56 protein-coding genes and 2 pseudogenes are annotated in these 55,676 nt (G+C 70.7%); 24 read left to right on the top strand and 34 right to left on the bottom strand.

Translation table 11 applies throughout. The features are described from left to right. Positions 1-915: 915 nt before the first annotated feature. The 7 genes and pseudogenes from istB to AB0M88_RS06465 form a co-directional block, all read right to left on the bottom strand. Positions 916-1,629 (bottom strand): annotated as a pseudogene (gene istB, locus AB0M88_RS06495) (IS21-like element helper ATPase IstB). A 90-nt stretch (positions 1,630-1,719) separates the two neighbouring features. Next, positions 1,720-3,369, bottom strand: a complete 1,650-nt coding sequence (gene istA, locus AB0M88_RS06490; RefSeq protein ID WP_364096324.1) for an IS21 family transposase — start codon at positions 3,367-3,369, stop codon at positions 1,720-1,722. Positions 3,370-3,790: 421 nt separating this feature from the next. Beyond that, a complete protein-coding gene (locus AB0M88_RS06485) occupies positions 3,791-4,624 on the bottom strand; it encodes an alpha/beta fold hydrolase (protein WP_364096321.1) in 834 nt (277 codons plus the stop codon). A 27-nt stretch (positions 4,625-4,651) separates the two neighbouring features. Next, positions 4,652-5,074: a DoxX family protein gene (locus AB0M88_RS06480; RefSeq protein ID WP_364096319.1), complete on the bottom strand. Its 423-nt coding sequence runs from the start codon at positions 5,072-5,074 to the stop codon at positions 4,652-4,654. A 103-nt stretch (positions 5,075-5,177) separates the two neighbouring features. Continuing rightward, a complete protein-coding gene (locus AB0M88_RS06475) occupies positions 5,178-6,023 on the bottom strand; it encodes an ABC transporter permease (RefSeq protein ID WP_364096316.1) in 846 nt (281 codons plus the stop codon). Beyond that, positions 6,020-6,985 (bottom strand): ATP-binding cassette domain-containing protein, encoded by a 966-nt coding sequence (locus AB0M88_RS06470; protein WP_364096313.1) that lies wholly within the window; start codon positions 6,983-6,985, stop codon positions 6,020-6,022. The genes AB0M88_RS06475 and AB0M88_RS06470 overlap by 4 nt, the downstream gene beginning before the upstream one ends. Positions 6,986-7,089: 104 nt before the next feature. After that, on the bottom strand, positions 7,090-7,731 hold the full coding sequence (locus tag AB0M88_RS06465; RefSeq protein WP_364096310.1) for a PadR family transcriptional regulator: 642 nt from the start codon (positions 7,729-7,731) through the stop codon (positions 7,090-7,092). Between the two features lie 518 nt (positions 7,732-8,249). Between AB0M88_RS06465 and AB0M88_RS06460 the strand changes: the two genes are divergently transcribed. The 4 genes from AB0M88_RS06460 (at position 8,250) to AB0M88_RS06445 (ending at position 11,359) form a co-directional block, all read left to right on the top strand. Further along, positions 8,250-8,678: an ankyrin repeat domain-containing protein gene (locus tag AB0M88_RS06460; protein WP_364096308.1), complete on the top strand. Its 429-nt coding sequence runs from the start codon at positions 8,250-8,252 to the stop codon at positions 8,676-8,678. A gap of 125 nt (positions 8,679-8,803) precedes the next feature. After that, positions 8,804-9,421 (top strand): hypothetical protein, encoded by a 618-nt coding sequence (locus AB0M88_RS06455; RefSeq protein ID WP_364096305.1) that lies wholly within the window; start codon positions 8,804-8,806, stop codon positions 9,419-9,421. Positions 9,422-9,463: 42 nt separating this feature from the next. Next, complete coding sequence (locus AB0M88_RS06450) at positions 9,464-10,057, top strand: GNAT family N-acetyltransferase (RefSeq protein WP_364096302.1); 594 nt, start codon at positions 9,464-9,466, stop codon at positions 10,055-10,057. Positions 10,058-10,153: 96 nt separating this feature from the next. After that, a complete protein-coding gene (locus tag AB0M88_RS06445) occupies positions 10,154-11,359 on the top strand; it encodes an alpha/beta hydrolase-fold protein (protein WP_364096299.1) in 1,206 nt (401 codons plus the stop codon). Positions 11,360-11,568: 209 nt separating this feature from the next. Here AB0M88_RS06445 and AB0M88_RS06440 read toward each other — a convergent pair whose 3' ends face one another. The 3 genes from AB0M88_RS06440 to AB0M88_RS06430 all read right to left on the bottom strand — a co-directional run bounded on the left by AB0M88_RS06440 (position 11,569) and on the right by AB0M88_RS06430 (position 14,502). Continuing rightward, positions 11,569-12,480, bottom strand: a complete 912-nt coding sequence (locus tag AB0M88_RS06440) for a hypothetical protein (protein WP_364096296.1) — start codon at positions 12,478-12,480, stop codon at positions 11,569-11,571. A 47-nt stretch (positions 12,481-12,527) separates the two neighbouring features. Beyond that, a complete protein-coding gene (locus AB0M88_RS06435) occupies positions 12,528-13,487 on the bottom strand; it encodes a sulfotransferase (protein ID WP_364096293.1) in 960 nt (319 codons plus the stop codon). Positions 13,488-14,046: 559 nt separating this feature from the next. After that, complete coding sequence (locus AB0M88_RS06430; RefSeq protein WP_364096291.1) at positions 14,047-14,502, bottom strand: hypothetical protein; 456 nt, start codon at positions 14,500-14,502, stop codon at positions 14,047-14,049. A 102-nt stretch (positions 14,503-14,604) separates the two neighbouring features. On the opposite strand from AB0M88_RS06430, the gene AB0M88_RS06425 reads away from it, so the two are divergent. The 6 genes from AB0M88_RS06425 (at position 14,605) to AB0M88_RS06400 (ending at position 21,804) form a co-directional block, all read left to right on the top strand. Continuing rightward, positions 14,605-14,772 (top strand): hypothetical protein, encoded by a 168-nt coding sequence (locus AB0M88_RS06425; protein WP_364096289.1) that lies wholly within the window; start codon positions 14,605-14,607, stop codon positions 14,770-14,772. A gap of 742 nt (positions 14,773-15,514) precedes the next feature. Next, on the top strand, positions 15,515-16,456 hold the full coding sequence (locus tag AB0M88_RS06420; protein ID WP_364096286.1) for a glycosyltransferase family 2 protein: 942 nt from the start codon (positions 15,515-15,517) through the stop codon (positions 16,454-16,456). 27 nt (positions 16,457-16,483) lie between these two features. Then, positions 16,484-17,452 (top strand): glycosyltransferase, encoded by a 969-nt coding sequence (locus AB0M88_RS06415; RefSeq protein WP_364096284.1) that lies wholly within the window; start codon positions 16,484-16,486, stop codon positions 17,450-17,452. Further along, positions 17,449-18,705, top strand: coding sequence for a glycosyltransferase family 2 protein (locus tag AB0M88_RS06410; RefSeq protein ID WP_364096281.1), 1,257 nt, complete (start codon positions 17,449-17,451; stop codon positions 18,703-18,705). Before AB0M88_RS06415 ends, AB0M88_RS06410 begins: the two co-directional genes overlap by 4 nt. Before the next feature lie 76 nt (positions 18,706-18,781). Continuing rightward, on the top strand, positions 18,782-20,944 hold the full coding sequence (locus tag AB0M88_RS06405; RefSeq protein WP_364096279.1) for a hypothetical protein: 2,163 nt from the start codon (positions 18,782-18,784) through the stop codon (positions 20,942-20,944). Next, positions 20,941-21,804 carry a hypothetical protein gene (locus tag AB0M88_RS06400; RefSeq protein ID WP_364096276.1) on the top strand — a complete coding sequence of 288 codons (864 nt, stop codon included), beginning with the start codon at positions 20,941-20,943 and terminating at the stop codon, positions 21,802-21,804. The genes AB0M88_RS06405 and AB0M88_RS06400 overlap by 4 nt, the downstream gene beginning before the upstream one ends. Positions 21,805-21,826: 22 nt before the next feature. Here AB0M88_RS06400 and fxsT read toward each other — a convergent pair whose 3' ends face one another. Beyond that, positions 21,827-24,328 (bottom strand): FxSxx-COOH system tetratricopeptide repeat protein, encoded by a 2,502-nt coding sequence (fxsT, locus tag AB0M88_RS06395; protein ID WP_364096610.1) that lies wholly within the window; start codon positions 24,326-24,328, stop codon positions 21,827-21,829. Positions 24,329-24,701: 373 nt separating this feature from the next. After that, positions 24,702-24,893 carry a hypothetical protein gene (locus AB0M88_RS06390; protein WP_364096273.1) on the bottom strand — a complete coding sequence of 64 codons (192 nt, stop codon included), beginning with the start codon at positions 24,891-24,893 and terminating at the stop codon, positions 24,702-24,704. Between the two features lie 650 nt (positions 24,894-25,543). Here AB0M88_RS06390 and AB0M88_RS06385 point away from each other — a divergent pair. Beyond that, positions 25,544-26,203: a hypothetical protein gene (locus tag AB0M88_RS06385; RefSeq protein ID WP_364096270.1), complete on the top strand. Its 660-nt coding sequence runs from the start codon at positions 25,544-25,546 to the stop codon at positions 26,201-26,203. A 21-nt stretch (positions 26,204-26,224) separates the two neighbouring features. Here the strand turns inward: AB0M88_RS06385 and AB0M88_RS06380 are convergent, their stop codons facing one another. The 4 genes from AB0M88_RS06380 to AB0M88_RS06365 all read right to left on the bottom strand — a co-directional run bounded on the left by AB0M88_RS06380 (position 26,225) and on the right by AB0M88_RS06365 (position 29,252). After that, positions 26,225-27,400 carry a metallophosphoesterase gene (locus AB0M88_RS06380; protein ID WP_364096267.1) on the bottom strand — a complete coding sequence of 392 codons (1,176 nt, stop codon included), beginning with the start codon at positions 27,398-27,400 and terminating at the stop codon, positions 26,225-26,227. 16 nt (positions 27,401-27,416) lie between these two features. Then, positions 27,417-28,085 carry a nucleoside/nucleotide kinase family protein gene (locus AB0M88_RS06375; protein ID WP_364096264.1) on the bottom strand — a complete coding sequence of 223 codons (669 nt, stop codon included), beginning with the start codon at positions 28,083-28,085 and terminating at the stop codon, positions 27,417-27,419. A gap of 193 nt (positions 28,086-28,278) precedes the next feature. Beyond that, entirely contained in the window at positions 28,279-28,947 is a 669-nt protein-coding gene (locus AB0M88_RS06370) for a hypothetical protein (protein ID WP_364096261.1), read from the bottom strand. Between the two features lie 65 nt (positions 28,948-29,012). Further along, positions 29,013-29,252 carry a hypothetical protein gene (locus AB0M88_RS06365; protein WP_364096259.1) on the bottom strand — a complete coding sequence of 80 codons (240 nt, stop codon included), beginning with the start codon at positions 29,250-29,252 and terminating at the stop codon, positions 29,013-29,015. A gap of 139 nt (positions 29,253-29,391) precedes the next feature. On the opposite strand from AB0M88_RS06365, the gene AB0M88_RS06360 reads away from it, so the two are divergent. Further along, entirely contained in the window at positions 29,392-30,201 is an 810-nt protein-coding gene (locus AB0M88_RS06360; RefSeq protein WP_364096256.1) for a polysaccharide deacetylase family protein, read from the top strand. Positions 30,202-30,227: 26 nt separating this feature from the next. Continuing rightward, the gene (locus tag AB0M88_RS06355) at positions 30,228-31,253 is read left to right on the top strand and encodes a glycosyl hydrolase (RefSeq protein ID WP_364096253.1); all 1,026 of its coding nucleotides are present in this window, start codon (positions 30,228-30,230) and stop codon (positions 31,251-31,253) included. A gap of 24 nt (positions 31,254-31,277) precedes the next feature. Here AB0M88_RS06355 and AB0M88_RS06350 read toward each other — a convergent pair whose 3' ends face one another. Together AB0M88_RS06350 and AB0M88_RS06345 are read right to left on the bottom strand one after the other, a co-directional pair. Further along, entirely contained in the window at positions 31,278-31,682 is a 405-nt protein-coding gene (locus AB0M88_RS06350) for a MarR family winged helix-turn-helix transcriptional regulator (protein WP_364096251.1), read from the bottom strand. Further along, on the bottom strand, positions 31,679-32,041 hold the full coding sequence (locus tag AB0M88_RS06345; protein ID WP_364096248.1) for a hypothetical protein: 363 nt from the start codon (positions 32,039-32,041) through the stop codon (positions 31,679-31,681). Before AB0M88_RS06345 ends, AB0M88_RS06350 begins: the two co-directional genes overlap by 4 nt. A gap of 102 nt (positions 32,042-32,143) precedes the next feature. Between AB0M88_RS06345 and AB0M88_RS06340 the strand changes: the two genes are divergently transcribed. Together AB0M88_RS06340 and AB0M88_RS06335 are read left to right on the top strand one after the other, a co-directional pair. Beyond that, positions 32,144-33,460 (top strand): hypothetical protein, encoded by a 1,317-nt coding sequence (locus tag AB0M88_RS06340; RefSeq protein ID WP_364096245.1) that lies wholly within the window; start codon positions 32,144-32,146, stop codon positions 33,458-33,460. After that, on the top strand, positions 33,429-33,965 hold the full coding sequence (locus AB0M88_RS06335) for a DUF6882 domain-containing protein (RefSeq protein ID WP_364096242.1): 537 nt from the start codon (positions 33,429-33,431) through the stop codon (positions 33,963-33,965). Before AB0M88_RS06340 ends, AB0M88_RS06335 begins: the two co-directional genes overlap by 32 nt. 37 nt (positions 33,966-34,002) lie before the next feature. Here the strand turns inward: AB0M88_RS06335 and AB0M88_RS06330 are convergent, their stop codons facing one another. Both AB0M88_RS06330 and AB0M88_RS06325 read right to left on the bottom strand, forming a co-directional pair. After that, the gene (locus AB0M88_RS06330; protein ID WP_364096239.1) at positions 34,003-35,088 is read right to left on the bottom strand and encodes an NAD(P)/FAD-dependent oxidoreductase; all 1,086 of its coding nucleotides are present in this window, start codon (positions 35,086-35,088) and stop codon (positions 34,003-34,005) included. Between the two features lie 9 nt (positions 35,089-35,097). Beyond that, a complete protein-coding gene (locus AB0M88_RS06325) occupies positions 35,098-35,991 on the bottom strand; it encodes an aminoglycoside phosphotransferase family protein (protein ID WP_364096236.1) in 894 nt (297 codons plus the stop codon). A gap of 113 nt (positions 35,992-36,104) precedes the next feature. Here AB0M88_RS06325 and AB0M88_RS06320 point away from each other — a divergent pair, with 113 nt between their 5' ends. Next, the gene (locus tag AB0M88_RS06320; protein ID WP_364096234.1) at positions 36,105-39,590 is read left to right on the top strand and encodes an ABC transporter ATP-binding protein; all 3,486 of its coding nucleotides are present in this window, start codon (positions 36,105-36,107) and stop codon (positions 39,588-39,590) included. A gap of 57 nt (positions 39,591-39,647) precedes the next feature. Here AB0M88_RS06320 and AB0M88_RS06315 read toward each other — a convergent pair whose 3' ends face one another. Both AB0M88_RS06315 and AB0M88_RS06310 read right to left on the bottom strand, forming a co-directional pair. Next, the gene (locus AB0M88_RS06315) at positions 39,648-40,130 is read right to left on the bottom strand and encodes a M15 family metallopeptidase (protein ID WP_364096231.1); all 483 of its coding nucleotides are present in this window, start codon (positions 40,128-40,130) and stop codon (positions 39,648-39,650) included. 26 nt (positions 40,131-40,156) lie between these two features. Then, positions 40,157-41,029 (bottom strand): hypothetical protein, encoded by an 873-nt coding sequence (locus AB0M88_RS06310; protein ID WP_364096228.1) that lies wholly within the window; start codon positions 41,027-41,029, stop codon positions 40,157-40,159. A gap of 190 nt (positions 41,030-41,219) precedes the next feature. Here AB0M88_RS06310 and AB0M88_RS06305 point away from each other — a divergent pair, with 190 nt between their 5' ends. The 5 genes from AB0M88_RS06305 (at position 41,220) to AB0M88_RS06285 (ending at position 45,888) form a co-directional block, all read left to right on the top strand. Continuing rightward, the gene (locus tag AB0M88_RS06305) at positions 41,220-41,807 is read left to right on the top strand and encodes a hypothetical protein (RefSeq protein WP_364096225.1); all 588 of its coding nucleotides are present in this window, start codon (positions 41,220-41,222) and stop codon (positions 41,805-41,807) included. A 1-nt stretch (position 41,808) separates the two neighbouring features. Continuing rightward, complete coding sequence (locus AB0M88_RS06300; RefSeq protein ID WP_364096222.1) at positions 41,809-42,933, top strand: histidine kinase; 1,125 nt, start codon at positions 41,809-41,811, stop codon at positions 42,931-42,933. Next, on the top strand, positions 42,930-43,625 hold the full coding sequence (locus tag AB0M88_RS06295; protein ID WP_364096219.1) for a response regulator transcription factor: 696 nt from the start codon (positions 42,930-42,932) through the stop codon (positions 43,623-43,625). The genes AB0M88_RS06300 and AB0M88_RS06295 overlap by 4 nt, the downstream gene beginning before the upstream one ends. Before the next feature lie 82 nt (positions 43,626-43,707). Then, entirely contained in the window at positions 43,708-44,340 is a 633-nt protein-coding gene (locus AB0M88_RS06290) for a TetR family transcriptional regulator (protein WP_364096216.1), read from the top strand. Between the two features lie 123 nt (positions 44,341-44,463). Continuing rightward, positions 44,464-45,888: an FAD-dependent monooxygenase gene (locus AB0M88_RS06285; RefSeq protein WP_364096213.1), complete on the top strand. Its 1,425-nt coding sequence runs from the start codon at positions 44,464-44,466 to the stop codon at positions 45,886-45,888. Here the strand turns inward: AB0M88_RS06285 and AB0M88_RS06280 are convergent. After that, positions 45,868-46,710 carry a sigma-70 family RNA polymerase sigma factor gene (locus tag AB0M88_RS06280; RefSeq protein ID WP_364096211.1) on the bottom strand — a complete coding sequence of 281 codons (843 nt, stop codon included), beginning with the start codon at positions 46,708-46,710 and terminating at the stop codon, positions 45,868-45,870. The two genes, AB0M88_RS06285 and AB0M88_RS06280, sit on opposite strands and share 21 nt — an antisense overlap. Before the next feature lie 134 nt (positions 46,711-46,844). On the opposite strand from AB0M88_RS06280, the gene AB0M88_RS06275 reads away from it, so the two are divergent. Next, the gene (locus AB0M88_RS06275; RefSeq protein ID WP_364096208.1) at positions 46,845-47,303 is read left to right on the top strand and encodes a carboxymuconolactone decarboxylase family protein; all 459 of its coding nucleotides are present in this window, start codon (positions 46,845-46,847) and stop codon (positions 47,301-47,303) included. Here AB0M88_RS06275 and AB0M88_RS06270 read toward each other — a convergent pair. The 5 genes and pseudogenes from AB0M88_RS06270 to AB0M88_RS06250 all read right to left on the bottom strand — a co-directional run. Then, positions 47,272-48,177 carry a trypsin-like peptidase domain-containing protein gene (locus AB0M88_RS06270; RefSeq protein WP_364096205.1) on the bottom strand — a complete coding sequence of 302 codons (906 nt, stop codon included), beginning with the start codon at positions 48,175-48,177 and terminating at the stop codon, positions 47,272-47,274. The two genes, AB0M88_RS06275 and AB0M88_RS06270, sit on opposite strands and share 32 nt — an antisense overlap. A gap of 99 nt (positions 48,178-48,276) precedes the next feature. After that, on the bottom strand, positions 48,277-48,927 hold the full coding sequence (locus AB0M88_RS06265) for a hypothetical protein (RefSeq protein ID WP_364096202.1): 651 nt from the start codon (positions 48,925-48,927) through the stop codon (positions 48,277-48,279). A 62-nt stretch (positions 48,928-48,989) separates the two neighbouring features. After that, positions 48,990-49,595, bottom strand: coding sequence for a methyltransferase domain-containing protein (locus AB0M88_RS06260; protein WP_364096199.1), 606 nt, complete (start codon positions 49,593-49,595; stop codon positions 48,990-48,992). Between the two features lie 169 nt (positions 49,596-49,764). Then, entirely contained in the window at positions 49,765-50,202 is a 438-nt protein-coding gene (locus AB0M88_RS06255) for a hypothetical protein (protein ID WP_364096196.1), read from the bottom strand. Positions 50,203-50,307: 105 nt separating this feature from the next. Next, positions 50,308-50,496, bottom strand: a pseudogene (locus tag AB0M88_RS06250) (helix-turn-helix domain-containing protein); the annotation flags it as partial. Positions 50,497-51,165: 669 nt separating this feature from the next. Here AB0M88_RS06250 and AB0M88_RS06245 point away from each other — a divergent pair. After that, complete coding sequence (locus tag AB0M88_RS06245; protein WP_364096193.1) at positions 51,166-51,597, top strand: VOC family protein; 432 nt, start codon at positions 51,166-51,168, stop codon at positions 51,595-51,597. Here the strand turns inward: AB0M88_RS06245 and AB0M88_RS06240 are convergent. The 3 genes from AB0M88_RS06240 to AB0M88_RS06230 form a co-directional block, all read right to left on the bottom strand. Beyond that, complete coding sequence (locus tag AB0M88_RS06240) at positions 51,584-52,105, bottom strand: GNAT family N-acetyltransferase (protein ID WP_364096190.1); 522 nt, start codon at positions 52,103-52,105, stop codon at positions 51,584-51,586. The genes AB0M88_RS06245 and AB0M88_RS06240 overlap by 14 nt on opposite strands. Before the next feature lie 14 nt (positions 52,106-52,119). After that, positions 52,120-52,680: a dihydrofolate reductase family protein gene (locus AB0M88_RS06235; protein ID WP_364096188.1), complete on the bottom strand. Its 561-nt coding sequence runs from the start codon at positions 52,678-52,680 to the stop codon at positions 52,120-52,122. A gap of 116 nt (positions 52,681-52,796) precedes the next feature. Next, complete coding sequence (locus tag AB0M88_RS06230) at positions 52,797-53,753, bottom strand: helix-turn-helix domain-containing protein (protein ID WP_364096185.1); 957 nt, start codon at positions 53,751-53,753, stop codon at positions 52,797-52,799. Positions 53,754-53,909: 156 nt separating this feature from the next. Here AB0M88_RS06230 and AB0M88_RS06225 point away from each other — a divergent pair, with 156 nt between their 5' ends. After that, positions 53,910-54,164, top strand: a complete 255-nt coding sequence (locus AB0M88_RS06225; protein ID WP_364096182.1) for a hypothetical protein — start codon at positions 53,910-53,912, stop codon at positions 54,162-54,164. A 71-nt stretch (positions 54,165-54,235) separates the two neighbouring features. Here AB0M88_RS06225 and AB0M88_RS06220 read toward each other — a convergent pair whose 3' ends face one another. The 3 genes from AB0M88_RS06220 to AB0M88_RS06210 all read right to left on the bottom strand — a co-directional run. Beyond that, on the bottom strand, positions 54,236-54,946 hold the full coding sequence (locus AB0M88_RS06220) for a TIGR03089 family protein (RefSeq protein ID WP_364096179.1): 711 nt from the start codon (positions 54,944-54,946) through the stop codon (positions 54,236-54,238). An 18-nt stretch (positions 54,947-54,964) separates the two neighbouring features. Next, complete coding sequence (locus tag AB0M88_RS06215) at positions 54,965-55,249, bottom strand: peptidoglycan-binding protein (RefSeq protein WP_364096176.1); 285 nt, start codon at positions 55,247-55,249, stop codon at positions 54,965-54,967. A 138-nt stretch (positions 55,250-55,387) separates the two neighbouring features. Next, positions 55,388-55,676, bottom strand: a 289-nt coding sequence (locus tag AB0M88_RS06210) for a DUF732 domain-containing protein (RefSeq protein WP_364096173.1), incomplete at its 5' end; no start/stop codon positions are given.

Raw genomic sequence — 55,676 nt, 5'->3', positions numbered from 1 at the left:
GGCGCCACGGCCACAGCCTCGTCCAAGGCTTCCGGGTGGTTCTGCCGGGTAGGTGAGGCACGATCGGGTGTCTGCTGCTGTGCCGGAGTTTGGCGGGTTCGTACGGTCTGGATCGAACTGCGGCTGAGTTCGAGGTCGCGTTCGTCGATCAGGGCGGGTCGGCGTCGCAGGGGTCGCTGGCCTCGTGCTGGAACCAGCCGTTCGAGCACTGCCGGCCGGTCCGGTCGTTCTCGTCGCGCCGGGGCATGCGCAGCTAACTCGGGCCTGGTTGTCGCCGTCGCGTCGCAGCCGTTCTGGTTGAGCTGGTCGGCCGGGCGGCGTCGGGTTCGGCACGCTCCGGACTACTTCGTACGGTTGAGCGACGGCTCGGGTGTGGTCGTTGACGTGCGCCCTGATGACCGGATCGAGCCGGATGATGCGGCCAGGTTCGCGGTGTCGGCGCAGGCATGTGCGTCGGTCGGATGGGGATATCGGCGGGTGGGTGGGCTACCGCCGTGGGCTTGGCGGATGTCACCGGCGTCGTGACTCAGGTCCGGGCGGCCGAACTGGTGGCAGATCCGGTCTTCGTGCTGGCCTCGGAGAATCATGCACCGCTGCCCGCCTCGGGAATGCTGGAGACTTTGCCGGAAGCGGTCCGTGAGAACGCGTTGTGGTGGGAATCCCCCATCGTCGAGCTGTTGTCCGGCCTCCGCTCGGACGGTAGCGCCGAGCCGGCGACGACCACGCTGCCGCAGCGTGAGCTGGCGAAGGTCGCGCGGCTGCGGGCGGAGGGCCGGCTGGTCGGGGCTGGCGTCGCTGCAATGGCTGCGGAGGTTTCGTCCGACACCGCTTATTGGCGAGTTCTGAGACCGCCGGGCACGTGTCGGTGTCGCGGATGTTGGTTTGCGTCGACACCGCTTCCGCGCCCGACGGGTGTCAGGTTGTCCGCTGTTTTGTGGCTTGGGCCAGACGGTAGGAGTCGGTGCTGGTCTCGAGGATGGTGCCGCCGAAGGTGAGTCGGTCGACGATGGCTGCGCATAGCCGGGGGTCGGTGAAGGTCTTGGTCCAGCCGCCGAAGGACTCATTGGACGCGATCGCGACCGAGGCCTTCTCCTAACGCTCGGTGAGGACCTGGAAGAGGAGTTCCGCGCCGCGGCGGTCGAGTTGCATGTAGCCGAGTTCGTCGATGCACATCAGGTCGACGCGGCCGTAGCGGGCGATGGTCTTCGCCAGCGTCATCTCGTCGGCGGCCTCGACGAGCTCGTTGGCAAGCTGGGTCGCCAGGGTGTACTTGACCCGGTAGCCGGCCATGGCGGCCTCGGTGCCGAGTGCGATCAGCAGATGGGACTTGCCGGTGCCGGAGTCCCCGATCAGACACAGCGGCTGTCCCTTCTGGACCCATTCGCACTTGGCGAGGGTGTGGATCACGGCGGGATCGATGTTGGGGTTGGCGTCGAAGTCGAAGGCCCGCAGGGACTTCTCGCGGGAGAACTTGGCGGCCTTGATCCGGCGTTCGGCGCGGCGTCGGGCGCGATCGTCGCACTCGGCAAGCAATAGTTCGGCGAGGAACCCGCGGTAAGACATCTGCTCACGCCCTGCCCGGTCGGCGTAGTTGGTGAAGGAGTTGCGGATGGTGGGCATTCGCAGCATCCGGCACGCTTGGTCGATCGCGGCGTCGGCTGCTTCTTCGGTCATTCCACGGCGCTTGGTGGTCACGGTGCGGCTCCTTCGTTCGGGGTGTCACGTCGGCTGGCCCAACAGCTGGTCGTACTTCTCCGGGCTCGGCAGCGGCCGAGTGTCGGCCGGGATGTGGGCGCGGAGCCGGCGCTCGGTCAGCGATCGCACGGCAGGGATCTCGCCTTCTCCGCGTGCCCTGTCGCCGCTCATCAGGGACTGGTGGTCCGCTGTCGTGTCGTCGGCTCCGCCATCTGCTGTGTCGTTGTACTTGCGCGCTTCCAACGCGACAGCGTCCGCGGTGAGCGCGCCTGCACGCAGCGCCGTCGCGAGTCCGGCGACGACGTGGTCGTGTGGAAGGTGCCGGTGCATCATCAGGACCTCAATGAGGGCACGGGTGCCGTCGGCGTCACCGTGGGCCTTGCAGGCCGCGGCCCACCAGGCGTCGTGAACGGGCGTGAACCGCCCGGATGCCCTGGCCTGCTCCAGCGCTTTCGCACCGGGTAGCGCGCCCGGTTTGCGGAGGAGGGCCTCGAGATAGTGGTCCAGGTCGACCCGGGTCGAGCCCTTGGTCATGAGCCGTTCGTGGCGGGCGATCTCGGTCCTGCCGTCGAACACGACCAGGTCGCTGGCGTTCAGGAGCACCCGGGCTTGACGGCCGACCATGCGCGCGGGCACGGAGTACTTGTTCATCCGGACCGTGACCTGGGCGTACCGGTCCACGCGCGGGGTGAACCAGCGGCCGGTCTCGAACGGCTCGGTCGGAAGGGGCGCGAGGAGTGGCTGCTCGGTGGCGAAGTGTTCCCCGACCGTGCGGGCGCGGGACCCGATCCGCCGGGCGTCGTCGGCTTCGTCCCAGGCGTCGACCATAGCGTTGAGCTCGGCGAGGGAGTCGACTTCTGGGATGGGGACGAGGTGGTTGCGTCGGAACCAGCCGATCTGCCCCTCGACGCAGCCTTTCTCGTGCGCACCTTGGATTCCGGGCTGGCAATAGAAGGCTTCGATGCCGTAGTGGGAACGGACGGCGGTCCACCTGTCGGCCTCGACCCGCTGGCGGGAGAACCCGATCACGCTCGCGACGGCGGCCTTGAGGTTGTCGTAGCGGATCTTCCCGGTCGGCACCCCGCCGAGCACGTTGAAGGCGTGGACGTGACCCTCGAAGAAGGCTTCCTGCCCAGCCGAGGCACTGACCCTGTGCACGGCCTTGCCCGAGTAGGAGAGCCGAAGGCTGAACAGCGCGCAGGTTACGAGCTCGCCGCGCAGGCGGATGGCGACGTCGCCGAAGTCAACCTCGGCTTCGCGGCCCGGGAGGTGCTCTTGCGGGATGAACGCGTTGGCAGGTTCCCGTCCGACCTCGACGCGAATCTCGCGGCGTCGGGTGGCGACGTACTCGCGGACCATCCAGTACGACACCACCCCGGCCCCGTCATGTTCGTCAAGCAGTCGATCGAAGATCCGCTTCGCCGTGTGTCGCTGCTTCCGCGGCGCGTCGAGGTCCGAGCGCAGCCAGTCGTCGATCACCACTCGGTACGCGTCAAGCCGTGAGCCGCGTTTGGGCGGTTGCTTTCTCTCCTTCGGCCATGCAGATTCCAGCGCCGCTGTCACGGTTCGGAAGCCGACGCCGTGCTTGCGCTGCAGCGCGCGGTTGGACATCCCAGATCGGGCATCCCGTCGGATCGCCGCGTACAGGTCGACCCGGGAACGCGGCTGCGTCATCGGTGGCACTCCTGACGTGAGCACGCCGTGGGCACGACTTTCGGCACCGGGCCACCGCCTGGGAACGGTGACCGCATGCGACCACAGCCCGGAATGACTGGCCCTACCGAGGTGCCTGGTCATGTGCTGCGCAGGGCTTCGGTGGGCGGTACTGAGTCGGCCCGGAGTGCGGGGTACGACCGACGACGGAGCCGATGAGCAGCGAGTAGGCCAGGTCGAGTCCCACTGAGGCCCAGGTCAGTACGACGGCCCGGCCTTGCGTGGTGACGAAGACGTTGGTGACGAGCACGCCCAGGATCAGGCCTGTGATGCCGCCGACGACATCAACCTCGACACCGCCTGTTCGCCCCGTGTCCCTGGCGCGACGAAGATCTGCTTGCGCGGTGCCTAGTCGGTATTCCCGCAACACCTCGCGGGCCCCTCAGTGTTCGGTGCTGAAGAACCGTAGCAACAGCGGGCCGACGGTCTGTGGGTCGACGACGTGATCCGGCCCCTCGAGGGTCTCTCGTTGAGCGTGGGGTAATTGGTCTGCAAGCTCGTCGGCTGCGCGGTCGAAGAAGTCCGAGGGCAGGCCTGCCATATAAGGGACCGTGATCGGGCCTCCGGTGGTGACCAGGACCGGTTGGGTGACCGTTGCCAGTCGATCGGCCGGCAATTGGTAGCGGTTGAGGAGGACGCTGTCGTGGACCAGCGTGGGCGCGAGGGCGACCGAATGCGCCCAATGCGCCGTCTGCTTGCCTGCCGCTTTCCTGGCCGCGATGTTGTCGTCGGAGGCGCCGGTCATGCGCATGAACAGTTCGAGAACCTCCTCGTCTCGCCCGGCGTCGAAGGCGCGTCGGGTGTCTGCGATGTACTCCTCGAATCGCGGGCGTATGTCGTCCCCGACCGCGTAGGGCACCTCCCAGACGGCGATCGTGTCGATGGCTGACCCGGCCGCGGCGGCTTCCAGCGCCAGCGCGCCGCCTGAGGACGCCCCGAACAGGTGTGCCGAGCCGCCCGCCTCCGCGATCAACGCATCCAGGTCCTCGATCTCCCTTTCCACGGCGTACGGCTCGGTGAAGCCGCTCGCGCCGCGTCCCCGACGGGCATAGTTGTAGACCGTGAAGTGCTCGGCGAGAGCCGGCGCCAAGGGAGCGTTCTCGGCTCCGTCGTCGAGTGCTCCGCCCACCAGAATGACGGCCGGACCGCTTCCCTCCCTGTCGTAGGCGATGGTGGTGCCATCGTTTGATGTCACGCGAAAGGCCATCTCGTTCATCTCACATCTCCGTTCGAGAGGTTTGTCTCAGCGCCTGAGCAGCGTGCCGACGACGGCCTCGGTGCGCGACCACCGCGTCCTTGCGATCACGGCCGCCACGACGAGTAAGGCGAGCGGCAGCCAAGGGCTCTGCTCGAGCACGAACTGATCGGTGATGACAGCACCGGTCAGCAATGCCGCCAACCCGAGACTGGCCAGGCCCGCCAGAGCCGGGATCAGAAGTCCAACCCCTCCCGCGACCTCCAGCGCTCCGACCAGGTACCGGAGCCACTGGCCAGCCCCGATGTCGGCGAACATGTCCACCATGACCGGGTCGCCGGCGAGCTTCGAGATTCCGCCGCCGGCGATTATCGCCGCCAACACGACTTGCAGAATCCAGACCCCGATGCTGCTCGGCCGCCCGGGCGTGTGCGCAACGGTTTCCGAGTTGTTCTTGGGGATGGTGCTCATTCGGCTCTCCTTGTCGTGTCCGGGTCTGGTACCGGTGATGGCGTTGGCGGAGTGGGCCGGGTTGTCGGAGCTGATTTCGACCAGGTGCTCGCGGTAGCGGCATCTATTTCTTGTTGCGGTAGAGGACCATGGTGATGGGACCGAAGACCGCGACGAGCAGCGCTGACGAGACGAGCACCCAGCCGATTTCTCCGGCGGGCACCGAGCCGTGCATCAGGCCGCGTACCACGGTCGCCAGGTGGGTGATCGGGTTGACCTCGACGACCGCCTGCATCCACCCGGGCATCGTCTTCGGGTCCACGAAGATGTTGCTCACGAACGTCAGCGGGAACATCACCATCATGCTGACCCCCGCCACCGAGTTCGGCGTGCGCAGGATCAGGCTGAGCATCGTCCACAGCCACGACAGGCTGAACGAGAACACCAGCAGCAGCACCACCGAGAGCACCACGCCGACGGCGCCACCCTCCGGCCGGAACCCTAGGACCAGTCCGAGCGTGATCACGATCGCCGACCCGATCGAGTAGCGCATCACATCGCCGAGCAGGGCGCCGACCAGCGGCGACGGTCGCCACACCGGGAGCGCCCTGAACCTGTCGAACACCCCCTTCTGGATGTCGGTGTTCAGCGTTATACCGGTGTTCATGGTGATCATGACGTTCGCCTGCACCAGGATGCCGGGCAGCAGGAATTGCAGGTACGCCTGTGTCGACCCGGCGAGCGCGCCGCCGAACAGGTAGGTGAACATCAGCGTGAACATGATCGGGAACATGGTCACGTCGACGAGCTGCTCCGGGATGTGTTTGATCTTCAGCAGCGCGCGCCAGCCGAATGTCAACGAGGTGCGCACCGGGCCGGGGCTAGACGGCCGCTCGCCGGCCAACAGCACACTGCGCAGCGCGTCCTCAGTGACCGGCGCCGACGCCTGCACCGCGGTCGTGGCATTCATGCGGCATCCTCCTCGGGTGTCTCCTCGGCGGCGTGTCCGGTCAGGGTGAGGAACACCTCGTCCAGGCTCGGCTGACCGAGCGCGAACTCGGTGACGTCGATGCCGCTGCGGGACAGCTCGGCGAGGGAACGGGCGACCCGCTCGGGGTCGGAGATCCGCGCGGACAGCGCGGCCGGGTCGGCGGACGGCTCGGCCGGCACCTCGAGGACGCCGGCGAGGACCCGTTCGGCCTCGGCCCGCTGCTCGGGCGCACGTAGCCGTACGTGCAGCGAGCCGGCGCCGACCGATGCCTTGAGCTGGCCGCTCGGGCCCTCGGCGACGACCTTCCCGTGGTCGATCACCGCGATGCGGTCGGCCAGCTGGTCGGCCTCGTCGAGGTACTGCGTGGTCAGCAACACGGTGGTGCCCTCGGCGACCATGCCCCTGACGATCTCCCAGACCTGGTTCCTGCTGCGCGGGTCGAGCCCGGTCGTGGGCTCGTCGAGGAAGATCAGTTCGGGGGTGACGACGAGGCTCGCCGCGATGTCGATGCGCCGGCGCATCCCGCCGGAGTACTTCTTCACTTGCCGGTCGGCGGCATCGGCGAGGCCGAACGCGTCGAGCAGGTCGGCCGCCCGCTCCCTGCCTCGGCGGCGTGAGTAGCCGAGCAGCCTGGCGAGCAGCAACAGATTCTCCACCCCGGTGAGGTCCTCGTCGACCGACGCGAACTGCCCGGTGAGGCTCACCCGGCTCCGCACCGCCCGGGCGTCACGCACGACGTCGTAGCCGAGCACTTGCGCCTCTCCGGCGTCGGGGCGCAGGAGCGTGGCCAGTATGCGGATCGCGGTGGTTTTGCCCGCCCCGTTCGGACCGAGCACGCCGTACACGCCCCCGGCGCTCACGGCCAGGTCCACGCCGGCGACCGCGTGGGTCTTGCCGAAGCTCTTTTTCAACCCTCTCGTCTCGATCGCGAACCTTCCCATGGGTTCGATTCCTTCCCTCGGTTGTTGCGAACGGATTGGTTGAGCTAGTCAAGTTTGACTACTTGGCCAGAGTGCACGAGGAGGAAACGTCTAGTCAAGATTGATTAGACGCGCATCTTGAGGTGATCGGGGACCATTCGCCACGAACCCGGATCATCGGCCATGGTGTAGGCGCCCTCAGACAGTCGTTTGCTCAGGCTCTTCGCCCACTCCAGTTCGGTGCGTGCGTGTCCCGCCCACAGTTCGGCCTGATCGCGGACGTGCTCGGGGGCGTCCCGATTGGGGTGCTCCCGCCACTTGGCCTGCACTACGAGCTCCGCTTCCAGGCGCGCGACCCGCTCGTTAACCTGCGCGATGGCATCTGTCCTGGTCAGCATGGGCAACATGGCGATGGACGCGTTGAGCATGTCCGCGTCGTGGGTGCGCCGCAGACCGTCGCGGACCAGTTCGACCATCTCGTCACGTCCCCGAGCTGTCGCGCGGTACAGAACGCGCTCCGGCCCAGAGTTGCCCGGCTCGGCGTGTTCGGTGAGGAGGCCATCAGCCGCCGCCTTCTTCAGCGCGTGATAAATCGAGCCGGGCTTGATCTTGGCCCAACTCTCCGCACCCCAGCTCTGCAGTTCGGACCGCACCTGGTAGCCATGCGCGCCGCCGGAGAGGTGCACGATACCGAGCACCAGGAGCTTCGTCGCCGACACGCGCCCACCTCCGCTCAACCCTCTCGTCTCGATCGCGAGCTTTCCCATGGGTTCGATTCCTTCTCTCGGTGTTGCGAACGGATTGGTTGAGGCTAGCCAAGTTTGACTACTTGGCCGAGTATACGAGAAGGAAACATCTAGTCAAGTTTGATTAGAAGCGCATCTTGAGGTGATCGGGACCATTCGCCACGAACCCGGATCATCGGCCATGGTGTAGGCGCCCTCAGACAGTCGTTTGCTCAGGCTCTTCGCCCACTCCAGTTCGGTGCGTGCGTGTCCCGCCCACAGTTCGGCCTGATCGCGGACATGCTCGGGGGCGTCCCGATTGGGATGCTCCCGCCACTTGGCCTGCACTACGAGCTCCGCTTGCGCGCCCGCCAGGTGGTGTCAACTCCCACCAACACTAGGCTGCCCTCCTGGTCCGGGTGGTGTCAGCACTGACCTACAAACGGTGCTGGTGGAGACCTCCAAAATCACTGCAACGGCTGCGGCTGGGTTATCAGCGCCCGGGTGCAGGCCGGCTGAGCATTCAGAGCATCTACGACATACTCATCCGCGAACACGGCATGAGCGGCGTGTCCTACTCGACCCTGCGCGACTACGTCACCCACCAATGCCGGCCACTCACCATCGCGACCAGCACCCGACCGAGTAGGAAGGCCATGACGATCACGCCGGCCCACCAAGCCGTCGAGCTCGAGGACCTGCCACGGCTGCGGGATCTGCTTGACGCCGGCCACGACGTCGAGGACGACAACGGCGACGGCTGGACCCTGCTCCGCCACGCCATAGACGTCGAACACGACGGGCACCTGCAAACCGGCGGCCCACTGCACGTCGACGTGACCGCGTTCCTCGTCGCCCGTGGAGCAGACCCTCAACGAAGCGGCCCCGACGGAACAACGCCCCTGCACGACGCCGAATCCCGCGGACATTGGCTCGCCGCCGAGCTCATCCGCAGCTGGATCGCCCGCGACCCCGCCCAGACCAGCTAGTCCTGGGACTTGCCTCACCTCGGGTCGCCCGGCCGGGCTTGGCTCCGCCGGCGTCCGTCCCCGGGAAGCCGAAATCCGTGCGGGCCGGACGCGGCCGCACCAAGGCGTAGGCCAAGATCTCTCGCATGTCTTATGACCTGGCGGTCTGGGAAGGCGCACGCCCGGACGACGACGATGCCGCGATCGAAGAGTTCGAGGTCCTCTACGAGCGTTACCTCGGGGCGGGCGGGACGGTCACCCCGACTCCGCGCATCGCCGCCTACGTGACCGCGCTGCTCGACCGCTATCCCGACATCGACACCGAGGCCGGCTTCCACGACAGCCCCTGGGCGAGCGCCCCGCTGATGAGCGAGGCCAGCGGCCCTCTGGTCTACTTTCCGATGGTGGCGGGCCGCGGCGACGAGACCGCGGTCTGGGCCGCGCGGGTCGCCGAGGAGCACGGGCTGGTCTGCTTCGACCCGCAGACCGACCAGCTGCGGACGCCGTGGGGCACGCCGTGGCGGTTCGAGTTCACGTCCGTGTTCGGGGATTCGGTGCGGAACCCCGATGACGTGGGCGACATTCTGGTCCAGCTGACCGTGGACGATCCGTTCGCGCTGCTCACCGCGGCCGACGGCTCCTACCTGCGGGTCGAGTGCACGCGTCCCGGCCTCTACACGCTGGAGCGCGGCGACGGGAGCCGGACCGAAGACGTCGGCCTCGATGAGGTCACGCGGGCTTTCGCCCAGTTTCTCGCCGCCTGACGCGGTTGCGGTGGAAGCGTTTCCACCGGTTAGGTTCCGGGCGTGCCCGAGATTCGCCCCTACCGTCCCGTTGACCGGGACGCCCTTTACGACATCTGTGTCCGCACCGCCGACGCCGGTGCGGACGCCCGCGGTCGCTACTCCAGCGACGACCTGATGGGCGACCTGTTCGCCGTCTCCTACGCCCACCTCGAACCTGACATGGCGTTCGTGGCCGACGACGGGCACGGCCGGGCGGTCGGCTACATCGTCGGCACCAAGGACACCCCGGCGTTCGTCAGGCGTTTCGCCACCGAGTGGGTTCCGTTGGTGGCCGGCAAATACGACGCCCAGGGGGAGAAAGACCGCGACATGCTCCAGCTGCTCCACCACCCGGAGCACATGCTGGTCGCCGAGCTGGCCGACTATCCCGCCCATCTCCACATGAACCTGGTCCCCGGCTTCCAGCGCCAGGGTCACGGCCGCCGGCTGATGGAGGCCTTCCTCGCCGCGGCGAACGGGGCCGGCGCGAGAAGGGTGCATCTCGGCATGTTGACGGTCAACGTGAAGGCGCGCGCCTTCTATGACCGCGTCGGCTTCACCGAACTGCAGGTCAAGGATCCGGGACCGCTCACCTACCTCGGGAGAGCGACCTGAGTGAAGGGGCAATCGTCACGCTGAGACATTGACCGATGCCGTAGTAGTCACGATAGGGTCACTCCCGCTGGCCGACTTCGGTGGGGGTGCACTGCCTTGTCCGTCCAACACATCGAGTCCCGCGCGGTCCGGAGTCCCCGGATCGGCCGATTACTCGACGACCCTTCACCGGGCGCGATCGCCGAGTTGTGGCGGGAGGTCGCCGAGCGCGGCAGCCCCCTGGTCGAGCCCTGGGACGCGGGCCACGTCCTGGTCACGTTCCTGTGGCGGGGCGAGGCGACGTCGACCCGGGTCTGGTGGGGTCTCGACATCCCACTGGTCCGGGTGCCGGGCACCGATCTCTGGTACGGCTCGGAGGTGTTGCCGTCCGACCTGCGTACGGTCTATTGCCTTTTCCACGACGGCGCCGAGACCCTCCCGGCGGGCCCGGGCCCGCACGGCCCGAGTCATCTCGACCAGTTCAACCGGCTGCCGTTCCGCTTCCCGGGCGACCCCGACGACCCGGACGACCACGACCAGTGGCTCTCGGTGCTTCAGTGCCCGGAGGCGCCCGCCGAGCGCTGGACCACGCTTCAGCCCGGCGTCACCGCGGGCCGGCTGGTGCACACCAGCCTGTTCAGCGAGGCCCTCGGCGGTGAGCGCCCGCTGACCGTCTACCTTCCGGCCGGCACGCCGCCGGACGGCCTTCCGGTGCTGGTCGCCTTCGACGGCTTCCAGTCGCGGCACGTGCTGCGGTTCCACACGACGCTCGACAACCTGATCGCGGCCGGGCGAATCCCGCCGGTTACGGCCCTGTTCGTCAACAGCCACACCGAGGAGCGCGAGCGGATGCTCAGCGCCACCCCGCCGGTCGCCGACTTCGTCGCCGGCGAGCTGCTGCCGTGGGCCCGGCGCACGTTCCGGGTCGGCGCCGACCACGGCAACCTGGCCGCCGGGGTGAGCCGGGGCGGGCTGGTCGCCGCGTACGTCGCCCTGCGGGCGCCGGATCTCTTCGGCGCCGCGATCTCACATTCCGGGAGCTTCTGGTGGCCGATGCCGGCCGAGGGCGAGCCCTGCGAGCTGATCCGCGAGGTGGCTCGCCGGCCGGCGAGCGACGTGCGCTTCTACCTCGACGTCGGCAGCCGCGAGCACCTGCCCGGGCCGGGCGGGGCACCCTCGCAGGTCGAGGTCAATCGCGCTATGCGCGACACTCTCGCTTCCCGGGGGTACGCGGTGAGCTACGCGGAATTCCCGGGCGCCCACGACTACGTCAACTGGCGGCGCACCTTCGCCGACGGGCTGCTCGCCGTCCTCGGCCGGTGAAACCCTGAGCTTTACGCCGCGTGACGTTCACGTAAACACAAGTGGCGAGACCTGCCCTTGTGAGACCGGCCCCGCCACCCAGATGCCGCCGTTTACCGCGGTCAGACATTTACGGTAGAGCACGAAGTTGACGATCGCCGCCCGGCCCCGGCACCGCGTGATCACGCTCTCAGCCGCCGACACCGTCCGCTAGCGACGCTCACCAGGAGTTACGCCGGCTCGCTGCGCAGGTCGTGGGCCCCGTCCTCGCGGGTCGCCTCGTAGTAGAGCCGCCGCGCGCCGTCCGGCATCGTGACCAGGCTCAGGTAGCGCAGGCCGTTCGGGGCGTGCGGGCTGCCCACCGGTTCGCGCTCCTCGGCCGTCAGGGGGCCGAAGCTGCCGTCGGGCGTGCGGCGGCCGCGGGCCACCCCGGTACGCTCCTCCCAGTTCTCCGCCGCCGTGGCCCGCCCGTCGTAGGCGACCGTGATCTCGTCGCCGTCGACCCGCACCGACGACACCCGGACCCCGCGCGCGTCCCACTTTCCGGGACGCGGGGCGAGCGCCGTTCCCCGCCAGGTCCAGTGCACGCCGTCCGGGCTCGTCGCGTACTCCGTGGTCATCCGGTCGGCGTCGTCCCACCGCTCGAGCGGGTGCACCGACGCCCACAGGTGCCAGCCGTACTCGTCGTGGTGCAGCACCGGATCCTTCACCGCGGCCGTCTCGTCGCCGGCCAGCACCGTGCGCGGCGCCGCGGTGGCCAGCCCTTCCGGGGTGTCGGCCTCGAGCAGCTCGACCCGCCAGTGCTTGGTGCCCGGGGTGGCCGCGCTCACGTACAGCCGCCACCGTCCCTCCGGCGTGCGGACGAGCGCGGGCCGCTCCAGCGACTCGGCCCCGAACTGTTCCTTGGTCACCTCGGCCACCGGGGTGAAGCTGAGCCCGTCGGCCGAGCGGGCGACGACGTTCGAGATCCCCCGGCCTTCGCCGATCGGCAGCCGCAGCCGGTACGCCAGATAGACGTAGCCGTCGGCGACGATCGTGCTCGGCGCGCCCGACCAGGCGCCGGGCTCCCCACTCGGCGGCTCGACGACCACGGTCGCGTCCTCCCAGCGGGGCATCGGCAGGGTCGTGGTCTCGATGGTCAAGGCGTCTCCTCGTCGTCGGCGGACTGGGCGGTAGATTACCCCGTTACCTACCGGATCAGTGGGGATTGGCGCGCCGGGGCGGGCAGATGGCGGTCGACCGACAGCCAGTCGTCGTACCTCTCCCCCGTGACCCGCTGCAGGCGGGCGATGTCGTCAGCGAAGTGCGGCAGGAGCGCCTCGCGTTCCTGCGGCGTGGTGACCGGCCGGGTGCCTTCGTGACGATGCAGGAGCGTCAGGAGCGGCCCGCGGGCCGCCAGCCGCAGCGGTACGGGGAACCGGTGCCCGAACCGCCCGCCGGACCGCAACATGGCCCGCAGCACCCGGTTGAGCCGGTTGTCCTCGACGACGTGCCGGTTGACGTTCTCCTTCGGGATCGCCGTGAGCACCCCGGTCTCGACCCCGAGGAACGCGCACACGCGGTCGAGCGTGGCGGCGGGCGCCTCCTTGAGCTCGCGGTAGCGCAGCAGCAGGACCTGCTCGCGCGGGAAGTGCCGGTAGAGGTGCTCGACCTGCCGGCCGTACTGCCCGAGCCCCACGTAGTGCCAGAACTGCGCCCACCCGGCCTCGACCCGCTCCTCCTCGGCCCGGCAGGCGGCGAGGAAGTCGGCCTCGGGTTCGAGCCCCGCGTTCCAGAGGTGGGTCCAGTTGGAGTGGGCCCGGTCGACCGGGTCCCGCAGCAGCAGAATCAGCCGGGCGTCGGGGATCAGCCGCCTGATCCGCCCATGCGACTCCAGATCGTGCAGGTAGAACGGAGTCGCCTCCCCTTTCGTCGTCCGGGGCGGCGCATCTTCGAAGAGCCGCTCGTAGTCCGCCCGGCGCCACACGTGCTCCTGATAGGTCTGCACGTCTCCCGGGCCGCCCGCGGTCGGCGGCCACCCGTCGGAGAGAAAGAACTTGGGCTCCTTGACCGCCGGCAGAAACAGCCGGGGATGCGCGTTCAGGGCGGCGTGCAGCGCCGTGGTCCCCGCCTTGGGCACACCGGCGATCAGGAAGTCAGGAAGCGTCATCGGGGTCCCTCCAGCCGTGCGACAACGCACTCAAAGTGGAACCCAGCCTACAGATTTAGTAGGTTTTCGCGACTCCGGTCCCCCGCCGAAGGCGGAACGATACGGGCCGTTGGGACGGCAGCGCTCTACGTGATCAGCACGTTCGTATCGACACCGAGCCGGCCGGCTACGTTGATCTGCGTGAGCGGCTGCAGCGTGTCCGGTGGCCGGTCAATTCGATGCCGGCGCCCGCTGACGACGGCTGAGCTTTATGGGCCAAGCTGATGGGCGAGCTCGGTTACGAACGTTTCGGCGCGCACGGCGGCGATATCGGCACCTTCGTCACCAACCGCCGGGCCCTGGATTATCCGGACCGGCTGATCGACGTCCGACAAGAACCCGCGCCAATTCTTCCGTCGCGGCGCAGCCACCCGATGGGCCTCACGGGGTCGCCAGGATGCCGTGGACGTATGTGGAGGCGGCCGGCAGGTATTGCTCGCGCACCTGGTCCATGAGGTGCCCAGGCGAGGGCGGGGTCAGTCCGGGGGCAGGAGCGCGTCCGGTAGGCCGGGGTCGCGGATCAGGTGGACGTAGGGCGCGTGAGCAGGTCCGCCATGTGGGCGAGGGTCGCGGCGGTCGGCCGCGGCGGTGCGGCGGCGTCGAGGGCGGTCTCCAGGATGGCGATGTGTCCGCGGAAGCTGTCGGCGACGGCGTCGAGGTTCCAGGCCGACCGGGCAGGCCGATCGTGGCGACCTGGATGCGGCAGTCGGGCGGCGCCTCGGCCAGGACGTCGGCGAGTTGTGGGGTCCGGTCGCGGGTGGCGATGAGTACGCCCTGCTGCATGACGCCGTACCCGATAGGGCCGGTGGATCTCCGGCACCTGGTAGAGCAGGGCGTGGAACGCGTCCGTCCACGGCGGGGCCGGCTCGGGGGCGTGCCGGCTCAGCTTGCGGACGGCCCCGGCGAACGGGCCGGTCAGCCGGTAGCGCAGCTCGCGACCGTGCCGGGACGCGGCGAGCTGACCCTCGTCGCGCATGCGTGACAGCTGGGCGCGCGTCTGTGGTCCGGCCTGTGGCGTTACCCGGAATTCCGTTCCTCGCAGTACCGCATCAACGCGGCCTGGGGTGTCGGCTATCTCGTGGAGGCGGCGCTGCGCGTGGTCGTCGCCTACGGCGTGCCGAGCTTCTCCCTGGCCAACACCATCGCGACGATCCTGCTCGCTTACACCTTCTCGGTCGGCCGGCGCACCCGCGCGGCGGCCATGACCCGTGGCGCGGCGGCCGTGACGCCGCAGCCCACCACCTGAGCCGGCCGGCGCCGCCCATCCGCCGGCGTTACATGAGCCGGTAGACCGAGCCGAAAGACGCGGCGCCCGGGCGGACCGGGAAGGTCAGCGGCCGGGGATCAGCCGGCGCCACCAGGCCGCGCGGCGGAAGCGTGGGCATTCGTCGGGGCCGCACTGGGCGCACTCGGTGCCCCGGCGGTGGTGTTCGTGGGCCCGGTGCGGGTGCCCGCAGACACAGACTGCTTCCTCAGCGTTCATCGTCTCACCAACGGTAAGGCGGCCCGAAAGCTACGGGACCGGGCCGGCGGATCCCGCCGCCGACACCATATCCAGCCCGGCGCCGGCCCGCAGTACCCGCGCCGGGCACTACGGTCCGGCACGGCCCATCTAACGGTCGGTGATGTCGACGTGCGGCTGTCCGCCTCACCCAGATTTTTCCGACATTTATTTTTTGCCCGACAACGGCGATCGAAGACCGAGCCGCGATCACCGCGTCGAAACCCCCGTGCGGCGACCGATGAGCCCGTCTGTCCGTAACCGGTGGTAACCACGGGACCGGCGTCACCTTGAGTAAACAATCTCCATCGACCCAGGTCAGGCCATCACTCTCAGCGAGGACGCGGCGAGGGCCACCGCCCGACTTTTCGGCGGTTGACGCTACGTAATGTCCAGCTAGATTGGTGACCAGAAGCGAGCGACCGGCGATTCTGCCCCCGGAAACTGCCGACGACGTCGCCTTGCCGAGCCTGGAAGGTAACCCGACATGGCCTACCCGACTCCCGCCAGCAACACGCACCGTAACGGCAAGTCGTCACCGACCGTGAGCGTCGTTATTCCGGCCCTGAACGAGGAGCGGAACCTGCCGCACGTCTTCGCCAAGCTGCCGGCCGACATCACCGAGGTGATCCTGGTCGACGGCGGTTCGGTCGACCGCACCGTGGCGGTCGCCCGCGAGCTGCGGCCCGACGTCGTCGTCGTGACCCAGACGCGCACCGGCAAGGGCAACGCGCTGGCCTGCGGGTTCGCGGCCTGCACGGGCGACATCATCGTGATGATCGACGCGGACGGCTCGACCGACCCGGCCGAGATCCCGCTGTTCGTCGAGAAGCTGATCGCCGGCGCCGACTTCGTGAAGGGTTCGCGCTTCGACAAGGGCGGCCACAGCCACGACATCACCCGCCTGCGCAAGGTCGGCAACGACGGCCTCAACCTGGTGGTCAACGTCCTGTTCGGGACCCGCTTCACCGACCTCTGCTACGGCTACAACGCCTTCTGGCGCAGCGTCGTCCCGATGCTCGACCTGCCGGCGATCGACGCGCCGCGGCCGGCCGACGGCAGGAAGCTCTGGGGCGACGGCTTCGAGATCGAGACGATGATCAACATCCGGGCGGCCGCCCAGGGCATGCGGGTCGGCGAGGTCGGCAGCATCGAGCACGAGCGGATTCACGGCGAGAGCAACCTCAACACCTTCCGCGACGGCTTCCGGGTGCTGCGCACCATCTTCAGCGAGTACGGCCGGATGCGCCGCCGCACGAACCCGTCGCCGGTCCGCCCGGTCGCCTCCCACGGCCGGCCGGTCAGCGATCTCGACTACGTGGTGACCCGCTCGCCCGAGGTCGCCCAGCTCAACCGCTCGATCCGGTTCGACGACCTCACCGCCGCCCGCCACGACGTCAAGCCGGTCCCCAGCCGCGTCGAGGACTGAAGAAACCCGGAAACAGGAGCCGCTCCCGTGGAAACGACCCCCCGCCTCGCCGCCACCATCGTCATCCCGACCCACTCCGAGGACCGCTGGGACTCCCTCGTGCGGACCATCGCCTCGGCCCGCTCGCAGACCCGCACCCCGGCCGAGATCATCGTCGTGGTCGACCACAACCCGAAGCTGTACCGCCGCATTCGGCGGGACCTGGGCGGCCTGACGGTGCTCGAGAACGCGTACGCCCAGGGCGTGTCCGGCAACCGCAACACCGGCGCGTTCAGCGCCAACACCTCGCTGATCGCGTTCCTGGACGACGACACGATCGCCGACCCGCACTGGCTCGACCACCTGATGCGGCCGTTCTCCGACCCGAAGGTCGTCGGCACCGGCGGCGGCATCAGCCCGGACTGGGAGCGGCACCGCCCGCGCTGGATGCCGGAGGAGTTCCTGTGGGCGGTCGGCGGCACGTACGCCGGGATGCCCACCCGCACCGCCCCGATCCGCAACGTCTGGTCGGCCAGCATGATCGTGCGCCGGGACGTCTTCGTCGCGGTCGGCGGGTTCCGGGTCGGCTTCGGCAAGCTCGGCGACCAGAACCGTCCCGAGGACACCGAGCTGTGCCTGCGGATGAGCGCGCTCGACGGCGGCCACTGGATGTACGTGCCGGACGCCGTGATCCGCCACGAGGTGCCGGCCAAGCGCTCCACCTTCGGCTTCTTCCTGCGCCGCTGCTACGCCGAGGGCCGCGGCAAGGTGCAGATGGCGTCCCTGGACACCGCGACCGACACGCTGCGGGCCGACTCGCTCGGCACCGAGCGGGCCTACCTGTGGTCGCTGCCCCGGGCGGTCGTCCGCAACCTGGGCGCCGCCCTCACCGGGCGCGGCGCCGACCACGCCCTCAAGGCCGGCGGCGTCGTCGCCGGTGTCGCCGCGGCCGCCTACGGCGGAGCGGTCGAGACCCTTCACGCCCGTCGCGCGCAGAAGCTGGGGATCGCCCGATGACGACCGATATGACGACCATGCCGACCTATGAGCTCCCGGCCGTGGTGCTCGACCTCGACCTCGCCGACCCGCTTCCGGCTGTCCCGGGTCACGGCCCGGACGGGCGGCGCGTACGCCGGGCCTGGGTGCTCGTGCGGCGGTTCACGGAGCCGCTCGGTGCACTGCTCACCGACGTACCGGAAGAGGGCCTGACCCCCGCGGCCCTGGCCGCCGCGATCGAGGCCGAGTTGCCCGGAAGCTCGGCCGACCGGGGCCGGGAATCGGCCTTCCTGGCCGGCCGCCGCGCCGTGCTCGCGACCGCCCCGCACATCACCGTCGTGATCTGCACCCGGGAGCGGCCGGGCGCCCTGGCCCGTTGCCTCGACAGCCTGATCGCCCAGCAGTACCCGGACTTCCGCATCCTGGTCGTCGACAACGCGCCCGAGACGACGGCCACCTCCGAGGTCGTCCACTCGGCGGCCCGCCGGGGCCCGGTCGACTACCTGCTGGAGCCCCGCGCCGGCCTGTCGTTCGCCCGCAACACCGCGGTGCGGTCGGCCCCCGGCGAGATCCTGGCCTGGATCGACGACGACGAGGTCGCCGACCCGCACTGGCTGGCCGAGGTGGCCCGCGCGCTCGACGAGCACCCGGACGCCGACGTCATCTCCGGCGTCATCGTGCCGGCCGAACTGGAGACCCAGGCCCAGCTGTGGTTCGAGCAGTTCGGCGGCCACAGCAAGGGCCGCGGCTTCAGGCCGGCGGTGTTCTCGCCCGAGACGGCGCACCTGCAGAGCCCGCTCTACCCGCTGCCGCCGTTCGGCACCGGCGCCAACATGACCTTCCGGCCCGGCGTCATCGAGCGGATCGGCATGTTCGACACCGCGCTCGGTGCCGGCACCCCGGCCATGGGCTCCGAGGACACGCTCGCGTTCACCCAGGTCCTGCTGATGGGCGGCAAGATCGTCTACCAGCCGACCGCGGTCACGCACCACTACCACCGGCGTGACCTGGCCGGCCTGCGCAAGCAGATGGTCGGCTACGGGACCGGGCTGGTCGCCGCCTACACGAGTCTGCTGATGGCCCGGCCGGGTGTGTTCTGGGGCCTGCTCAAGCTGGTGCCGGGTGCGCTGCGCGAGCTGACCGGCAAGGACACGGCCCGGATGGCCACGATCGAGGACGACTTCCCGCGCGAACTGCTCGCCGCCAACCGCCGCGGCATGCTGGCCGGTCCCCGGGCGTACCTCCGGGGCCGCCGCGCCGCCCGGCGGCGCTGATCGTCCCGTTCCTCGGAAAAATCCGGCCCTAACCGGGCATTCTTCTACGGAAGAGGTTTTCTGAGGACCGGGTGCGGTGGAGGCCGAGCGACCGATGGCGGACGAGCACGCCTCCGACCCGGCCGACCGCGAGGACAAGAAGGCCCGGCGGACCCCGCCGGGCGCGAAAACGATGCGGCTGGGTGCCGCCGCCGATCCCGTACGCCCGAAGCCCGCCCCCGAAGTCGTCCGCCTCCCCGAGGCCGACGTCGAGCCCGACTCCCCGCCGAAGCCGGCCGGCGGGGCGACGCACGCGGAGGCCGGGGCGCTGGCCGCCGAGGCACAAAGCGGCCCGGCAACGGCTGACACCGACGAGGACACCGTCGTCGCCGAACCGGACGAAGCGCCGCCCGGGGAAGCACCCGCGGCCGCCCGGCCGGACCAGATCGAGCCGGACCGGGACCGCCGCCGCGTGGCGCGACCCTCGGGCCTCGGGCAGGCGCCCTGGATCCTCGCACTCTCCAGCTTCGGGGTGCTGCTGGTCGCCGTCGGCTATGCCGGCGGCCGCGAACAGACCCGCCTGGCCCTGGCCGCCTACTGGATCGGGCAGATCGTCGTCTTCACGCCGGTCGTCACCCGGCTGCTGACCCGCCGGCTGGCCGGGGTCGCCGAGTCGTTCACCCTGGTCATGGGGCTGGCCTTCAACCAGTACCTGCTCAAGTGGTTCTACAGCCCGGACCAGTTCCGCTTCCCGGACGAGCTTCAGCACTGGCTGGCGACCACGATCATCAACCAGCACGGCCGGCTCTTCCAGCCCAACCTGGCCCTGCCCCCGGCCGTCCACTTCCCGGGGCTGGCCGAGATGGGCGCCGCCGTCTCGCAGCTGACCGGTCTGCCGGTGACCGCGGCCGGGCTCATCGTCGCCGGCACCTGCCACCTCGGCCTGGTCGCCGCCCTCTACGTGGCCGTCCTGCGGTCGAGCCACTCCCCGGCCACCGCGGGCGTGACCTGCGTCGTCTACGCGACCTCGCTGCACTACCTGTTCTTCAACTCGATGTACCTCTACCAGACCGGCGCCCTGGTCTTCCTGATGCTGACCGTCTGGGCGTCGCAGCGGTTCAAGAACGGGAACGGCTGGGAGTTCGGCCTGCTCGCCGTCGCCGGCACGGTCCTGACCACCGTCTGCCACCACGTCACCGCGGGCGCGCTCGTCCTGACCCTGCTCCTGATCGGCCTGGTCGAGGTCGTCGTGACCCGGCCCCGGCCCTGGAAGAACCTGATCCTCCCGCTCGGCGCCACCGTCGTCGTCGCCGTCTGGATCCTGGTCGTGGCGCGCGATGTCATCGCCTACCTCGAGGCCCCGCTCGACCAGGTCACGCGCACCGCGAAACAGTTCTTCTCCGGCCAGCAGCAGGCGGCCGGCGCCGCCGCCGAGGTCCCCCTCTGGGAGCTGGGCATCCAGGCGCTCGGCCTCCTCTTCCTGCTCGGCCTGTTCCTGGCCGTCGCGCGCGACACGAACGCCCGCAAGGAGCGCGACCCCTGGCAGTGGGCGGCCCTCACCGGTTCCGCGGTCTTCTTCGCGGGCAACGGCGTCCGCTTCCTGGGCTCCAACGGTCCCGAGATCGCGGGCCGCCTCTCCACGTTCACCTACGTGCCGATGTCGGTCGTCGCCGCGACCGCCCTGGTCCAGGCGGTCCGCCTGCTGCCGTCGAAGAAGCCGCTGAAACCGGGCCGTACCTTCACCCGGCGGGTCCTGGCCGGCGCCGTCGTGATCACCGTGCTGATGGCGGGCGCCCGGGTCGGCGGCTGGCCCCCGGCCGGGCAGCTGCTGCCCGGGCCCTACCTGGCCGACGGCTTCGAACGCTCGGTCGACCGGTACGGCCTCGACGCCGCCGACTGGGAACGCGACATGCTCGGCCCCGGCCAGCGCACCGGCGGCGACCTGACCGCGATCGCGCTGGCCTCCACCTACGGCCGGCAGGACCCGGTGCGCGGAGTCGGCAAACTCTTCTACGACGAGCAGTGGTCGGACACCGACGAGGACCTGGTCAACACCCTCGCCCTGAACTACCTGGTCGTCGACACCCGGCTGGGCGAGCAGCTGCCGGCCAACTCGCAGTACTTCGACAACGACCCCGACGCCGGCCGCATCACCGAGCCGCTTACCGCGCGGCAACTGGGCAAGTTCGACGACCTGCCGCAGTGGTCCCGCCTCTACGACAACGGGAAGATCCGCATCTACCGGGTGGGTGGGCGGTGAGGCGGCGAACCGCGTACCTCCTGGCCGGCGCCACCCTGGTGGCCGGCGCCTTCGCCCTGAGCGGCATCCGCGTCCTGACCGTGGCCGGCGGCCTGCCGCTCGCCCTGATCCTGCCCGGGCTGGCCCTGACCACCCTGCTGTTCCGCCGGCCGGGCCGGCTGGTCCCGATCGAGCGGATCATGCTGGTCCCGGCGCTCAGCCTGGGCACGCTGATCCTGGGCGGCCTGCTGGCCTGGGCGGTGCGGGCCCCGCTGCACCGGGTGACCTGGCTCGCGCTGAGCGCCGGGGTCACGCTGGCCGCGCTGGCGGCGGTCGTGCTCAAAACCCCGGCGGTGCCGGCCGAGAGCTCCGGTTCCGGCCCTCCGGGCGTACGCGGCGGAAGGTCCCGCCTCCCCACCCCCGCCGACGCGACGCTGATCCTCCCGGTGTTCCTCGACCGGGAGGGCCTGTTCGAGCCGGAGCCGATGAATGGCCGGCGCCGCCTGCTCAAACAGGTCGTGCCGGCCGTGCTGGCGGTCGCGATGCTGGCCGGAGCCGCCTGGCTGTCGCTGGCCACCTCCATCCACAGCCACCGGGTCACCGTGACCACGCTGTCCGTGGTGCCACCGAGCGCGATCGACGCATCAGGCGACCGCAGCATCCAGGTCAACGCGACCGGCCTGTCGTCGGGCTCGACCTACGCCCTGCAGGTGACTTCGACGTCCGAGAACACCCGCACGACGGTCACGGCCGACGACCACGGCCGGTGGGCGTCGACGCTGCGCCTGCCGGGCGACGAACGGCTGACGCTGGCCCTCTACCGCGCAGGCGAAACAATCCCCATGCGTACGGTCATCATCGCAAGCGCCGCGACCGGCTGAGCCGCGTTCTCCCAGCCATCGCTCACGCCGGCGTGATGTCGCGGGCCTGGCCCGGCTTTCCGGTGATGCGCAGCAGATGAGCCAGGCCGGTGGCCGTTCGGCGGGTTTCGGGGTGGTCCTGGCCGAACAGGCGGCAACGCCGGTCGTAGGTGTCCTGGCTCAGCCGCAGCCCGTCGAGCCGGCGGCCCGACTGGCCGAGCCGGATGGCGAGATGGTCGGCCGAGTGCAGGGTGTCCGGATGGTCCGGGCCGAGCGCGCGGCGGCGCCGGTCGTAGGTGTCCCGGCTCAGCCGCAACGCCTCCTCGTGGCGGCCCAGGTGGCTCAGGGCGGTGGCGAGGTTGCCGGCCGTGGCGAGGGTTTCGGGGTGGTCGTCGCCGAGCACGCGGCGGCAGCGCTCGTACGTGTCCCGGCACAGCTGTGATGCTTCCTCGTGCCGGCCCAGGGAGCCGATCGTGCCGGCGAAGTTGTTGGCGGAGGAGAGGGTGTCGGGGTGGCCGTCGCCGAACAAGGCGCGGCGTCGCCGGAGGGTGTCTTCCTCCAGGCGGAGCGCCTCGTCGTAGCGACCCAGGGATTCGAGCGTGCCGGCGAGGTTGCTGGCCGAGATCAGGGTGTCGGGGTGATCGTCGCCGAACACGGCGCGGCGGCGCTGACAGGTGTCCTGCTCCAGGCGCAGCGCGTCGTCGTAGCGACCCAGGGCGCCGAGCGTGCCGGCGAGGTTGCCGGCCGAGACCAGGGTGTCGGCGTGATCGTCGCCGAGTGCGGCCCGGCGCCGGTGGTAGATGTCCTGCTCCAGGAGCAGCGCGTCGCCGTAGCGGCCGGCCTGGCTGTACGCGGTGGCCAAATTGACGCCGGCGAACAGGGCCTGGGCGTCGCCGGGGCCCAGGCGGTCGCGCCACTTGTCGTGCAGGAGGGCGCAGAACTCGCGGGCGGCTTCCGTGTCACCCCGGCAGAGGAGATAGGAGCTGGCGTGGCAGGCGAGTTCGCGGAACTCGTGGTCGCCGCGGCCGGCCGGGTCGAGGGCGGTCAGGTGGGGCATCAGTTGCGCCCACCGGGGCCAGTGGACGGGGTCGCGGCCGTCGTCGGGGCGGGCCGCCGCGAGCAGCCTCTCGGCCTGCTTCCGCGTGCCGGGACGCTCGGCCGGGTCGACGCTGTCGCGGATGACGGCCTGGGTCAGCCGGTGCAGTCGCAGGGTGCCCTCGCCGAGCCGGGCCAGCCCGTACGCGCCGATGCGACGGCTGATCCGCGCGAACGTCAGCACCTCCGTGGTGGCGGTGAACAGCTCGGTGGGAATCGGCTCGGGAGCGAGGAACGCGCACAGCGTCAGCACCCGCCCGGCGGCCTCGTCCTCGGCGGCCAGGCGCTGCAACGAGGTCCGCACCACCGCGGCCAGGGGCGCCGGATAGCCGTCGGGCACCCCCTCGGACAGGATCACCGCGGTCCGTTCGGTCAGCAACGTCAGGTACTGACCGACCGACATGCCGGTCGCGGTCAGCATCTCGCCCGCCTGGGCCAGCGCCAGCGGAAGATCGCCGAGCCGGCCCGCGAGGTCACCGGCCGGCTCGTCACCGAGCGACGGCAGACTGCGCCGCAGCAACGCGACCGATTCGGCCCGGCTGAACTCCGGCAACGGCACCGGCTGCACGAGCTGGCCCCAGCCCGGGTTGCGCGAGGTCACCAGCACGTGACCGGGCCCGTGCGGGAACCACTGGCGGAGGTCCTCCCGGCGTTCCGCGTTGTCGAAGATCAGCAGCCACCCGGGTTCGCCGCGGAGCCGTCGCAACACCGACGCGGCCGGATCTCCGGCCGAGACCCATCCCGCCTCGACGCCGAGAGCGATGATCTGGTCGCCGATCAGGGCCGGCTGGTCGGCGTCGATCCACCAGACGAGGTCGTAGGCCCCCGCGAAACGATGGGCGTATTCGGTCGCCAGCGTCGTCTTGCCGACCCCGCCCAGACCGTGCACCGCGGTGCCGCCGCCGCAGAGCCGTTCCCGCAGCGTCACCAGGGCGTCGTCGCGACCGGTGAAGTGCGGGCTGAGCGGAGGCACGTTCCACACCGGCGGAGGGTCGCCCGGCAGTCGCGGGCGCCGCGCTTTCGGTGGCGCCTTGGCCGTACCCGGAAACCCCGGACGCCCCCGGGCGTCGCGGCCGCCGACCGCCTCGACCAACGTGGTTCTGGCCTTCTCCTCGTCCAAGGCGTGCAGATCGCGGTAGATCAGCGGCTTGAGCAGCCGCGGCGGCTCCACATCGGCCAGCCGCACCGGCACCAGGCGGGGACGCTCGTGCGGGCGCTCGGCCATCACCGCGGCCCACTCGTCACCGGTGAACCGGTTGTGCTCGAAGTAGGCCGGCGACCACAGCATCAGGACCAGGCGGGCGCGTTCCAGGGCGTCGTTCATCCGCACCACGACGTTGTCGCCGGCCCGCCAGTCGACGTCCATCTCGACCGAGTAGCCGGCCGCCCGCAACTGCCAGGCCGCCCACTCGGCCCACGGCCGGTCGGCGCCGGCGTACGAAATGAACACGTCCAAGCCGCCGCGCTTCCCACCCATCCGACCAGATCTACCGGCCCCCGATGGAGACGTAAATAGTCCGGATCATCCGTTTTAGGCGGTCAGCCAGACCGTCAGCCCCGAGCCCATGTCGTCGGCCTGGTCGCCCGGCGGCGGTGATCGGCATGGTCACCCAGCCGAGGTGATCGGCCTGGTCACCCGGCCGCGGTGATCGGCCTGCCAGCCAGTTCGGCTGGCAGCGCGAGGTCAGGCAGCACCGCCGGCCGGGCCAGCACTGCGCGTTTGACGAGCGCCGTCGATCTGGCCGGCTCCACCTATGCGGTCAGCACCGCCATGTCAACCAACACCACCGATCGGGCGCGACCAATCGGGCCGGCACCCCCAGTTAGGCCAGCTCCGCAAGGTCAGCCAGCACCGCCAGCCTGGCCGGCAGACGCACGTCAGCCGACACCGCGACTTCAGCGAACACCTCTGGTCCGGCCGACACCGCCACGTCGACCAGCACCACCGGTCGGGCCGGCACTTCCAAGTCGGCCGGTTTCGCCAGCCGAGTCGGCACTGCCAGGCCGACCCGCACCGCCTGGCCGTGATGGCCGACCTGGTCGCGCTGACCCGATCAGCGATGCCGGCTGACGTCGCAGTGTCGCCTGACCGGAGGCTGCGAACCCGGCTACCGGTGCCGGCTGACCTCTGACTGGCCCGGCGGCACCGGCCCGGCGGCACCGGCCCGATCGGCGGTGGTGGCCGGTCTGGTAGGCCGGCCAGATCGGTACCGCTGGCCGACCTGGCAGTGCTGGCCGAAATGTGGTGCTGGCCAGACCGGCTGAACTGGCCATGGTCGAACTGGCGCGCGGACCTGACCAGCAGTCCTGGCCGACCGGATGGTGCCGGCCCGGCCAGTGGTGCTGGTCGAAGTGGCGTTGCCAGGTCGATCGATAGTGCCAACTGGCCTGGTGGCGCCGTCCGACCTCGCGGTGCGGGCTGGATCGGAGGCGCCGGCAGGACCTTAGGAGCCCGCCTTGCTCGGGCGTGCCCCCCGAGGACGAGGCTGTCTTCTGTCCGGCGCCTTCATCTCGGCCGCGCTTGCCGGGCGCTGGGCCTCCGCTGAGGCGCTCGTGCTCCCGGCGGAATTCGTCTTTCGGGCGTTGTCCGCAGGGGCTCGGGCGGAGCCGGGAGTCGGACGGCGTGCGGGGTGTGTCCGAGGTGGTGGGTGGGTAGGGCAGGCGCATGGAACTTGGGCCGGGGGAACCGGCAGCTGGGCCCTGGCGGGTGGAGCGCATCGAGGAGTTTGCCCGGGCGCTGGCGGCGGCCGGGGCGCCGGCCGGGCGGCCCCGGCTGATCGCGGTGGATGGGCGCGGGGGCAGCGGGAAGACTGCCTTGGCCGGGCGGCTCGCGCAGGCCATGCCGCCGGCCGCTGTCGTGCATTCCGACGATGTGGCTTGGGGGCATTCGCGGTTCGGCTGGGACGATCTGATGATCGGCGGGGTTCTGGAGCCGTTGCGGGCCGGGAAACCGGTTCATTATCGGCCTCCGGGATGGGACCGGGACATCCGTGCGGGGTACCTCGATGTGCCGGTCGTGGAGACCGTGATCGTCGAGGGGGTCGGGGTGGGGCGCCGGAGTCTGGCCGGCCTGGTCGATGTCGTGGTGTGGGTGCAGTCGGACTTCGGGGAGGCCCGGCGCCGTGGGTTGCGGCGTGACATGGCCGAGCTGGGTCGCGGCCCGGACGAGGCGCTGCGGCTCTGGGAGGAGTGGGAGGCCGAGGAGGTGCCGTTCCTGCTCGGCGACCAGCCCTGGCAGCGGGCGCGTTTCGTCGTCTGCAGCCACGGTGGGGTGCCGCACGATGCGGAGACCGAGGTGGTCGTCGCCGCCGTGCACGAGCGGTAGGGAGCCGGGGCCGGCCGGGCACTACCCGGCGGTGGAAAGGGTCAGCAGGGTGATCTCGCTGGGGGCGAACACGCGGAACGGCGGCCCCCAGAAGCCGGTGCCCCGGCTGGTGTAGAGCTGGGTGCGGTCGGAGTGGCGGGTCAGGCCCTGCAGGACCGGCTGGTCGATGCGGACCAGGTAGTGGAAGGGCCACATCTGGCCGCCGTGGGTGTGGCCGGAGATCTGCAGGTCGACGCCGTGGGCGACCGCGCCGTCGACCTGGTGGGGCTGGTGGGCGAGCAGCAGGATCGGGAGTGCCGGGTCGGCGCCTTCGAGCGCCGCCTCGTGGTCGGCGTGGTGGCCGGGGACGCCGGAGCCGGCCGCGGTGCGGTCGTCGACGCCGGCGATGACCAGGCGGTCGCCGCCGCGGGACACTTCCAGGTGGCGGTTGTGCAGGGCTTCCCAGCCGAGGGAGGCCATGTGTTCGACCCAGCGCTGGGCGCCCGAGAAGTATTCGTGGTTGCCGGTGACGTAGACCCGGGCCAGCGACGCGCGGATGTCGGCGAGCGGGGCGGCCATGGCGCGGCGCTGGGCGACCTCGCCGTCCGCGATGTCGCCGGTGTGGGCGACCACGTCGGCGTCGAGGGAGTTGACCACCTCGGTGACGCCGCGGGACCAGCGCTCGCGGTTGATCGGGCCGTAGTGGGTGTCGGTCAGGAGCACGAGCCGCAGGCCGTCCAGGCCGCGGCCCAGGCGGGGAACGGTCACGTCGATGCGCCTGACCCGGGGCACGCGCATCGCTTCCGCGTACCCCCAGGTGAGCAGGACCAGGGCGATCAGCGCGACCACCGCGGAGATCGTGCGGGCCCGTCCGGGGCCGCCGAAGCCGGCGGCCAGCAGGATGAGGCCGAGCACCTGGCCGAGGACCGACCAGACGAACAGCACCCAGACCACGCCGAGGGTGGTGTCGGCGATCCGGGACGCCCAGTCGAGGCCGCGGCCGTGGCCGGTGAACATCAGCACCGGGAACGAGGCCGCGCCGAGCGCGAAGATCACGGTGCCGAGCACGAAGAACCAGCTCGGCCAGGCGTTTCCCGACCAGATCAGCGTGGCCCAGGGCACGCCGAACAGCAGGACGACGACGGCCGTCACGATCACGGCGAACCGGGCGGCACGCGACCGGCGGCGACGGGGCTGAGCCTCTACCTCCACTGACACAGCTGAAGCATGCCACTCAGGACGGGGCGCTGCCGATGCGGTGCAGCAGGTCGGCCCCGATGACCAGGTCGGCGCGGCTTCTGGACGAGGCGACGAGGCGGGCATTGCGCTCGTCGGTGCCGGTCGCCCACTCGATCGCCGCCGGCTCCGGCTTGCCGAACCTGATGTGCCGGTCGATGAGGCGCCGCAGGCGCGACGAGGAGTCGAGGTCCGCGTACCAGACCTCGGTCAGCAGCGGGCGCAACGACTCCCAGAGCAGCAGGTAGTTGCCCTCGGAGATGATCAGGCGGGCGGCGCGGAGGACCGGGATGGAACCGGCGATCGGCTGCTCGATGACCCGCTCGAAGCCGGGCGCGTAGATGACGTCGTCACGGTCCTCGTAGAAGCGGCGCAGAAGAGCCGCGTAGCCGAGATGGTCGAAGGTCTCGGGCGCGCCCTTGCGGTCGCGGAGGCCGAGCCGGTCGAGCTCCACGTCGGCCAGGTGGAAGCCGTCCATCGGCACGTGCGCCACCCACCCACCGGCGGCCAGGCCGGGCGGCGGGGTCGGCCCGAGGGCGGCCAGCAGCTCCTCGGCCAGCGTGGTCTTGCCGGCCGCCGGGGCGCCGGCGATGCCCAGGACGGCCCGGCGACCGTCGGACACCAGGGCCCGGGCCCGGTCCACCAGGGTGTCGAACGTGTGAGTCATTCCGGAACCGTACCGGCGCTCACCCGTCGTCCGAGGGCTGGCCTTCGGCCCGCACGGCGAGCTGCGCGTCGAGCGCCACGGCCCGCCGACGACCATCGTCGGTCACGGCCTGACCGCCCCGGGCGGCCTGGCCATTCGCGGGCCCGACGCGTACGTCAGCAACTGCGGTGTCTGCCCCGGTACGGGGAGCGTCCTACGGTACGTGCTCCGGTGACAGCCCGAGCCGCAGCCCGGCGACCCCGGCCGGGGAGAGTGGCCGGGCTGTGGCTCGGGACAGTTCCTCGCGTACGTCGGCCGGAAGCTCGTCGGCGAGCGTGCGCAGCACCGGGAAGAGGTCGAGCACGTCGCGGTGGGTCAGCGCGCCCACCCCGATGAGCAGCCCGTTGACCGCGCTCGGCGTCCGCGCCAGCTCCAGGCACAGCTCGAGCCGCCAGATCGGGTCGGTGACCCGGCCCGGGAACTCGCGGGCGATCCGGTTGCCGGACGGCGAGGCCTCCTCGAGCGCGGCGTGCCGGCCCGAGCGGGCGAGCACCGGGGCGAGGCGGCAGGCGATGCCGAGGAGCTGGGCCAGCTGCGGGACGGTCAGCACGTCCAGGCCGTACGCGCAGGTCTCGCAGAGCCGTTGATAGGTGCGGGCGTGTACCAGCGAGGCGGGCCGCGGGCAGTCGCCGAGCGGTCCGCACAACCGGTCGAGGATGATCTCGGCCAGGGTGCCCTCGTGGTCGAAGCGGCCGACCCCGAAGTACGCGGCGGGGGCGCTGCGATAGCGGGCGAGGGCCGTGCGCGCACTCACGTAGCCGTCCGGGTCGACACCGATGCGGGGTACACCGTTCTCGGTCTGCAGTTGGATGAGTCGGAACATCTCGCGCCCCCGGGGGTGAAGCGGTAGGTCGTCGCCCGGGGGTACGGTCCGCGCGATCCTACGGTTCAGTCCTCACCCTTCGTAGACGCAAAAATCCGTTCGGCGCGCTGACCAGTGATCCGGAAGCAGTCGAAGGTTACGGCGTGTAATGCGTAGACGCCAGAGGTCAAAATCACCGCCATCGTCCCCAGGACCGCCAGCAGCCCGGGGCCGATCATCCGGGCGGCGGCCGGGAGGACGACCGCCCCGAACACGAGGGCGGTCTCGGTGGCCGACTCGGCGAGGCGCAGCCGATCGATCGTCATGGCGTACAGCCTGGCGTCCCGGATGGTCCGGCACCTCCTGCCGGAGCGGGAGTCGACTACGACTTTCGGCAGAGGGCTTTGCCGGGTAAAAACCGCGAATGCGTCTTTATCGCCCGGACCCCGGCCTAGCGTTGGGCAGGTGACCGTCCCGCCGACACCGGCCTGGACCCTTCCGGCCCTGATGTACCACTCGGTGTCGGCCCAGGCCGGCCCGATGCGCGACCTCGCCGTCCCGCCGCGCCGGCTGGCCGAGCATCTGGACGCGCTCAACGACGCCGGATACCGCCTGGTCGGGCTCAGCGAGGCCCTCGATCTGCTGGACGGCGGCTCGGAGGAGCGGCTGATCGCGCTCACCTTCGACGACGGGTACCGGGACTTCCTGACCGCCGGCGTGCCCACGCTGGAGAAGGCCGGCGCGCGGGCCACGCTCTATGCCGCGGTCGGTCATCTCGGCGGCACCGCGGGGTGGCTGGGCCGCTGGGCGCCCGACTTCGGGACGATGCTGACCTGGGACGAGTTGTCGGCGGTCGAGGCGGCCGGGGTCGAGATCGGCAACCACGGTCTCATCCACCACCCGCTCGACGTGCTCCCCGGCCGGCAGCTGCGGCAGGAGATCGTCGTCGCCCGCGACCGGCTCGAACAGCATCTGCAGCACCCGATCCGGTCGTTCGCCTACCCGCACGGATACAACGGGCGGCGGGTACGCGGCGTGGTGGCCTGGGCCGGACACGACAACGCGACCGAGGTGGGCCGCCGGCTGCACACGGCCGTCGAACCGCGGTTCGCGATCCCGCGGCTGCAGCCGACGCCCGATCTGTCCGGCGCCGGCCTGGTCGCCCTGTGCGCCACGGGCGAGAGCGGACTGATTCCCCGGCTCAAACGGATCGCCCAGCCGGGATGGCGGATCGCGCGCCGACTGGCCCGTACCGCCGGGTGGAATCTCACGTGACGCCGGCCCACCGCGGGAAGAGCACCATGACGCGGCGGGTCCTGCTCGGTGCCGCCGCGGCCGCCGCCGTCTCCGGGGTCGCGGTCGGAATACACCAGTTCGGCTCGTCGGCGCCCCCGCTGTCGGTGCCCACCCCGTCGCGGGATCCGTCCTTCTCGCCGACGCCGCCGGCCTCACCCGAGCCGGCACCGGTCGGCAAGCCGGGCTGGGGTGGCCCGGTCCCGTTCAAGGCCGACCGGGTCATGCTCGGCGCCTACCTCGACCTCTCCGGCATGACCTTCGCCCAGGCCATGGCCCTGCGCCGGCACCAGCTGGGCCGCGGCGAGAAGATCATCCATCTGTTCTACGGCTTCACCGACCACCTGCCCAGCAGCCTGAGCGATCTCCCGGCCAACACGATCCCGCTGATCTCCTGGCGCGGCGTCCCCTACCAGAACATCCTCAGTGGCCACTCCGACTCGATCATCAAGGCCGCGGCCCGCAACCTGGCCCGCCTGAGGCAGCCGGTCTTCCTCCGCTGGGCGTGGGAGATGAACGGCAACTGGTATCCGTGGGGCGGTCCCAACAACGACAACAACCCCCAGGGGTACGTCGACTGCTGGCGCTACCTGCACCGCCTCTTCACCCAGCAGGGCGCCCACAACGTGGCCTGGGTGTGGAGCATCAACTGGAACAACCGGCCGCCGGTCGCGTCGAACCGCTTCCAGTCCTACTACCCGGGCGACAGTTACGTGGACTGGGTCGGGCTGAGCGGCTACGACCTGGGGCACGAGTCCCCGCAGACAATGTACGACCCGCTCTACAACGCCTACGCCGCCCGCAAGCCGGTCTTCGTCACCGAGATCGCGGCGGCCGACTTCGGGGGCGTGACCAAGGGCGACTTCATCCGCAAGTTCAGCGCGTACGTCGCCGCCCGGCCCGCGATCGGCGCGGTGGCCTGGTTCGACACCGACACCCACAAGGACGCGCCGTACAACTGGCGGATCGACGCCAACGCGGATTCGCTGGCCGCGTACAAGGCCATGGCGGCGAGCGCGCGCTTCGCCGGCTGAGCCGGCCGCTGTGGCTTGACCTGATCACCGCTCGCGGGAGCGACTGAGCAGCCGCACCATCGCCCGCTCGAACCCGGCGCGTTCCTCGTCGGTCCAGTCCACGGTCAGGGAGGCGAAGACTTCGTCCTGCCAGCGGTGGGCGTCGGCGAGCAGCTGGGTGCCGGCCGGGGTCACCGTGATGGTGCGGCGGCGGGCGTCAAGCGCCGACGGGTGCGCGGCCAGGTAGCCCGAATCCACCGCATGGGTCACCATGCGGGACGCTCCCGACTGGTCGAGCCCCAGCTCGGCCGCGACGTCGTTGACCGTCACCTCGGCCGACGACCGCAGCGCGTGCACCGTCTCGGTCACCAGTACGTCCCGCCCGCGCGACGACCCGCCCCGCCGGGACCAGAACCGGACGAACTCGAACAGTGTCCGCCCGGCGCTCACGCCTGCTCCGTCGCGGCCAGCGCGACATAAAGCCCGGCGAACGACATAGCCGACGGCAGGTCGGGGAAGCGCAGTGCCGCGGAGACAAGCGGGCCTGACACGCGGAACACCGTCGCCACCCGAGTCCACGATGGACTGGACGGCCAGCGCGCCTCCTGCGACGCCACCACCACCCGCTCGCTGACCGGGTGCAGGGAGAGCACCCGCAGCGAGATGCCCGACCGCGAGACCCACTCGGCGAACGCGGCCGGCGTCAACGTGCCGGCGCCTCGGGGCCCGTTGACCACGATCGGGTCGGCGACCAGGGCCGGCGACAGGGATTCATGCCAGTCGAGAACTGCCCGCTCCGCGCTACTCATCCCGGAATCATATGCGCATCGCATGCGTTTTGCCGAGAACAGGCCACGAACGGCGTCCGAACGGTCTGGCTGACCGGACCCTCCGATGCGATGATCTTCGCCATGTCTGGGGTGTCGGGCGAGATCGACGTCGTGTTCCTCGGCGCCGTGGCCGAACTGCTCGACGCCGCGGGCGTGCGCTACGAGCAGCGCGGTGCGCCGGTCCGCCGCCGGGAGCGGCCCAAGCTGGGACTCTGGGTCACGCTGCCGGGCGAGGGGGCGTACGCGATCGTGACCGTGACCGGCATCGTGCCGGACGAGGAAACGGGTTGGCGCCGAGCCCGGTTCCCGCACGACAGCGACCCGACCGCGGGTTTCGAGGTCGCGTTCCACGAGCGCCCGTTCCGCACCCGCGGCCACCCGTTCGCCGCCGCCGCCGAGCGCCGCCTCGGCGTGCAGCCCGAGGACGTCGTCGCCATCGTCCGCGAGTGGCTGAGCTGGCAGGACAACTGGTCGATCCCGGTCGTGCCGCCCGACGAGGCCACCCGGGTGAGGCGGCTGGCCCGCCTCGCGAAAGCGCGCCGGGAAGCCCAGGATCTGCGGGTCGACGTCGACCTCGACCCGCTCCTGCTGGCGTGGCTGGAGCGCGACCAGGGCAACACCGCCCGCAAGCTGATCGACGAGTTGTTCCTGCCCGGCATCCGCTGGCGTTTCCCCCGCGACCTGACCGGCCGCCTGGCCAGCCGCGCGACGGTCCTGCTGCACGAATGTTCGCCGCCCACCCACCCGCTGCGCAAAGGGATCTGGCTCGCGGTGGAGGGTCCGGCGCCGCGGGCCGCGGCAGGCCTGACCGTACGCCTCGTGCAGGCGTCCAGCCTCCGCGCCCAGCACCGCTGGGACTCGATGCCCGAATACTGGCACGCCGGCGACCGTGACCTGGACGCGCTCTGGGGCGTACGCCCGGGTACCGGCCGGGCGCTGATCGCCGGCGCGACCGATGCCCTGCTCGCCGGCCGCCCGCTGGAAGCGCTCACGATGTGCGGGATCGGCGTCGACCCGCGCGCCGGGCGGCTGCTGGCCGGCCGGCCCGACAATTTCCAGCTCCGCGAGTGGACCGACCGCTGGGTGACCAACGCGGTCGACCTGCTGAGCCGGTCGGCGCCCTGGCGCTGGCACGACGCCGTCGCTCCCGGGCGGCGTCCGCGCCGGCTGGAGTCGCTCGGCGGTTACAACACGAGCCGCCGTCCCGGGCTCTTCCTGCTCCATCGAAAGGGCAGCCCCTATCTGTCCTTCGATCAGAGTGCGTCCTGTCTGGTCACTCCCCGGACCGACTGGGAACGCGACCCCGATTACGACCTGGTGCGTCTCGGCCTGCTCGAACGTGCCCACATCCCCCTAGGATCCCCAGATGCGCTTTCTTCGTCGGACGGGACGCCCTGAACAGGCGTCCACGGACCTGAGCACGCTGCTGCTTCAGGGCGAAGACATGATCGGACAGCTTGCCGAGGCGCACCTGGCCTGGGGTCTCGGCTCGGCCCGGCGGTGGGAGCTCGACCAGACCAACGGCCTGCTCGTCTGGTATTTCGCCGACCGGACGGCGACCGCCGCGGCCCAGGTCATCGGCACCTGGCTGCCGGTTTCGAAGTCGTGGCTGTGGGCGTGGGCCAACAATTCGGTGCCGCCCGAGCTGGCCCGCGACTCGCGGACGGTGCGCGACTGGGCCGAGGAACACGGCCACCCGTCGCTGACGATGCCCAAGGTCGAGGCGGACAACGAGAAGGCGGCCACGATGGCCGCTCTGGCCGTACGCATCACGGGCGCGACCGGCTTCTATCGCGGCAGCGGCGAGTCGGACGCCGACCCGGTGCCGGTCTTCACCTTCGGCCCGGTCACCATCGTCACGGAGGACGGCCGCACGTCGATGTTCGAGATCGAGGTGTCGTAGAGCGGGCCGGTCACGCGGGGGCCAGGCCGGTCAGACCCTACGGCCGGCGGGACGCCTCGACCGCGGCGAAGCCGTAGTCACGCATGCTCCGCTCGTACGCCTCGATGGCCGTGACCACCTCGGAGCCGGCGCCGGCGAGCGCCGCGGTGAGGTTCGCGGCGTCCATCAGGGCGATGTTGGCGCCCGAGCCGCCGGCCGGGCTCATCGCGTGGATCGCGTCGCCGAGCAGGGTGACCCGGCTCGGCGGCCAGGCCGGAACCCGCACCGAGCTGCGCACCCGCACCAGGAACGTCTCGTCGGCCGCGGCCGCGGCGAGCAGTGCCCGCACGTCGCGGTGCCAGAACCGGATCGTCCGCAACGCCACCGCGTGCAGCCCGGCCGGGGTGAGGTCGTCGAGCGGCGGGAACCGGTCGCGCCGGGCGGACAGGCCCCACATCAGGTAGTCGGCGGCCGGGCGCAGCCCGAATTCGGCCGGCGGGTGCCGGAATTCGACCAGCCCGGTGGCGAGCCCGACGTGGCCGCCGACGATCGCGACGAAGCCGTCCCTCAGCGCGGGCGGCAGGTGCGCCCGGACCGGGTCGTCGAGAAGGGTCTTTCCATAGATGACGCGGGATCCGGTGTCCTCGACCGGCGCCGACGGCAGCAGCGACCGGCGGACCGCCGAGTGCACGCCGTCGGCGCCGACCAGCACGTCGGCGCGGAAGCGGCCGCCGCCGGCCAGCCGCACGGTCACCCCGTCGGCGTCGGCGTCGAAGCCCGTGACCTCGCTGTCGTAGCTGATCGCGCCGTCGAGGCCACGGCTCAGGATCTCGCGCAGGATCCCGCGATCGACCGAGGTGCTGAACGCGGCCGGGTCGCTCTCGACCCGGTGCCGCGGCCTGAGCCGCCTGGAGAGCACCGAGAACGCGCGGCCGGGCTGCCCGGCCGTGGCCAGAACGAGCTCGAACAACGCCGGCGGCAGGCACTTCTCGAGCGCCTGCCCGGCCCGGGCGTCGAAATGCAGCCGGTAGCCCTGGGGGCGGCCGGCCGACCGCTCGAAGACCCGCACCTTGATCCCGGCCCGCCGCAGCCCCTGAGCCAGGCCGAGGCCGCCCACCCCGGCACCCGCTACCGCGACCCGCATCAGGCGACGTTAGCCGTCGGCCGCAATCCGGTCGGCGGCGTCGAGCATCTCGCGGGCCACCGGCTGCAGACCGATCGCGGTCAGGGTCAGGCCGGTGGCGACCCGGTCGGCCAGGCCCCATTCCCAGATCGCGCGCGGGTCGGTGCCGGTGCGGGCGGCGAGAAAACGGGCCCGGTCCCACGGGTCGCCCGCGAGCAGCTCGACCGGGTCCTCGCGCATCAGCACGCCGAGGTCGAGCTCCGGCTCGGCGACCGCCCCGTCGGGATCGACCAGCTTGAAGCCGTTTTCCGAGCGCAGCGCGTTCCACTGGTGCACGTCGCCGTGCACGAGCACCGCCCGGCGCGGGTCGTGGGCGGCCTGCCGGGAGCGGGCCGCGGCCACCGCCTGCCGCACGGTCGCGGCCCGGCACGGACGGCCCAGCCGCTCCCAGCGCCGCTCGATCGACTCGGCCGTCCGGGCCGCCCGGTCGCGGCCGGTCGGAAGATCCAAATCGGACGGTCGCCAGACCGCGGCGGCCAGGTCGCAGAGGATCTCCAGGCGGCGGGACGGCGGCAGGCCGAGCGTGGACATCGCCGGGCCGAGCCGCTCCAGCAGCAGCGCACCAAGATCAACATCGGCTTCCAGCAGCCGGGCGCATCCCTCACCCCGGGCGGCCCGCAGGGCCAGGATCTCGTACGCCGCGGCGCCGCCCCGGCCCGGCACATGCACCTTGAGGACCGCCGGCGTGCCGTCGCGCCGGGTGGCCTCCACGACGTACGCCTCGGTCGCGTCCCCGAAGGCGGCGCCCAGCGTGAGTCCCCACGCCCTGCTCAACCGGCCGAGCAGAGCGGGCAGTCCGGTCAGCCAGCCGGCCCGCCCGGCGTCGTGTGCCTTGGCCCGGACCGCGGCCGGAAGATCTTCCATCCGCGCGATGGTGACACACGTGATATTTCGCGGCCACGTAATTCCGTTGAAGGTCCTCCCCCGGCCACGCAGGATGGGAAGACCGCCACCGAAACGATCAAAGGACTCCGCTGATGCGCCTGCTTCGCGACCTCTGGGCCACGTCGAGGCGTCGAGCCCTCCTCGCGGCGGTCCTGATCATTCTCGGCGCGGCCGGGTCGGCGGGCGCTCTCGCGCTGGCCGGGGCGGTGCTCGTCGACCGTTCGGTGACGCTGTTCGTCGTGCTGGCCGCCGCACTGGTCGCCTCGGTGCTCAGCGACGTCTTCGTCGGCCTGGTCGCGGCCGGGCTGACCGCCGACTGGGCCGCCCGGGTGCGCCGCGGCCTCAACCGGGTCGCCTTCGGGCAGGACCTGCCGACCCTGGAGAACACGCCGGTCGGCGAGCTGCTCGACCGCATCGACAGCGACGTCTACCAGGTCGGTTCCGAGCTGCGCGGCAGCGGCGTGCGCATCGCCCAGTCGATCGCGGTCGCGCTGTTCTCGATCCTCACCGCGTTCGTGGTCTGGTGGCCGGCCGGCGTCGCGATGCTGGTCGTCTGCTACCTGCTTTACCTGACGTTGAACAAACCGATCCAGCGGATCTCCCCGCTGCGGATCGCCGAGGAGGAGTCCTGGTCCGACCTCGCGGCCGTGATGGAGGAGTCGATCCACGGTCAGGACGACGTGCGCACGAGCCTGGCCGGGCCATACGTCCTGCGGGTCTTCGCCCAGCGGGCGCAAGAGGTTCTCCGCCGCGGGCGGCGGGTCTGGCGCATCTCGTCGCGGGTCACCATGGGCGCCGGGTCGATCACCCGCGCGCTCATCGCCGTGCTGGTCGTCGGCGGGGCGTGGGCCCTGGTCACCGGCCACATCGACGGCGCCCGGCTGACCGCGATCTGGCTGCTCGCGCTGGGTTTCGGCGGCACCCTCGAGCACGTCACCCGCATGGTCCCCGAGCTGCAGAACGCGCTCGGCGCCTGGAGCCGGGTGCAGCTCCTGCAGGACGTTCCTCAGGAGCCGACCGAGGGCGTCGACCCGGTCGAGGGCGACCTGGTGCTGCGCGACCTGACATTCCGCTACGGCGAGTCCGACAGCACCCGGCCACCGGCCCTGCGCGACGTCAGCCTGACCTTCGCCCGCGGCCGGTCCTACGCGTTGATCGGCCGCACCGGCTCCGGCAAGTCCACGCTGGCCAAGGTGCTCACCCGCTCGGTCGACGTGCCGCGGGGCACGGTGTTCCTGGGCGGCACCGACATCAACGACATCGCGGTCGAGGGCCTGCGCCGGTGGACGGCGATCGTGCCCCAGCGCACCGAGATCCTGGCCGGCACCCTGGCCGAGAACATCGCGCTGTTCGACACCGGGCTGCTGCCCCGGGCGGCCGCCGCGGTCGAGGAGCTCGGGCTGACGCCGTGGGTGGCGAGCCTGCCCGAGGGCATCGACACCAAGCTCGGCGAGGGTGGCTACAAGCTCTCGGCCGGGCAGGAGCAGCTGGTCGCGTTCGCCCGCATCCTGGTCCGCCGCCCGCAGGTGGTGATCCTCGACGAGGCCACCGCCCGGATGGACCCGATGACCGAGTCGTGGGTGCAGCGCGCCACCGACCGCCTGCTGATCGGCCGCATCGGCGTGATCGTGGCCCACCGGCTCTCCTCGGTGCAGCGCTGCGACGAGGTGGTCGTGCTCGCCGACGGCCAGGTGCTCGAGGCGGGCCCGCTGCGCGAGTCGCGGCGGTTCGCCGAGCTGCTGGCCAGCAGCAACCTGCCGGTGCCGGCCCCGGCGACCGGCGGGGGCAGCGCGGTGCTGGTCGAGGAGGCCGACTGGGACACGGCCGCCGAGATCGAGCTGGGTGCCGAGTCGCTGGCCAACACGCTGCCCCCGGTCGAACCGCCGCCGCTGCCGGCCGAACCGCGCACCCGCACGATGCGCGAGATCATCCGGCTGGCGACCAACGACCCGCGGTACGGCCTCGGCGCGGTCGGCCTGTTCATCCTGCTGGTCCTGTTCGGGCTCGACGGCGCGATCCTGCCGCTGTTCTGGGCCGACGTGGTCGACGGCCACGGCAGCCCGATCGTCCCGGCGGCCCTGATCGGCGGCTCGCTGCTGGTGATGATCCCGACGCTCTACTACACCGGGGCCTGGTTCCCGGAGTGGTGGGTGCGGCAGATGCTGCGGATCAGCCTGCGCCTGGTGCAGGGGCAGATCGGGCCGCGGCGCATCAGCAAATACACCCCGGCCGAGGTCGTCGCCCAGGGCGGCGACACCGAGCGGGTGGTCATGCTGGCCGACAACGTGATCGACAACGCCACCAGCCTGGTGATGATCCTGGCGATGACGCTGGCGTCGAGCTCGCCGGTGCCGGCGCTGCTCTTCGTCGCCACGATGGTGCTGTCCGGGCTGGCGGCGACGCTGTTCGGGCCGCGCCTGGAGAAGGCGGCCCGGCGTACGGTCCTGGCCCGCGCGGCGTTCGCGACCGCGCTGGTCTCGTCGCTGTCGGCGGCGCGCACGGTGAAGCTGGCCGGCGCGACCGGGCCGGTGCTCGACCACCTGGCCCGGCTCGACGCGGTGCGCAGCGACCGCCAGCGCCACGAGATCTCGATCCAGGTGTGGGCCCGTTCCACGCCGTCGATCGCCAGCGGCCTGCTGCCGATCCTGGCCTGGGCGCTCTACCTGGGCGGTCACCTCTCGTCGGCGGCGACGCTGATCGCGGTGGCCACGCTCGGGTCGGCCCGGTGGTTCGCGTGGACGACGGCGTCGCTGGTCTCCCAGCTGCCGTCGGCCCGGGTGTGGACCCGGCGGACGGTCGCGATGTCCGGCGTCTCGGAATACTCGTCGTCGATCGCGGGCGTCGACCTGTCGCGGGGCACCGCCCCGGCGCCGCCGACCGCGGCCCGCAAGCCGCTCGACGAGCTGGAGCTGCACTCGTTCAGCGCGGTGCACGAGAACGGCACGGTCGGCGTGCAGGACGTCGACCTGACCGTCTCGCGCGGCGAGCTGGTGCTCGTCGTCGGCCCGGTCGGCAGCGGCAAGTCGTCGCTGCTGCGGGCGCTGGCCGGCATCGTGCACCACACCGGCGAGCTGCGGTGGAACGGCGAGCCGGTCGACGAGCCGGAGGTGTTCCTGCGGCCCAACCAGGTCGGCTACGTGGCCCAGCTCCCCCGGGTGCTGTCGGGCACGGTCGCCGACAACATCCAGCTCGGCCACGAGATCGACGCGGCCGACGCGGTCTCCACCGCCCAGCTGGAGCACGACCTGGCCGCGGCGGGCGGGGGCCTGCAGCTGCTGATCGGCCACAAGGGCACCCGGTTGTCCGGCGGCCAGTTGCAGCGGCTGGCCCTGGCCCGGGCGCTGGCCCCGCGCACCGAGCTGCTGATCGCCGACGACGTCTCCTCGGCGCTCGACGTGACCACCGAGCTCGACCTGTGGCGGGCGCTGCGCGGGCACGGGGTCACGGTGGTCGGCTCGACGTCGAAGCGGGCGGCGCTCGCCCAGGCCGACCGGGTGGTCGTGCTGATCGCCGGCCGGGTCGAGGACCAGGGCACCTGGCGCGACCTGGAGGACCGCTGGGGACACCTGGCCGGATGACCCGAACGGGGGCGATGCCTCACGCATTGCCCCCGCCGGGCCGCTGCGGACCTCCCGTCAGCCGGCGTGGTGGCGGGCGAGCTCGATCTTCCTGGCGATCAGGGCGACCTGTCCGGCCGGCCGGACGATCTCGAAGTGCATCTCGTCTTTGCGATGCCGGTAGTCACCACCCCACCGCACGGTGCCGTCGCAGAAGGCCAGGATCCGGCGGATCGCGGCGATCTTCTCGCGGGTGAAGGTGCCCCGGGCGCCCAGCGGATGCGCGGGCGCGTTCAGGTCGATCGCGGTGCCCGAGGCGTGGTTCGAGAGCACGCTCGACGACCCTCGGATCTTGCGGTAGGCGTACCCCCAGCATTGATGTGCGTGCAGCGGCTCGACCGTGTGGTGGAACCGTTCGGCGACGAAGAGCAGGACCGTGGCGACGTCGCCCCGGCGGACGCCCTGCGGAAGCGTGACGGTGGTGCCCGGCACCGGTGAGGTGTCGAGGCCGCCGATCTCGTGGTCCGGCCCGGCGCTCCAACCGTTCTGACTGCGTGACATGACTGAATCTCCTCCAAGGTGCCGGGTTATCGGATGTGCCGGGCGAAGTCGGTCGTCAGTTCCCGCATCGCGACGGCGGAGTCGCGGGTGAGGACCCATGCGGGCTCGTGCTCCGTGCCCGGGCTCGACCAGGCGAGGTAGACGCTCGGCGGGAGGTTGGCCGGCCGGGGGTCGGCCGCGTAGCGGGCGAAAACCTTGTCCAGCCACTCGGACTCGCGGCGGATCGTGGCCGCGCGCAGCTCGTCGCCGCCCATCAGGCCGCGCTCGCCGAGGCCGTAGGTCACCGGGGTGCCGGCGGCCAGCCGCGGGCGGACGATCCCGTTGAACCAGCCGGTGTACCCGGGGTGCTCGGGCAGGATCAGGCCGGTCGGGAAGGCACCGTGGTGCTCGTTCTTTCCGGAGTAAACGTCGCACAGGTATTCGTCGGCGACGACCCGCCGCCAGTGGTCGGGGCGGACCGCCGCCCGGCCGCCCGGTCGCCACTGGTAGGCCATCGCGCAGTAGGCCACCCGCGCGCCGCCCCAACCCTTTTTGATCTCGTTGCGGGCGGTGGCGAACATGGTCTCGAAGGTCGCGCCGTCGAGGCCGTCCTTACCGCCCTCCGGCTCGTGGTGCACGATGATGCCGGCCCACGGATTGTCGGCCAGCCAGGCACCGATCTCGCGGTGGACGCCTTTCCACTCGCCGGCGGCGACCTCCCGCGGCGGCGGCTTGTACGAGACGTAGACGCCACCGTCGCGCCACGGCTCGGCGAGCTTGACGATGCGGTCGAACACCCGGGCCGGCCGCTCCCCCGGGTCCAGCGGTTTGATGAACTCGCGGCCGATCCGGGCGGCCGGGAACCGTTTGCGGGTGTCCTCCGGGGCCGCGTCCTCGTGGACGCCGACGTTGACTGGCATGGCCGTTCTCCCATTCGTGAAATGTCCGCTTGTCCGGACTCCTCAAGCGTCGGGCCGGCGACTCGGCCGGACATCGGCCTGCCTGCGCAAACGCGGGGCCGCCGGGCTACGTCAGCTGCTGTACTCGTCCGAACGGCCGATAAGGCGGCGGAACGACGCGGCCGCGTTCCGGCCGGTACAGAATGTCGACGTGAATGATCACAAGAGCGACTTTCCGGTCATCGTGTCGGTCCATCCTGAGTCCGGGCTGGACGACCTTCCGAACAGCGGCATCACCTGGGGCGTCCTGCTGGACCCGGGCCTGGCGCTCCTCGTCCCGCCGCCGCCCGAGCGCGCCGCCGGCCTGTCCGGGCCGCTGCGAATGCTGGCCGGACCGCGCGAACCGGCCGTCGACACCCTGCTCGACGCGCCGGTCGCCCGTACGCTCCACCCGCGGAGCCCGGACGGCCGCGCCTATCTGGCGATGCAGGCGGATCTGGCCGACTGGACCCTCGCCGGCCGGGCCCCGTGGTCAACCGGCCCCGGCGACCTCTTCGACGACGACGCGGCCGCGTCCTGCGACGTGATCCTGAGCCGGTGCACCGCCCCGAACGTGTCCTGGTTCGACCTGGCGGGCAAGGCCCGCGCCGGGCGGGGACGGCCGCCGCACAAATATCCGTTCGAGGAATGGCCGGTGCTCGACCCCTCCGAGGACCCTGAGATGACGTTCGGCCGGTCACACAAGCGGGGGAAGCCGATATGGGCGGTAATCGCGGGCCACTTCGCCCGGCGCGGCTGAAATGACATCGGCGTTGCGGCACCGGGTCCGCCCGCTGGTGCCGGCCATCGCCTGCCTCGTCGATCTGATGCTGTGCCTGACCCAGGAGGGGAACAGGTCCGAGGTCGCCGTCCCGCTGATCACGGTCGCGGTCTGCGCGACCCTCTTCGCCCGGGCCCGCTGGCCGCTCGCGGTCCTCGCCGTCCACCTTGGATGGTCGGCCTCCGTCACCGTGGTGTGGGAGTCGAGACCGGTGGCCGGCCTGCTGGTGGCGCTCTACGCGGTCGCCGCGGGCCGGCCGGCCCGGCTGTCGGTGCCCGGGGCGCTGCTGACCACGCTGGTGCTGTGCGGCCAGCTGGACCTGTCGGCCGAGTCGTGGCGCGGCGCGCTGTTCTACGTCTCGGTCGCCGCCCTGCTCGCGGGCGGGACCTGGGGCCTCGGCCGCCGCAACATCACCCTGCGGGCCGAGGCGGCGGCGGCCGCGCTGCGCGTCGAGCGGCTGCGCATCGCCCGGGAACTGCACGACATCGTCTCGCACGCGCTCAGCGGCATCGTCGTGCAGGCGGCCGGTGCCCAGGCCGTGCTGCCCACCGATCCCGGCCGCGCCGCCCGGGCCCTGACCGCGATCGAGGGCACCGGCGCGCAGGCGATGGACGAGATGCACCGCCTGCTCGGCCTGCTGCGCTCGGCCGGCGACGACGACGCGCCCCGGCTCGACCGGCAGCCCGGCCTGCCGGACATCGGCACGCTGCTGGACTGGGCCCGCGACAACGGGCTGACACCGACCACTGTGGTGGTCGGCGAGCCCGGCCGGCTCGACGACAGCACCAGCCTGGCCGCCTACCGGATCGTGCAGGAGGCGCTGACCAACACCCTCAAGCACGCGGGGCCGGGCACGGCGGTGACGCTCCGGCTGGCCTGGAGCGACGCCGACCTGACCATCAGCGTCGAGGACCACGCCGGCCGCTCGCCCTGGGCGGCCGGCCGCTCGCCGCGCGGTGGCTACGGCCTGACCGGGCTCCGCGAGCGGGTCAGCACGGTCGGCGGTACGTTCCGGTCCACCGCGCTGGACCACGGGTTCGTGGTGTCGGCACGGCTGCCGCTCGCCCGCCACGACAAACAAGCGGCCGCAGCGGCGGTGCGGTGATCACCGTCCTGCTCGCCGACGACGACGCCCTGGTCCGGGCCGGCGTCGCCATGCTGCTCAGCCGGGAGGCCGACATCGAGATCGTGGCCGAGGCGGTCGACGGCCGCGAGGCCATCGACCTGACCTGCCGGCACCGGCCCGCCGTCGTGCTGATGGACCTGCGCATGGCGGTCATGGACGGCGTCGCCGCGACCCGGACGCTGACCGGGGCCGAGCTGTTCCCGGGCGATCCCTACCGGCCGCGCGTTCTGGTGCTGAGCACGTTCCATCAGGACGAGACGGTGGCCGAGGCGCTGCGGGCCGGCGCGTCCGGATATCTCGTCAAGCATGTCATCAGCCAGGGCTCGGCCCGGGACCTGGCCGCCGGGATCCGCGAGATCGCCGGTGGCGGCCACTACCTGCATCCCGCGGTCACCGGCGGGGTCATCGCCGCGGTGGCCGCCACGCCACCCTGCGCCGGCGAGCCGCGACCCGGCCCTCTCGACCTGCTCACGGCGCGCGAGCGGGAGGTTCTGCGGAACATGGCGCTCGGCTACGACAACGGGGAGATCGCCGCCCGGCTGTACCTGTCGCAGGCCACGGTCCGGACCCACGTGAGCCGGATCATCATGAAGCTCGGGGTGCACGGCCGCACCCAGGCCGTCGTCCTCGCGTACCAGAATCGCCTGGTCCCACCGGGACCTCCGGCCTGAGGCCGGGTTTGCTGAGGTGCGGCTGAGAAAAGTGCGGGGCACGCATCTTTGCGGGGCACGCAGGTTTTGCTAGGCTTCCGGCATGGGACTCCGGGAACGCAAGAAAGCGGAGACCCGCGCCGCGCTGGCGTGGGCCGCGGTCCGGCTGATCGTGGAGCGCGGCTACGACAAGGTGCTCGTCGAAGACATCGCCAACGAGGCCGGTGTCTCGCCGCGCACGTTCAACAACTACTTCTCCAGCAAGGCGGCCGCCGTCGCGTCCCGGCACCTCGACCGCAGCCTGCGGATGGCCGACGGACTGCGGGCCCGGCCGGCCGACGAAGACCTCTGGACGGCGATCACCGAGGCCGTGGTGGCCGAAACGGTCCCCGGGCCCGAGGTGACGTCGCAGCCGCGGCCCGACCGGGAGACGTGGGGCGCCGGCCTGCAACGGATGATGGCCACCCCGGCCCTCCAGGCCGAGACCCTGCGGGCGGCGGCGATCGCGGAACAGGAACTCGCGAAGGCGGTCGGCGAGCGGGTCGGCATCGACCCGGCCGACAACATCTATCCGGGCCTGGTCGCGGCGACGGTGACCGCGGCCTTCAACGTGGCCGGCCAGCGGTACGCCGCGGCGCGCCACACCGGCCCGGGCGACCTCGAGACGTCGATGCGTGACGTGCTGGTCGACGCCCTGACTCAGGTGGCCGCGGGACTCCCGGTTCCGAAGCCATAACTGACCGGACCACCGCGCATTCTTCGGAATGGGCGACGATCCACCACACCCTCCAAAGCCGTTCGACGACCCCGATTGCTATTGGGGCGCGGCCACCGCGCGTACAAAAGAAAGGGTCTTGAAATGTTTGACGTTGTTATTTCCGGGGCGGGACCGAATGGACTCATGCTCGCCTGCGAATTGGCGCTCGGCGGTGTCCGGCCGCTCGTCGTCGAAAAGCTCACCGCGCCCTCGGACGAGCCGCGGGCCAACGGCATGGTCGGTCAGGTGATCAGAATGCTGCACCGCCGTGGCCTGCTCGAACGCCTGACCGGCGACGCCAGGCCACCCGATCCGGCGGCCGAGTTCATGTTCGCCGCGTTCCCTCTGACACTGCGCGACCTGCCCGACAATCCGGTTTACACCATCCTGGCCCCGCAGCGCCGCATCGAGGAGATGCTGGGCGGGCGGGCCGCCGAACTGGGCGTCGAGATCCGGCGCGGGCGCGAGGTCACCGGGGTAACGCGGAAAGACGACCGGGTGCTGGTCGAAATCAACGGCGGCGAGATCCTCGAGACACAGTTCCTGGTCGGGGCGGACGGCGGAAAGAGCATCACCCGCAAGCTCGCCGGCATCGATTTTCCGGGCCTGACCAACGACGCGACCGTGTCCCGGGTGTTCGACGTGGACATTCCGCGGAAAATGGTCGACCGGCACGGCCTGAACGTTCCCGGATACGGTCATGTCCCGGCCTTCCTGCACCATCGCACCGAGCGTGGGCTGGTCTCCTTCGCACCGTTCCCGGACGGCCGGCGGATGATCGCGGTGAGCACGCGCGACATTCCGGAACCGGACGCGCCCTACACGTTCGAGGAGTTCCGGCAGGCACTCGACTACGTGCTCGGCACGGAGGTGCCGGTGACCGAGCCGGACGCCCCGAAAATGAAGCGCCGCCTGAGTGGCGGCAACACCCGCCTGGCGTCGGCCTATCGGACCGGCCGCATTCTGCTGGTCGGCGATTCGGCCCACGTGCATTCCGCGATCGGCGGCCCCGGCCTCAACCTCGGCCTGCAGGACGCGGTCAATCTCGGATGGAAGCTCGCGGCGACCGTGAAAGGGACCGCGCCGGCCGGGCTGCTCGACACCTACGAGTCGGAGCGCCGCCCGGTCGCCGAGCGGGTGATCATGCAGACGAAGGCCCAGTCGGTTCTGATCGGGCCGGGCCCCGACGTCACGGCGCTGCGCACGTTGTTCGGCGAGTTGCTGGAGGAGCCGGAGGTCCGCGGCCGGATCGCCCGGCTGATCTCCGGGGCCGAGGTCCGCTACGACGTGGGCGACCGGCATCCGTTGTCGGGCCGTTTCGCGCCCGGCGATGTGCCGATGCACAACGGCCGGCCCCTGCTGATCGACCCGGCCGGCAAGCTCGCCACCATTGCGGCGCGCTGGCTCGACCGGGTCGATGTCATCCGGACGGACAAGTCATCGGCAATGCTCATCCGCCCCGACGGCTATGTGGCGTGGGCGGGCGAAAAGGGCCTCAAGGACGCCCTAAAGCGCTGGTTCGGATAGCACCGAGACATCGAAGTCCGCCACCTCGGGCCCGAGAATCGCCTCCATTTCGGCGATCCTCCCGTCGGCGCCCGGAGTTATCAGCATCAGAATCCACGGCTGACCCTCGGCATCGAGAACGGCGACCCCCAGAGCCCCGTCGATAAGCGCCGGCCGGGCCGCCTGTGCCCGGCCCGCGAAGAACCGGGCCACCTCCGGCGCCCCCTCGACTCCGGCCGCACCCGGCGTTTCCGACCGGAGCCGCACATCCGGATCGAGCAGCGTCAGAAGCGTTTCGACCTCGCCGCCCCGCGCGGCCCGCAGGAAGGCGTCGACCAGCTCCCGCGAGGCGCCGACGCTCGGCTGGGAAGACCCGCGAACCCGCCGCCGCGCCCGGCTCGCCAGCTGACGGGCCGCATCCGGGCTGCGCCCGACGATCGGCGCGATCTCGTCGAACGACACCCCGAACAGGTCGTGCAGCACGAACGCCAGCCGCTCGGTCGGGCTCAACGTCTCCAGCACCACGATCAGGGCGAGCCCCACCGAATCGGCCAGTTCGGCCTGCTGCTCGGGTCCGGGTTCGGACGCCGCGGGAGCTACGACGTCGAGGGACGCCTCGCGCCGGGACGTCCGTGACCGCAGCATGTCGAGGCACACCCGCCCGACGACCGTGGTCAGCCACGCCTCGAGGTTGCCGATGCCGGCGCGGCCGGCGCGGTCGAGCCGCAGCCAGGCCTCCTGCACGGCGTCCTCGGCTTCGGCGGCCGACCCGAGCATCCGGTAGGCCACCGCGCGCAGCCTCGGGCGGCTTAGCTCGAACTCCGAAGCGAGCCCGTCCCTCATCGCAGATCTCCCCATTTGAGCCCATTTGTGAGCGTCGTCACATCCGTCACATCCGGGCGACGCCATCCGTCCACTGATCAGACGGAACGGAGCGATCCGATGTGACCGCTCCCGCCAATCAGGAAGAGGGAATCATGGGACAGGCACGGATCACCGACCCCGGCGCGACCCCTCCGGAGCTGCGCCAGGCGGTCAACCTGATCTACAAGGCGGCCCACTCGGCCGGGGTCGAGCCGGCCACGCTGGAACTCGTCCACATGCGGGCCAGCCAGATCAACGGCTGCGCGCCGTGCGTCGACTCGGGCGCCAAGGCGATGCGGAAGAACGGCGAAACCGACGAACGGCTCTTCACGATCGCGGTGTGGCGGGAGACGCCGTACTTCACCGAGCCGGAGCGCGCCGCGCTCGCCCTGGCGGAGTACGCGACCCGGCTCGCCGACCAGCCCGACCCGGTGCCGGACGAGATCTGGGACGAGGCGGCCAAGCACTACGACCAGAAGCAGCTGTCCGCGATCGTGCTGTGGATCGCGACGACCAACTTCTTCAACCGCCTGAACGCGGCTACGAGGACGCAGGCACCGCAGAACTGGTGATCAGGGTCTTCAGCACGCTGGTCACCGTGTCGGCCGGGATCGCGAAGCCGACGCCGACGCTGCCGCTGGACTCCTGACTGGCGGTGGCGATGGCCACGTTGATGCCGATCACGTGGCCATCGGCGTCGACGAGCGCACCGCCCGAGTTGCCCTCGTTGATCGCGGCGTCGGTCTGGAAGAGCCCGGTCAGCTTCTCGGTGCCGGTGTCGACGCTGCGGTCGAGGGCCGACACGATGCCCGACGTGACCGTGTTCTCCAGGCCGAGGGGCGCGCCGAAGGCCAGCACGGTGTCGCCGACGGCGACGCTGCTGTTGGTCGCGAACGTGACCGGCGTCAGCCCGGACAGCCCGGTCGCCTGCACCAGCGCCAGGTCGTGGGTGGTGTCGGTCGCGACGACCTTGGCCGGCACGGTCTTGCCGCTCGACAGCCGCACACTCACCGTGCCCTGCGAGTCGATGACGTGATTGTTGGTGAGGATGAGGCCGTCCGACCGGACGACCACACCCGAGCCGAGCGACGTCTCGTTGTCGCCGTCGACCGTCACGGTCACGATGCTCGGCTGCACGTTCTTGACGATCGCGGCCAGGTCGGTGGTGCCGGCCGAGGTGCTGACCGGCGTCGTCGCGACGGCCGACGAGGTGCTCCCGGCGGCCGGGTGGTCGATCAGGAAGTGGTCGGCGAACACGCCGCCGGCGGTGCCGCCCCCGGCGACCAGCGCGAGGATCGCGGCGCTCCCGGCCAGGCGGCGCGGCCAGCGCCGGTCGTTCGGTTGCGCCGGCGAGGCGTACGGGGGTGCCGGCGGCGGTGGCGGCGAAACGAAGTCGTGGCCGTCGCCGGATTCGGGATAGGTGGGCCGGGTCATCAGGTCGGTCATCACGACGCCTCGCTCTCGTGGCTGGTGACCCAACATTGGCGCGCCTCGTTGTCCCGAAGCAGTGAGCCGTCTGTGAGTCCCCTGAGCGCGGCGCCGGGGTCAGGGCCGTCGAGCGACCGTCCGGGTGCCCGACTCGGTGATCTCGTGATGCTCCTCGGAGCCGCTCACGATGCGCGACCAGCTGGAGGCCAGCAGCCGGCCACCCGCCTCGAGCCGGAAGTGGAAGCCGCCGTACATGCCCGGCACCGGGAACCACAGCTCGGGCCGCTCCAGCTCCAGCATCACCTCGAGGTCGGGCAGCCGCAGCTCATGCGTGATCTCGAACTCCCGCATCCGCTGCCGGACCAACTCGTGGAACTGCTTCTCCAACGTCTCCAGCACGTCGGCCGGGATGTCGAGGCGCCGGCGCGGCTCGAGCGCGGCCAGCAGATGCTCGTGCCCGCGCCGCCGGGCCACGTCAATCGGGCGTTCCCCGGTCGACGTGCGCAGGGCCCGCCACGCGCCGGCCGCGATCAGCCGGTTGGCGATCTCCGGGACGACGCCGCTGTCGGCCGCGCGGTGCAGCGGCGCGAACCAGGACGGCTCGTCCGGGCGGGACGAGTTGACGAAGTGCGGATGCTGACGGATCAGATCGAAAACGGCCCACCAGTCGTACGCCTGAGCGGCCAGCGCGAGGTCGATGCGAGCACCGGTCGCCCAGCCGGGGACCGTCGCCCGCCGGATAACTCCGTCCCAACTCTGCACCGCCATCGGCACGCAGCCTAAACGGAGATCACAACCGATGCCGAGCGGGTACCCCGGACACGCCGCACTCAGGAGGCGGCGCGGCGCGCCAGCAGGAAGATCTGACTCTCGGGCGGACCGTCGGCCGGCGTGAAGTCGACCGTCTCGACGCTCTCGACCCGGAAACCGCGGGCCTCGACGACGGCGGCCAGATCAGGCTCCAGATAGCCGGACACGGTCACCGGTACGCCCAGGAACTCGAACGGCAGGCTGTCACCGTCGAAATTGACCATGCCGATGCCCAGGTAGCCGCCGGGCCCGACCCAGCCGGCCGCCTTGTCCAGCACCCGCTCGATGTCGGCCTTGCTGAGCATCAGCAACGAGAAGAACGCGGTCACCGCCTCGAACCGGCCGAAGTCGCCGGGCAGGTCCTTGAAGTCGGCGTGCACGAACTCGGCCGCCGGAACCTGCTCGCGGGCCAGCTTGAGCATGCCCTCGGAGATGTCGACGCCCACCACCCGGTGATCCGACCCGGTCAACAGCTTCGCGGTGGGAACACCGGTGCCGCAGCCCAGGTCGAGCACCGACGTGCCGGCCGGGAGCAGGGCACCGATCCGCTCGATCAGGGCGGTCTGGAACGGGTTGCTGCTGTGTTCGCCCTGGTATTTCTCGGCGAGCTGGTCGAAAACCTCCATGAACGGCACGCTACCGACCACGCCCGGCGATCCACACCGAGAGATCGTCCTGAGTAGACGACTGATCATCTAGTTGACCGGGACGACCCGACCGGCTAAGGCCGCATCTCATCAGGGGTTGTTGCTGGTCTTTGCCGTGGCCCACGATCTACGGCTGGAGTACGTACTATTAGTGCGGGTCGAGCGCGCTCCCCCACCAGTAGTTGCCGTAGTGGTCCAGCCGCAGTTCGCAGTTGATCACGTACTGCACCTGCTTGGCCGGCTCGGTCAGGATGCTCTGGTGGATGTAGAAGCCGTCCTTCGGCATCAGCCAGTCCGTCCAGTCGTAGTTCCCCGCGATGATGCGACCGGTGCGGGTTTCGCACTTGCCCGGCTCTGGGTGTGCGGCCGGGTCGACGTAGGTGTACCACCCGTACCCGGATGAGTCGTCGATCAGCGTGATAGTTCGGTGGACGTACCCGTAGGGCATCCCGTTGGCCGGTGTGTTCGTCAGGGTCTGGTAGGTGATGTTGTAGGCGGTCGGGTAGGCCGCGTACGCCGCACCCGACGAGATGGGCAGGAACATGGCAATGGCCGCCGTGATGAGCAGGCCGAGCCTCTTGAGCATGGCACCTCCTGGTCGGTCGTCCACAGAGGATGTCTCAGTCGGTCGACGTTGTCGTTCGGTCTGCGCGCACATCAGTGTCGGATCCGCGCACTGATCACGAAACTTGTGCGGCGACAGCCCGTAGGCATACCTGAAGGCCTGGCTGAAGTGCGCCGCACTGCCAAACCTCCACCTGGCCGCGACGGCGCGGATCGGCCGGTCCGCCAGCAACGGATCGGCGAGATCACGCCGGCAGCGCTCCAGCCGACGCGCCCGCACCCACCCGGCGACCGTCCCGCCGTCCTGCTGGAACAGCTTGTGCAGCTACCGCAGCGAGATGTGGTCGCCGAGGTGGGTAGCGATGAACGTACGGGTCAGCTTCCGGCCCGACAACCTGCCGTATGCCCCAATCGCCGGCCAGGGTCAACACCGCGAAGACGGACCAGCCGGCGACGTTCAGGCGCACGGAGCGCACAGCAGCCTGTCGAGTACTGCGGTGATGGCACAGGTTCCGAGAATCGGTGGGCGGAGCGAGGCACCCTGGGTCGGGTTCGGGTGGACTTGAGTTGCGCGCGCCGTGCGCGTAGTCGACAGACGTGTGCGCGGATATGTAATGACGAACCTCGAGCCGTCAAAGCATCCTGTTGAGCGACCGATCAGGAGGTGCGATGATCAAGAGGCTCGGCCTGTCCATCACGGCGGCCATCACCCTATTGCCACCCATCACTCGCGTTCTGCGGTTCATGGGTCTCCGGGACGCCGCCAGGGTGGCCTCTCTGGGGCGACCGGCCGGGCTGTCGAGCATTTGAGGGGATGTGACCGTCGAGGCGAAGGCGGCCGACGTGGTCTGCGGAGCGCGACCTGCTGCCAGATACGGCACGGCGGGCACGTTCTGTCCGAACTTCGCCGATGGCGAGGACACCTCGGTTGTCACCGTGCGCCGCGCCTGCAAAGCCGTTGCATACCGGCGGAAAGGTTGAGGAAATGGAGCAACGACTCAGTCTGGTCACGCTCGGCGTCGCCGATCTGGCCCGGGCCCGGACGTTTTACGAGCGGCTGGGCTGGCGCGGCCAGGAGGCCGAGGAGACCGTCTTCTTTCAGGCCGGTGGTATCGGACTGGTGCTGTGGGGCCGGGACAAGGTCGCCGCCGACGCCGGCGTGCAGGACAGCAACGTGGACGGCTTCGGCGGCATCACCTTGGCACACAATGTGCGGTCCGCAGACGAAGTCGACGAGCTTCTCGTCTCAGCGGAGAAGGCCGGAGCCCGGATCACCCACGCGGCGCGAGCGATGCCCTTCGGTCGAGCGGGCACGTTCGCCGATCCGGACGGCCACCTCTGGGAGGTCGCCTACAACCCCGGCTTCCCGCTCGACGGCGATGGCGCGATTACGATCCCCGACGTCACCGCGGCATAGGACGGCCGGCGTCCGGGATCGCCGCGTTCGAGAAGTACGGGTGCTTGAAGGGGAAGTCCTTCGTGGTCCAGGTGCGCAACGCGGCGTACAGCTTCTCGTAGTAGCCGCGGGCATAGGCATCCGGCGTGACCCACCAGCTGGCGTCGACGTCGTACGCGAGTAGCTCCTCGGTCAACGGGGTGCGGCGTCCCATCGGGTACAGGTAGCAGCAACCGAGGTACGAACCGGAGGAGTCGTAGACCGCGTAGGTGAACGAGTACCTGTCGCGGAACTCCAGCTCGTGCCAGACAAGGTCGACGTAGTTGAACTCCTCGGTGACCGGCTCCGTGGGCCACGGACCGCCCCTGGTGCGCCGGATGAGCTCAATACTCGCGTTGATCCCCCGCACATCGCTGTGCAGGTCGTCGCGGCCGATCGCGCGGGCGCGGATGTCCAGGAAGGTCAGTTCGGCGGGCGGCGCCCATCCGTCCGGGATGACGAGACTCTTGATGAAACCTCGGTAGTCCACGACGTACACGCTTACTATGCCGTCGGCTGGGGCTGGTAACTGAGGATGACCATGCCGGAGTCGAATGCCCGGTGGTCAGCGAGACGGAACCGGGCGTCGCTGCTGACCTCAGCGAGGAGGGCGTCGCGGGCCTGTCCACCGACCGTGATCGGGTGCAGCCAGATCCGGAGCTCGTCGAGCAGGCCCTCGCGCAGCAACACCGCGGTGACCGGTCCGTATCCGTACTGAACGATGTCCTGGCCGGGCTTGTCCTTGAGCTCTCGCCCCAGAGCCGGGAACTCGGCTCGGCCGACGACCGTGGTGTTGTTCCAGGTCGGGTCGCTGAGGCTGTCGGAGACGACATACTTCGGCATCGAGTTCATCCGCTCCGCGCTGCCGTCGGCGTCAGTCGCGGTCGGCCAGTAGCTGATGAAGCTCTCGTATGTGCGCCGGCCCATGATCAGGGCGTCGCAATGGAAGAGCTGGTCGTGTGCGAAAGCGGTCGCCGCCTCGTCGCGGTAGTCGAAGGTCCAGTTCTGCGGGTTCTGAACGACGCCGTCGATGGACATGTAGGTGGAGTTGATGATTCGTCGCATGGGGATTCTCCTGAGTCGCGTGCTTCGGCAAGGTTCTGGTTGCCCATCCCTCTTGGCCAGAGAACCAGGGTGCGTGCCGCAGCACACGGCTGTCCTTACGCCTGCGTGCACACCTCTTACATCTGCGCGTATTCCCGGTACTGCCGCGGCGAGACCCCGTACGTCGCCCGGAAGGCCGCGCTGAAATAGGCGGCACTGCCGAAGCCCCACCGGGACGCGATCGCGTGAACCGGCAGGGACGCGAGCCGCGGGTCGGTCAGGTCGCGGCGGCAACGCTCCAGGCGCAGTTCGCGGATGGACCCGGCGACGGTGCGCGCTTCCTGCTGGAAAAGCCGGTGAAGGTAACGGAGGGAGATGTGGTGGGCGGCTGCGATCGCCTCCGGGTTCAGCTCCCGCTCGCCCAAGTTGGCACGGATGAACGCGTCGATTCGGGCGAGCAGCGCCCGCTGCCTGGTGTCCGCCGGCAGCAGCCCTTCCCTCTCGAGGGCGTGGGCGAGCGCCGTGGTCAGCACCTCCAGGGTGAGGACGGAGAGCCGGCCCGTCTCCGCGGGGGTGAGGCCCGGCAGGCTGCGGGCCAGGTGCAGCATGAACTGCGAGGTCAACGCTCCGACGCTGCGGTCGCCGGGTATCCGTACACCGGAGAGGCACCGCAGGTCCCTGGCCGCGAGCGGCATCCGCGACCGGTCGAAGTGCAGGAGCAATACCTGGCAGTCGGTTTGGTCCACCCGGTAGGGGCGTGAGGTGTCCACCAGCACCAGGTCACCGACGAGGAGCTTCGAGCTACGGCCGTCCTGGGTGATGATGCTGCTGCCGCGCACTGTGCAGCCCACCTCCCACACCTCTGGGTCGGCCTTGCGAATGAGCCGAGCGGTGCGATGAACCGAGTGCGGTGTCATGGTCGCGAGCGTCACCTGGACGTGACCGAACCCGCTGAAACCCGCACGTACCCGGAACCTGCTCTCCACCCGCGGATCACAGCGCAGGTCGTACGGCACAAGCAGCTTCTTGTTCAGCTCCCGCCAGTAGGCGAATCGCTCTCCCGCTGGGACCTCGTCCGTACTGACAACGTCCATGACCTCATGATGCAGAACGCCCCGACGATGCGGAAGGTTCCGGCCCCGCACCCGCCAAATGCCGACTGACGCCCGAGACCCACCAGGCCGGAGATCCCCGCAGGATCTGCTCGTCGCGACGCAGCGATCGCCGTGGCGGTTTGCCAGCGACCGCTAATGGTCTTCATCCTTATCGCGACCGTGCACATATCGGTCCATCCGAACGAGAGCGTCTGCAACTGCTTGTGCCGCGACGACGACCTCCTCGTCGGCTACCAAGCTGAGTTCCGTGACAGCCGCACCCCACTTGAGCCAGTCAAGGCTGGTAACGTCGATCAGGCCGAGATAAGACCGTCGCAGGTCGAACTCAATGCCGGTGTACTCCCGCAGCCCGCGGCAGCGACCTATACGCCGAGGCTTTGGTATCCCTGAGCCAATGTCGATCTTGACTTCGGCGGCCAAGCAAACCGCCGGACTACTACACCCAACAACGTGGTAAGGCCCTAGCCGAACACGTGGGTCACGCGTTCGGCGGCCATCCTCGAATCAAGCCGCGACCGGTCCAGGTTGGCGCACAGCACGATCGAGGCGCCCACCGACAGCGGCGCCAGCAGCCAGATCAACGGGTGCTCGGACGCGGCCGCGTCGACCAGCACCCGGTCGCCCCGCCGGATCCCCCGGGTCGCAGCCACGTCGGCCGCGATCGCGCCGTACTCCCCGTACGTCTCGCCGCCGACCGTCGCCCGGCCGAGCGGGTCGACCAGGGCCGGCGGCGCGGCGGCCCCGAGCCACGGCCGCACCGAATCCTCGAAATCGTCATAGCCGGACGGCGTCGGCGCCGTCGAACCCAGGCGCACGGAAAACTGGTGGGCGGCGGCGGGCACGTCGTCGAGCCAGTTCCCGATGCGGTGCCGCAGCACGAAACTGACGTCGAGCATGTCACCCGCCGGCGTGAGCCCGGCCGTCGACCAGCCCCGGAACGACACCTCGACCCCGGTCGCCCAGCACCCGAGCAGAATCACCGCGGTCTGCCAGTGCGGCGGCAGCAACACTGCTGCCTGCCGGCCCGCACGCTGACCGCACTGGGTGACCAGCAGCGCCGACGTGGCCGCCGACCAGCGCCCCACCTCGGGCGCCGACAACCCGACCCGTTCACCCGTGGCATCGTCGTAATAGGTGAGCAGGTCATCCACGCCGACCGGAGCAACCGTCATAGCGGCCAACCTTAACGGTCAGGCCGCCAGGTCGAGACGGTGCAGCTCGCGCGCTTCCTTCGCGTACCGGACAAGCAGATGGACCGTCCTCGGCCCGGCCACCCCGTCGGTTTTCAGGCCGGTTGGGGGCGGGGAACCCCCCACCCCCCCCCCCCGCAACGGGGCCGCCCCCCCCCCCCCCGCGCCGAGATCGGCGCCGGCCAGCAGCCCCAGGTCTTCCAGCAGCCCACGAACCGTCGAAGGGTCGGCGGCCGGCGGCGCACCGGTCCAGCCGATCAAACCGCCGACGGCGGTGCCGACCATACTGAGCACTCCTCGTGCGGACATCTTGACCTCCTGCTGGCGACGGGCTCACTCCAGCATCGGGCGGACAAGAATGTCCGGCATCCGACCGAGGGCTCGACTCCCGCCCCCGCTCTGCGACTTTCGGCCGACCCTTGGTCAGGCCCGGCAGAGATCGTCTTTGGCCAGCCCAACCAGGGCGCGGGCATCCGCCGGCGTCACCCCCCGCTCAGCCACCTCACCAGCCGCGGCGGTCGCGCTCCGGCCGCCTTTGAGCGCACTGCAGGCCTGCTCGCCGAGATCCTCGACCTCCTCGTCCCTTCGGTCGAGGGCAACGTCCGGAAGCTTCCGCTGCACGGCAGCCACAAACCGGTCCAGCCCGGCCCCTCCGGCGGCGGGCGCCTTGCGCGCCGGCTTCTTCGTCGCCGTCGTCGCCGGCGCCGCCGTC

The sequence above is a fragment of the Actinoplanes sp. NPDC051411 genome, from assembly GCF_040682075.1.
Classification (GTDB): Bacteria; Actinomycetota; Actinomycetes; order Mycobacteriales; family Micromonosporaceae; genus Actinoplanes.
This window is presented reverse-complemented; position numbering and strand designations above follow the sequence as displayed.

Coding starts and splice junctions, on each gene's coding strand:
- istA (WP_364096324.1), bottom strand. CDS start 3,369: ATGACGCAGCCGCGTTCCCGGGTCGACCTGTACGCGGCGATCCGACGG.
- AB0M88_RS06485 (WP_364096321.1), bottom strand. CDS start 4,624: ATGAACGAGATGGCCTTTCGCGTGACATCAAACGATGGCACCACCATC.
- AB0M88_RS06480 (WP_364096319.1), bottom strand. CDS start 5,074: ATGAGCACCATCCCCAAGAACAACTCGGAAACCGTTGCGCACACGCCC.
- AB0M88_RS06475 (WP_364096316.1), bottom strand. CDS start 6,023: ATGAATGCCACGACCGCGGTGCAGGCGTCGGCGCCGGTCACTGAGGAC.
- AB0M88_RS06470 (WP_364096313.1), bottom strand. CDS start 6,985: ATGGGAAGGTTCGCGATCGAGACGAGAGGGTTGAAAAAGAGCTTCGGC.
- AB0M88_RS06465 (WP_364096310.1), bottom strand. CDS start 7,731: ATGGGAAAGCTCGCGATCGAGACGAGAGGGTTGAGCGGAGGTGGGCGC.
- AB0M88_RS06460 (WP_364096308.1), top strand. CDS start 8,250: ATGAGCGGCGTGTCCTACTCGACCCTGCGCGACTACGTCACCCACCAA.
- AB0M88_RS06455 (WP_364096305.1), top strand. CDS start 8,804: ATGTCTTATGACCTGGCGGTCTGGGAAGGCGCACGCCCGGACGACGAC.
- AB0M88_RS06435 (WP_364096293.1), bottom strand. CDS start 13,487: ATGACGCTTCCTGACTTCCTGATCGCCGGTGTGCCCAAGGCGGGGACC.
- AB0M88_RS06430 (WP_364096291.1), bottom strand. CDS start 14,502: ATGCGCGACGAGGGTCAGCTCGCCGCGTCCCGGCACGGTCGCGAGCTG.
- AB0M88_RS06420 (WP_364096286.1), top strand. CDS start 15,515: ATGGCCTACCCGACTCCCGCCAGCAACACGCACCGTAACGGCAAGTCG.
- AB0M88_RS06410 (WP_364096281.1), top strand. CDS start 17,449: ATGACGACCGATATGACGACCATGCCGACCTATGAGCTCCCGGCCGTG.
- AB0M88_RS06385 (WP_364096270.1), top strand. CDS start 25,544: ATGGAACTTGGGCCGGGGGAACCGGCAGCTGGGCCCTGGCGGGTGGAG.
- AB0M88_RS06375 (WP_364096264.1), bottom strand. CDS start 28,085: ATGACTCACACGTTCGACACCCTGGTGGACCGGGCCCGGGCCCTGGTG.
- AB0M88_RS06370 (WP_364096261.1), bottom strand. CDS start 28,947: ATGTTCCGACTCATCCAACTGCAGACCGAGAACGGTGTACCCCGCATC.
- AB0M88_RS06365 (WP_364096259.1), bottom strand. CDS start 29,252: ATGACGATCGATCGGCTGCGCCTCGCCGAGTCGGCCACCGAGACCGCC.
- AB0M88_RS06355 (WP_364096253.1), top strand. CDS start 30,228: ATGACGCGGCGGGTCCTGCTCGGTGCCGCCGCGGCCGCCGCCGTCTCC.
- AB0M88_RS06345 (WP_364096248.1), bottom strand. CDS start 32,041: ATGAGTAGCGCGGAGCGGGCAGTTCTCGACTGGCATGAATCCCTGTCG.
- AB0M88_RS06340 (WP_364096245.1), top strand. CDS start 32,144: ATGTCTGGGGTGTCGGGCGAGATCGACGTCGTGTTCCTCGGCGCCGTG.
- AB0M88_RS06335 (WP_364096242.1), top strand. CDS start 33,429: ATGCGCTTTCTTCGTCGGACGGGACGCCCTGAACAGGCGTCCACGGAC.
- AB0M88_RS06330 (WP_364096239.1), bottom strand. CDS start 35,088: ATGCGGGTCGCGGTAGCGGGTGCCGGGGTGGGCGGCCTCGGCCTGGCT.
- AB0M88_RS06325 (WP_364096236.1), bottom strand. CDS start 35,991: ATGGAAGATCTTCCGGCCGCGGTCCGGGCCAAGGCACACGACGCCGGG.
- AB0M88_RS06320 (WP_364096234.1), top strand. CDS start 36,105: ATGCGCCTGCTTCGCGACCTCTGGGCCACGTCGAGGCGTCGAGCCCTC.
- AB0M88_RS06315 (WP_364096231.1), bottom strand. CDS start 40,130: ATGTCACGCAGTCAGAACGGTTGGAGCGCCGGGCCGGACCACGAGATC.
- AB0M88_RS06310 (WP_364096228.1), bottom strand. CDS start 41,029: ATGCCAGTCAACGTCGGCGTCCACGAGGACGCGGCCCCGGAGGACACC.
- AB0M88_RS06300 (WP_364096222.1), top strand. CDS start 41,809: ATGACATCGGCGTTGCGGCACCGGGTCCGCCCGCTGGTGCCGGCCATC.
- AB0M88_RS06290 (WP_364096216.1), top strand. CDS start 43,708: ATGGGACTCCGGGAACGCAAGAAAGCGGAGACCCGCGCCGCGCTGGCG.
- AB0M88_RS06285 (WP_364096213.1), top strand. CDS start 44,464: ATGTTTGACGTTGTTATTTCCGGGGCGGGACCGAATGGACTCATGCTC.
- AB0M88_RS06280 (WP_364096211.1), bottom strand. CDS start 46,710: ATGAGGGACGGGCTCGCTTCGGAGTTCGAGCTAAGCCGCCCGAGGCTG.
- AB0M88_RS06275 (WP_364096208.1), top strand. CDS start 46,845: ATGGGACAGGCACGGATCACCGACCCCGGCGCGACCCCTCCGGAGCTG.
- AB0M88_RS06270 (WP_364096205.1), bottom strand. CDS start 48,177: ATGACCGACCTGATGACCCGGCCCACCTATCCCGAATCCGGCGACGGC.
- AB0M88_RS06265 (WP_364096202.1), bottom strand. CDS start 48,927: ATGGCGGTGCAGAGTTGGGACGGAGTTATCCGGCGGGCGACGGTCCCC.
- AB0M88_RS06260 (WP_364096199.1), bottom strand. CDS start 49,595: ATGGAGGTTTTCGACCAGCTCGCCGAGAAATACCAGGGCGAACACAGC.
- AB0M88_RS06255 (WP_364096196.1), bottom strand. CDS start 50,202: ATGCTCAAGAGGCTCGGCCTGCTCATCACGGCGGCCATTGCCATGTTC.
- AB0M88_RS06245 (WP_364096193.1), top strand. CDS start 51,166: ATGGAGCAACGACTCAGTCTGGTCACGCTCGGCGTCGCCGATCTGGCC.
- AB0M88_RS06235 (WP_364096188.1), bottom strand. CDS start 52,680: ATGCGACGAATCATCAACTCCACCTACATGTCCATCGACGGCGTCGTT.
- AB0M88_RS06230 (WP_364096185.1), bottom strand. CDS start 53,753: ATGGACGTTGTCAGTACGGACGAGGTCCCAGCGGGAGAGCGATTCGCC.
- AB0M88_RS06225 (WP_364096182.1), top strand. CDS start 53,910: ATGGTCTTCATCCTTATCGCGACCGTGCACATATCGGTCCATCCGAAC.
- AB0M88_RS06220 (WP_364096179.1), bottom strand. CDS start 54,946: ATGACGGTTGCTCCGGTCGGCGTGGATGACCTGCTCACCTATTACGAC.
- AB0M88_RS06215 (WP_364096176.1), bottom strand. CDS start 55,249: ATGGTCGGCACCGCCGTCGGCGGTTTGATCGGCTGGACCGGTGCGCCG.